51 protein-coding genes, 1 tRNA gene and 1 pseudogene (1 of these 53 only partly in view) are annotated in these 57,536 nt (G+C 31.9%); 40 read left to right on the top strand and 13 right to left on the bottom strand.

Going from position 1 to position 57,536, the window contains the following annotated elements:
- Window positions 1-584: the 3' portion of a M12 family metallopeptidase gene (locus tag ACZIYX_RS06690; protein WP_462681436.1), read on the top strand. 439 nt of this gene lie to the left of the window's left edge; the window shows 584 of its 1,023 coding nt (coding positions 440-1,023); its start codon lies off the left edge, out of view; its stop codon occupies window positions 582-584.
- A 235-nt stretch (window positions 585-819) separates the two neighbouring features.
- Here the strand turns inward: ACZIYX_RS06690 and asnB are convergent, their stop codons facing one another.
- Complete coding sequence (gene asnB / locus ACZIYX_RS06695) at window positions 820-2,484, bottom strand: asparagine synthase B (protein WP_462681437.1); 1,665 nt, start codon at window positions 2,482-2,484, stop codon at window positions 820-822.
- Window positions 2,485-2,744: 260 nt separating this feature from the next.
- On the opposite strand from asnB, the gene ACZIYX_RS06700 reads away from it, so the two are divergent.
- A complete protein-coding gene (locus ACZIYX_RS06700) occupies window positions 2,745-3,278 on the top strand; it encodes a DUF2911 domain-containing protein (RefSeq protein ID WP_462681438.1) in 534 nt (177 codons plus the stop codon).
- Between the two features lie 1,398 nt (window positions 3,279-4,676).
- Here ACZIYX_RS06700 and ACZIYX_RS06705 read toward each other — a convergent pair.
- Window positions 4,677-5,306 carry a 7-carboxy-7-deazaguanine synthase QueE gene (locus ACZIYX_RS06705; protein WP_462681439.1) on the bottom strand — a complete coding sequence of 210 codons (630 nt, stop codon included), beginning with the start codon at window positions 5,304-5,306 and terminating at the stop codon, window positions 4,677-4,679.
- A 125-nt stretch (window positions 5,307-5,431) separates the two neighbouring features.
- Window positions 5,432-5,890, bottom strand: coding sequence for a RidA family protein (locus ACZIYX_RS06710; RefSeq protein ID WP_462681440.1), 459 nt, complete (start codon window positions 5,888-5,890; stop codon window positions 5,432-5,434).
- A gap of 113 nt (window positions 5,891-6,003) precedes the next feature.
- Between ACZIYX_RS06710 and ACZIYX_RS06715 the strand changes: the two genes are divergently transcribed.
- The 24 genes from ACZIYX_RS06715 (at window position 6,004) to ACZIYX_RS06830 (ending at window position 32,186) form a co-directional block, all read left to right on the top strand.
- Window positions 6,004-7,536: a helicase HerA-like domain-containing protein gene (locus tag ACZIYX_RS06715; protein ID WP_462681441.1), complete on the top strand. Its 1,533-nt coding sequence runs from the start codon at window positions 6,004-6,006 to the stop codon at window positions 7,534-7,536.
- 43 nt (window positions 7,537-7,579) lie between these two features.
- On the top strand, window positions 7,580-8,146 hold the full coding sequence (locus ACZIYX_RS06720; RefSeq protein ID WP_462681442.1) for a hypothetical protein: 567 nt from the start codon (window positions 7,580-7,582) through the stop codon (window positions 8,144-8,146).
- 11 nt (window positions 8,147-8,157) lie between these two features.
- Window positions 8,158-8,526: a cupin domain-containing protein gene (locus tag ACZIYX_RS06725; RefSeq protein ID WP_462681443.1), complete on the top strand. Its 369-nt coding sequence runs from the start codon at window positions 8,158-8,160 to the stop codon at window positions 8,524-8,526.
- Window positions 8,523-9,362 carry an alpha/beta hydrolase gene (locus tag ACZIYX_RS06730; protein WP_462681444.1) on the top strand — a complete coding sequence of 280 codons (840 nt, stop codon included), beginning with the start codon at window positions 8,523-8,525 and terminating at the stop codon, window positions 9,360-9,362. The genes ACZIYX_RS06725 and ACZIYX_RS06730 overlap by 4 nt, the downstream gene beginning before the upstream one ends.
- 389 nt (window positions 9,363-9,751) lie before the next feature.
- Window positions 9,752-10,753, top strand: coding sequence for an SIMPL domain-containing protein (locus ACZIYX_RS06735; RefSeq protein WP_462681445.1), 1,002 nt, complete (start codon window positions 9,752-9,754; stop codon window positions 10,751-10,753).
- Window positions 10,754-10,890: 137 nt separating this feature from the next.
- On the top strand, window positions 10,891-11,760 hold the full coding sequence (rluF, locus tag ACZIYX_RS06740; protein ID WP_462681446.1) for a 23S rRNA pseudouridine(2604) synthase RluF: 870 nt from the start codon (window positions 10,891-10,893) through the stop codon (window positions 11,758-11,760).
- 272 nt (window positions 11,761-12,032) lie between these two features.
- Complete coding sequence (locus ACZIYX_RS06745; RefSeq protein WP_462681447.1) at window positions 12,033-12,986, top strand: YybH family protein; 954 nt, start codon at window positions 12,033-12,035, stop codon at window positions 12,984-12,986.
- A 31-nt stretch (window positions 12,987-13,017) separates the two neighbouring features.
- A complete protein-coding gene (locus tag ACZIYX_RS06750) occupies window positions 13,018-13,443 on the top strand; it encodes a VOC family protein (protein ID WP_462681448.1) in 426 nt (141 codons plus the stop codon).
- A 211-nt stretch (window positions 13,444-13,654) separates the two neighbouring features.
- A complete protein-coding gene (locus ACZIYX_RS06755; protein ID WP_462681449.1) occupies window positions 13,655-14,473 on the top strand; it encodes a hypothetical protein in 819 nt (272 codons plus the stop codon).
- A 296-nt stretch (window positions 14,474-14,769) separates the two neighbouring features.
- Window positions 14,770-15,687, top strand: coding sequence for a sterol desaturase family protein (locus ACZIYX_RS06760; RefSeq protein ID WP_462681450.1), 918 nt, complete (start codon window positions 14,770-14,772; stop codon window positions 15,685-15,687).
- A gap of 96 nt (window positions 15,688-15,783) precedes the next feature.
- Window positions 15,784-17,148, top strand: a complete 1,365-nt coding sequence (locus ACZIYX_RS06765; protein WP_462681451.1) for an aldehyde dehydrogenase family protein — start codon at window positions 15,784-15,786, stop codon at window positions 17,146-17,148.
- A gap of 243 nt (window positions 17,149-17,391) precedes the next feature.
- Window positions 17,392-17,688 carry a PIN domain-containing protein gene (locus ACZIYX_RS06770; protein ID WP_462681452.1) on the top strand — a complete coding sequence of 99 codons (297 nt, stop codon included), beginning with the start codon at window positions 17,392-17,394 and terminating at the stop codon, window positions 17,686-17,688.
- A gap of 73 nt (window positions 17,689-17,761) precedes the next feature.
- Window positions 17,762-18,607: a helix-turn-helix domain-containing protein gene (locus ACZIYX_RS06775; protein ID WP_462681453.1), complete on the top strand. Its 846-nt coding sequence runs from the start codon at window positions 17,762-17,764 to the stop codon at window positions 18,605-18,607.
- Window positions 18,608-18,908: 301 nt separating this feature from the next.
- Window positions 18,909-19,280: a DoxX family membrane protein gene (locus ACZIYX_RS06780; RefSeq protein ID WP_462681454.1), complete on the top strand. Its 372-nt coding sequence runs from the start codon at window positions 18,909-18,911 to the stop codon at window positions 19,278-19,280.
- 242 nt (window positions 19,281-19,522) lie between these two features.
- Complete coding sequence (locus ACZIYX_RS06785; RefSeq protein WP_462681455.1) at window positions 19,523-19,678, top strand: hypothetical protein; 156 nt, start codon at window positions 19,523-19,525, stop codon at window positions 19,676-19,678.
- Window positions 19,679-19,795: 117 nt separating this feature from the next.
- A complete protein-coding gene (locus ACZIYX_RS06790) occupies window positions 19,796-20,344 on the top strand; it encodes a carboxymuconolactone decarboxylase family protein (protein WP_462681456.1) in 549 nt (182 codons plus the stop codon).
- Between the two features lie 93 nt (window positions 20,345-20,437).
- The gene (locus ACZIYX_RS06795) at window positions 20,438-20,806 is read left to right on the top strand and encodes a cupredoxin domain-containing protein (protein WP_462681457.1); all 369 of its coding nucleotides are present in this window, start codon (window positions 20,438-20,440) and stop codon (window positions 20,804-20,806) included.
- Window positions 20,807-20,915: 109 nt separating this feature from the next.
- Entirely contained in the window at window positions 20,916-21,641 is a 726-nt protein-coding gene (locus tag ACZIYX_RS06800) for a membrane lipoprotein lipid attachment site-containing protein (protein WP_462681458.1), read from the top strand.
- 195 nt (window positions 21,642-21,836) lie between these two features.
- A complete protein-coding gene (locus tag ACZIYX_RS06805) occupies window positions 21,837-22,394 on the top strand; it encodes an RNA polymerase sigma factor (protein WP_462681459.1) in 558 nt (185 codons plus the stop codon).
- A gap of 499 nt (window positions 22,395-22,893) precedes the next feature.
- Window positions 22,894-24,618 carry a peptidoglycan DD-metalloendopeptidase family protein gene (locus tag ACZIYX_RS06810; protein WP_462681460.1) on the top strand — a complete coding sequence of 575 codons (1,725 nt, stop codon included), beginning with the start codon at window positions 22,894-22,896 and terminating at the stop codon, window positions 24,616-24,618.
- Between the two features lie 217 nt (window positions 24,619-24,835).
- Window positions 24,836-25,870: a FecR family protein gene (locus ACZIYX_RS06815; RefSeq protein ID WP_462681461.1), complete on the top strand. Its 1,035-nt coding sequence runs from the start codon at window positions 24,836-24,838 to the stop codon at window positions 25,868-25,870.
- Between the two features lie 305 nt (window positions 25,871-26,175).
- The gene (locus ACZIYX_RS06820; protein ID WP_462681462.1) at window positions 26,176-29,520 is read left to right on the top strand and encodes a SusC/RagA family TonB-linked outer membrane protein; all 3,345 of its coding nucleotides are present in this window, start codon (window positions 26,176-26,178) and stop codon (window positions 29,518-29,520) included.
- Between the two features lie 4 nt (window positions 29,521-29,524).
- Window positions 29,525-30,949 carry a RagB/SusD family nutrient uptake outer membrane protein gene (locus ACZIYX_RS06825; RefSeq protein WP_462681463.1) on the top strand — a complete coding sequence of 475 codons (1,425 nt, stop codon included), beginning with the start codon at window positions 29,525-29,527 and terminating at the stop codon, window positions 30,947-30,949.
- 43 nt (window positions 30,950-30,992) lie between these two features.
- Window positions 30,993-32,186: a hypothetical protein gene (locus ACZIYX_RS06830; RefSeq protein WP_462681464.1), complete on the top strand. Its 1,194-nt coding sequence runs from the start codon at window positions 30,993-30,995 to the stop codon at window positions 32,184-32,186.
- A gap of 265 nt (window positions 32,187-32,451) precedes the next feature.
- Here the strand turns inward: ACZIYX_RS06830 and ACZIYX_RS06835 are convergent, their stop codons facing one another.
- Window positions 32,452-33,444, bottom strand: a complete 993-nt coding sequence (locus ACZIYX_RS06835) for a Gfo/Idh/MocA family protein (protein WP_462681465.1) — start codon at window positions 33,442-33,444, stop codon at window positions 32,452-32,454.
- Between the two features lie 124 nt (window positions 33,445-33,568).
- On the opposite strand from ACZIYX_RS06835, the gene ACZIYX_RS06840 reads away from it, so the two are divergent.
- The 10 genes from ACZIYX_RS06840 to ACZIYX_RS06885 all read left to right on the top strand — a co-directional run bounded on the left by ACZIYX_RS06840 (window position 33,569) and on the right by ACZIYX_RS06885 (window position 43,346).
- Window positions 33,569-34,429: an AraC family transcriptional regulator gene (locus ACZIYX_RS06840; RefSeq protein WP_462681466.1), complete on the top strand. Its 861-nt coding sequence runs from the start codon at window positions 33,569-33,571 to the stop codon at window positions 34,427-34,429.
- Between the two features lie 144 nt (window positions 34,430-34,573).
- The gene (gene kynU / locus ACZIYX_RS06845; protein WP_462681467.1) at window positions 34,574-35,842 is read left to right on the top strand and encodes a kynureninase; all 1,269 of its coding nucleotides are present in this window, start codon (window positions 34,574-34,576) and stop codon (window positions 35,840-35,842) included.
- Complete coding sequence (locus ACZIYX_RS06850) at window positions 35,842-37,239, top strand: FAD-dependent oxidoreductase (RefSeq protein ID WP_462681468.1); 1,398 nt, start codon at window positions 35,842-35,844, stop codon at window positions 37,237-37,239. The genes kynU and ACZIYX_RS06850 overlap by 1 nt, the downstream gene beginning before the upstream one ends.
- A gap of 59 nt (window positions 37,240-37,298) precedes the next feature.
- Window positions 37,299-37,721, top strand: coding sequence for a RidA family protein (locus tag ACZIYX_RS06855; protein WP_462681469.1), 423 nt, complete (start codon window positions 37,299-37,301; stop codon window positions 37,719-37,721).
- A 32-nt stretch (window positions 37,722-37,753) separates the two neighbouring features.
- Window positions 37,754-38,521, top strand: coding sequence for an IclR family transcriptional regulator (locus ACZIYX_RS06860; RefSeq protein WP_462681470.1), 768 nt, complete (start codon window positions 37,754-37,756; stop codon window positions 38,519-38,521).
- Window positions 38,522-38,534: 13 nt separating this feature from the next.
- Window positions 38,535-39,977 carry an aldehyde dehydrogenase gene (locus tag ACZIYX_RS06865; protein ID WP_462681471.1) on the top strand — a complete coding sequence of 481 codons (1,443 nt, stop codon included), beginning with the start codon at window positions 38,535-38,537 and terminating at the stop codon, window positions 39,975-39,977.
- A 28-nt stretch (window positions 39,978-40,005) separates the two neighbouring features.
- A complete protein-coding gene (locus ACZIYX_RS06870; RefSeq protein ID WP_462681472.1) occupies window positions 40,006-40,785 on the top strand; it encodes an SDR family oxidoreductase in 780 nt (259 codons plus the stop codon).
- A gap of 104 nt (window positions 40,786-40,889) precedes the next feature.
- Window positions 40,890-41,414 carry a 3-hydroxyanthranilate 3,4-dioxygenase gene (locus ACZIYX_RS06875; RefSeq protein ID WP_462681473.1) on the top strand — a complete coding sequence of 175 codons (525 nt, stop codon included), beginning with the start codon at window positions 40,890-40,892 and terminating at the stop codon, window positions 41,412-41,414.
- A 104-nt stretch (window positions 41,415-41,518) separates the two neighbouring features.
- Window positions 41,519-42,613: an amidohydrolase family protein gene (locus tag ACZIYX_RS06880; RefSeq protein ID WP_462681474.1), complete on the top strand. Its 1,095-nt coding sequence runs from the start codon at window positions 41,519-41,521 to the stop codon at window positions 42,611-42,613.
- A 91-nt stretch (window positions 42,614-42,704) separates the two neighbouring features.
- On the top strand, window positions 42,705-43,346 hold the full coding sequence (locus ACZIYX_RS06885) for an O-methyltransferase (RefSeq protein ID WP_462681475.1): 642 nt from the start codon (window positions 42,705-42,707) through the stop codon (window positions 43,344-43,346).
- A 69-nt stretch (window positions 43,347-43,415) separates the two neighbouring features.
- On the opposite strand, the gene ACZIYX_RS06890 is transcribed toward ACZIYX_RS06885, so the two are convergent.
- The 6 genes from ACZIYX_RS06890 to ACZIYX_RS06915 form a co-directional block, all read right to left on the bottom strand.
- Entirely contained in the window at window positions 43,416-44,912 is a 1,497-nt protein-coding gene (locus tag ACZIYX_RS06890) for a S8 family peptidase (protein ID WP_462681476.1), read from the bottom strand.
- Between the two features lie 338 nt (window positions 44,913-45,250).
- On the bottom strand, window positions 45,251-45,544 hold the full coding sequence (locus tag ACZIYX_RS06895; protein WP_462681477.1) for a Sec-independent protein translocase subunit TatA/TatB: 294 nt from the start codon (window positions 45,542-45,544) through the stop codon (window positions 45,251-45,253).
- An 88-nt stretch (window positions 45,545-45,632) separates the two neighbouring features.
- Entirely contained in the window at window positions 45,633-47,945 is a 2,313-nt protein-coding gene (locus ACZIYX_RS06900) for a M1 family metallopeptidase (RefSeq protein WP_462681478.1), read from the bottom strand.
- A gap of 64 nt (window positions 47,946-48,009) precedes the next feature.
- Window positions 48,010-48,519: a DUF6702 family protein gene (locus ACZIYX_RS06905; protein ID WP_462681479.1), complete on the bottom strand. Its 510-nt coding sequence runs from the start codon at window positions 48,517-48,519 to the stop codon at window positions 48,010-48,012.
- Between the two features lie 146 nt (window positions 48,520-48,665).
- Window positions 48,666-49,421, bottom strand: coding sequence for a peptidase associated/transthyretin-like domain-containing protein (locus ACZIYX_RS06910; RefSeq protein ID WP_462681480.1), 756 nt, complete (start codon window positions 49,419-49,421; stop codon window positions 48,666-48,668).
- A gap of 311 nt (window positions 49,422-49,732) precedes the next feature.
- Window positions 49,733-50,530, bottom strand: a complete 798-nt coding sequence (locus ACZIYX_RS06915; RefSeq protein WP_462681481.1) for a carboxypeptidase-like regulatory domain-containing protein — start codon at window positions 50,528-50,530, stop codon at window positions 49,733-49,735.
- Between the two features lie 102 nt (window positions 50,531-50,632).
- On the opposite strand from ACZIYX_RS06915, the gene pepE reads away from it, so the two are divergent.
- From pepE to ACZIYX_RS06930, 3 genes are all read left to right on the top strand, one after another.
- Window positions 50,633-51,340, top strand: a complete 708-nt coding sequence (gene pepE, locus ACZIYX_RS06920) for a dipeptidase PepE (RefSeq protein WP_462681482.1) — start codon at window positions 50,633-50,635, stop codon at window positions 51,338-51,340.
- Window positions 51,341-51,349: 9 nt separating this feature from the next.
- A complete protein-coding gene (locus ACZIYX_RS06925; protein ID WP_462681483.1) occupies window positions 51,350-52,264 on the top strand; it encodes a glutaminase in 915 nt (304 codons plus the stop codon).
- Between the two features lie 113 nt (window positions 52,265-52,377).
- Window positions 52,378-53,154, top strand: a complete 777-nt coding sequence (locus ACZIYX_RS06930) for a methyltransferase domain-containing protein (RefSeq protein ID WP_462681484.1) — start codon at window positions 52,378-52,380, stop codon at window positions 53,152-53,154.
- Here the strand turns inward: ACZIYX_RS06930 and ACZIYX_RS06935 are convergent.
- From ACZIYX_RS06935 to ACZIYX_RS06945, 3 genes are all read right to left on the bottom strand, one after another.
- Window positions 53,147-54,085, bottom strand: coding sequence for a glycosyltransferase family 2 protein (locus tag ACZIYX_RS06935; protein WP_462681485.1), 939 nt, complete (start codon window positions 54,083-54,085; stop codon window positions 53,147-53,149). The genes ACZIYX_RS06930 and ACZIYX_RS06935 overlap by 8 nt on opposite strands.
- A 12-nt stretch (window positions 54,086-54,097) precedes the next feature.
- Window positions 54,098-56,020, bottom strand: coding sequence for a tetratricopeptide repeat protein (locus tag ACZIYX_RS06940; protein WP_462681486.1), 1,923 nt, complete (start codon window positions 56,018-56,020; stop codon window positions 54,098-54,100).
- 204 nt (window positions 56,021-56,224) lie between these two features.
- Window positions 56,225-56,297, bottom strand: a tRNA-Gly gene (locus ACZIYX_RS06945).
- Between the two features lie 263 nt (window positions 56,298-56,560).
- On the opposite strand from ACZIYX_RS06945, the pseudogene ACZIYX_RS06950 reads away from it, so the two are divergent.
- Window positions 56,561-57,536: pseudogene (locus tag ACZIYX_RS06950) on the top strand (hypothetical protein); the annotation flags it as partial.

The raw sequence follows: 57,536 nt of genomic DNA on the forward strand, positions 1-57,536 counted from the left end.
CTAATGAGTCAGATTATGTAACTATTTATGAATCTACGAACGTTTGTTCCGGATGCGGCCAAGCATCATTTGGAATACAAAGGAACGGAAGTGTGCAACTGGGGCATTCTGCCAGTATTAGTTTAATAGTTCATGAATTAGGGCACACTCTTGGGTTTGTGCATGAACAAACAAGATCAGACAGAGATGATTATGTCCTTATAAAATCTGAAAATATCCAGAGTGGTATGGAAGGTAATTTTAGAAAAGATCAAAATGCTAAATTATTAACTGGTCCGTTTGATATTAAATCTATAATGATGTACCACCCTTATGCATTTTCTAAAAACAATAAACCAACCATTACTTTACTTAATGGAGAAACCTATACTGAGGCACAACAAACAATATCCCCTTTAGATATCGAAGGTACCAATAAAGCATATCCTAATAATGATGGTAATCCTGGTGGTGATATCTGTGCAGACGTAAACCCATGGGTTTCCGGACAATCTTATTCTGAAGGAGACAAAGTAACCTATTCCGGATACTTGTATACTTTACAAAATGGCACATGGGTACAAGGAGAAAAATGCGGAAACTAAAATAATTTAAAATTCTCTGATAAAAATAAAATCGAATTTGTAAAGAAGGCTGCAATTAATTTTTGCAGCCTTCTTTTAATTTTACAATCAACAACCTTAGAGCAGGTCACAAGATATGTTGTTTGAAACACATTTTGCTTTCGAAACAAGTTACAGAAGATTAAAATTATAAAACCCTGAGCATCTATCCCTACAGGGGTTTACATCTAACTCAAATTTTCAGTTTACGCTTTACTTAATATGCCTCTTCATGTACATTAGCAACTGCTCTTCCGCTTGGATCATTCATATTTTTAAAAGCCTCATCCCACTCTAGCGCAATTTTTGTACTGCATGCTACCGATGGTTCCTGAGGAACACTTAATGCTGCTGTGTCGCTTGGGAAATGTTCTTCAAAAATAGAACGATAATAAAATTCTTCTTTGTTTTGAGGTGTTTGAACAGGAAATCTAAAATGCGCATTTGCCATTTGATCGTCTGTGATCTCCCTATTTACCATTTCTTTTAAAGTATCTATCCAGCTATACCCAACTCCATCAGAGAACTGTTCTTTTTGCCTCCAAACCACACTTTGTGGCAAATAAGATTCAAAAGCTTTACGAACAACCCATTTCTCCATTCTTTCGCCATTAATCATTTTATCCTGAGGATTAATACGCATTGCAACATCCATAAATTCCTTATCCAAAAATGGCACCCTGCCTTCTATTCCCCATGCAGCAAGTGATTTATTTGCTCTTAAACAGTCATACATGTGCAATTTACTAAGTTTGCGCACTGTTTCTTCATGAAACTCTCGTGCATTTGGTGCTTTGTGAAAATACAGATATCCTCCAAAAATTTCATCTGCCCCTTCTCCAGAAAGTACCATTTTTACTCCCATAGACTTAATAACCCTTGCCATTAAATACATTGGCGTAGATGCTCTAATAGTAGTTATATCATAGGTTTCTAAATTATATATTACATCTTTTATAGCGTCTAAGCCTTCTTGAATAGTAAATTTAATTTCGTGATGTACCGTACCAATATGATCTGCTACTTTTTGAGCTGCTTCTAAATCTGGTGAGCCTTCTAGTCCTACAGAAAAAGAATGTAATTTTGGCCACCATGCATCTGCTGTATCCCCTGATTCTATTCTTTTTTCTGCATATTTTTTTGCAATAGCAGAAGTTACAGAAGAATCCAAGCCTCCGGACAATAATACCCCATAAGGAACATCGGACATCAATTGCCTGTGAACCGCAGCTTCCAGAGCATCTCTAAGCGCATCAATACTGGTTTGGTTATCTTTTACAGCATCATAATCCACCCAATCTCTTATATACCACTTTTTAAACTCCCCATCTGCACTATCCATATAATGTCCCGGAGGAAATAATTCGATTTTAGTACAAACCCCTTCAAGAGCTTTTAATTCTGAAGCCACATAAAATGTTCCGTTTTGATCCCACCCTATATAAAGTGGAATAATCCCCATGTGGTCTCTAGCTATAAAATAGGTGTCTTTTGTAACATCATATAATGCAAATGCAAAAATACCATTCAGATCATCCAAAAAACCTGTACCTTTTTGTTGGTACAATGCCAAAATCACTTCACAATCCGATTCTGTTTGAAAATCATATATTCCTTCAAATTGTTTGCGTAACTCTCTATGGTTATAAATCTCTCCATTAGCAGCTAGTACTAATTGTTTATCTGAGCTAAACAAAGGTTGTTTGCCCGAAACCGGATCTACAATAGCCAATCTTTCATGTGCCAAAATTGCATTTTCATTAGAGTAAATACCACTCCAATCCGGACCTCTATGGCGAATTTTTTTAGACATTTCTAACAACTGAGGCCTTAACGCCTCTACATCTTGCTTTATATCAAAAGCGCAAACAATTCCACACATATTATTATTCTTTATCTATGATTATGAAGTCAAAGATGTAATTATAACTACATAATAAAAACAATAACTCATTATAAGGTTACTAATCAACACAAAAAATACTAAAAAACACTAAAACTGTTATTTATTAATAATCATCTCTTGATAGAAATATCAAATTGTCACTTCAAATATTTAACAGAATTTATAGACTTGATTAACATATCTCTTGTAAGTTCGCCTATATCTTTACAATTATTATAAAAAATTAAATTTACCTTATGAAAAAATCACTCTTATTAATTATTTTAATGTTTTTGGGTACTTTATCTTCAATAAATGCTCAAAAATTTGAAGGTTTACAAAAAAGTCCTACTGATATCTCTTATGCCAAAAAAGATAGAAATGAAAAACCAGAAATTAAAGTAATATATAGTCGTCCTCAAAAAAAGGGGCGTAAAATTTTTGGTAATCTGGCTGCTTTTGATAAAGTATGGAGAACTGGTGCTGACGAAGCAACTGAGATAAAGTTTTTTCAAGATGTAAAAATGGGAGATAAAACCATCAAAGCAGGAACATATTCTTTATTTACGATTCCCGGAGAAAAAGAATGGACTATTATTATAAACTCTGATCTGGATAGTTGGGGTGCCTATACGTATGATGAGGCCAAAGATGTTGCAAGAATTAAAGTACCCGTTTCTAAAGGTGAAGAACTGGAAGTTTTTTCAATAGCATTTAACAAAGTAGATAAAGGCTACCACATGGTTATGGGGTGGGATACTACACGTATTGAAGTTCCTTTCTATTTATAACAAAAAAATAGCTTGAGAATTATGGTATTCTCAAGCTATTTTTTCCTCAACTTTGTTATTTAATACCCAAAAAAGATACTATAACATATTTCTTTCCTTTCTTCTTTTACCTGTGAATCGCGTGACCAGATGCTCCAGGTAGTTCTTTTAAAAAGTCCATTACAACTCTAAAAGTTAATCTAAATTTTGTGTAAAATAGCCCCATATGTTCTTGTTTGAAATTAATAATAAAAATTTACATAAATATAACACCTATATTACTGGATGTCAATAATTTTCTATACATTTTAGATGTAATCCAAGGTTTTATCGACAATAAACACAAAAAACCTCATTTCTAAACTGTTCCTTGTTCTTTTAATTGTCATTTTACACAAGAGCAGCAGGGTAATTTCCCTCGATCTTTTTGTAAATATGTAAACAAAATATAATATTTTGTTAGTCTCTTCTTTTTTAAAATTGCCCCTCAACAACTTTAAAAATACTATTACCTATGGATTGCATTACTGCAAGCCGATGGCAATTGTCTCAAAAAAGCTTTTAATGCTTTAATGTCAATAACCATAATACCGTAAAATAGCTTCATAACCTTTTGATTTATTTTTGTTATACAAAGATAATGCGCAGTTAACAGGATATAAAAAATTTAACATTTATAAAATATTTTTTCGATGTAAACAGTATAAAAAACGCTATAAGAGCACTTTTAAAAATTATAAATCAACAATAAAAAGAAAAATCCTACAACAAAAAAATGAATTTTAGGGGTTTTTTCCCCTTTTTTAATGCTTTTATCTCTTTTTGTAAGATATTTAATCTATCAAAAAACAAAAGAATTGGGTTTAAAATTAGGTCGGCAAATTTATAACTTGTTCTTTTTTACTATAACAGAGCAAAAAAAAGACCATTCAGAACTAACTAAATGGTCTTTTTTATCATTTTTCTAAAAATGTATTTTTTATATATTCTTAACAAACAAAATTTGTTCAACAAATATTTTCTTACTTCTCTAATTATATCATCTGCGCATAGCATAAAGAGAAGCTCCCGGTAATTCTTTTAAAAAACCAATGACAGATTTAAAATTAAATCCAGAAATAAAGTATAAATTTTTCATAATCGATTTGCTATAAGTTAGTTATATAAAAATAAAACAATTATCATATCTTTAAAATGAATAAATCTATAAATTTCAGATTTTCGATATAAGTACAAAGCAAATATGCTGAAGAGCTTGTAAAGGTATAAAAAGCAAAAGAACACGTAGTCTTTTTCCTTCAATAAAAAAAACAACAAAAGGTAAAATTATTTTCAAGAGATGGTTTTAACGTAAAAAATATAATCATTAATACATGTATAACTAACCAAAAATCCTGTAAGTCACTAATTTTAAAAATATTATGGGATATTTAAGTACTTATGTGTCTGCAAGGAAACTTTCCATTTCGGGTTTTTCATAACATATTCTACTATCAAAGGAATTATTTTTTCACGAACGCTCCATTCTGGTTGAAGATATAGTACACAATTCTCAGAAACTCTGGAAGCCTGCTCTTCTGCAAAAAGAAAATCATTGTTGTTATACACAATACATTTTAGCTCATCTGCTTTTGTATAAATTTCTGGTTGCGGAAGTTTTATTTTTTTAGGGGAAAGGCAAACCCAATCCCATATCCCTGTTAATGGATACGCTCCTGAGGTTTCGATATGTGTTTTTGCTCCCTTATCCTTAAGGCCCTTTGTTAACAATGTCATATCCCAGGTAAGGGGTTCTCCTCCTGTAACCACAACTACATTACTGTACTTTAATGCATTGCTCACTATCAACTCTGTATCTGTAGGAGGGTGTAAATCTGCATTCCAACTCTCTTTTACATCGCACCAATGGCATCCTACATCACAACCACCTATCCTTATAAAATATGCTGCTGTTCCTTTATGATATCCCTCTCCTTGAATAGTATAGAATTCTTCCATTAAAGGAAGCATCTTACCTTCGTTAACCAATTTTTGTATTCTCTCTTGCATAAGGGTGCAAAGGTAAATAATTATAGATTATTAATTCGAGATTATAAATTTCGAATTACGATAAAAATTTATGTCAAAAAAGTTTAAAGCTTTTTTGCTTGTAAAATTAAATTGACACAACAAAGCTATCTGGATATAACAGCTATACATTCTATTTCTACCCTGGCTCCTGCGGCAAGTCCTTTTGCTGCAAAAGTTGTTCTTGCTGGTTTATTAGAGAAATACTCTTTATATATCTCATTAAAGTCTGAAAAATCTTCGATATCTGCTAAAATAACAGTGCATTTTACCACATTTTTCATTGTCATACCATGATATTCCAAAACTGCCTTGATATTTTCTAAAGCCTGTTTGGTTTCGGGTCGTATACCCCCTTCAACCAATTTTCTAACACCATGGTTCATCCCAATTTGACCAGAAAGAAAATACAAATCCCCAACTTGTACAATATCTGAAAAAGGAGCTCCATTTTTTTTGGGTTCATGTGTTTTATGAAAAACAACGGTATTTGCTGTTCTTAAAGATTCGTTTTTACAGCTAATAAGAAATATAAAAAAACAACTAAGTATTGTTATTATTTTCATGAATACTATATATTTAAGAATTAGTATTATTATTCACTTTTTATTAAAAATAGATTATAATTTCAATAGAAAAGCTAAGATTCCTATTTTTATCAAAAAAAACGTATGCAACTATGAATGACAATCAGGCATTTTTTGATCATATTAATCAAGGTTACATTACCAAAGGGGATTTCATCACTATGGGATCAGCCATGTATAACGGAGAGACGGTAACCAATGCGCATGTTAAAATTCCTTTAAAAACATTAAACCGCCATGGATTGATTGCCGGCGCAACAGGTACGGGTAAAACCAAAACATTACAGGTCATAGCTGAAAATCTGAGTGAGCAAGGAATACCGGTGCTTTTGATGGATATCAAGGGGGATCTAAGTGGAATTGCGGCAGCAAGCCCCGGGCATCCAAAAATCAATGAACGCCATGAAAAAATAGGAATCCCATTTGAAGCTAAAGGGTTTCCTGTAGAAATCCTGTCTCTTTCTGATCAGGATGGGGTTCGGCTTCGAGCCACGGTTAGTGAATTTGGCCCCGTTTTACTTTCAAGAATACTGGATGTAAGTACAACACAAGCAGGAATTATTTCTATCATTTTTAAATATTGTGACGATAATAAACTACCCTTATTAGATTTAAAAGATCTAAAAAAAGTGTTGCAATTTGCTACTCAAGAGGGAAAAGAAGAACTGGAAAAGGATTATGGACGAATTTCTACAGCATCAACAGGATCTATTTTAAGAAAAATAGTAGAACTTGAGCAACAAGGGGCAGACATATTTTTTGGAGAAAAATCTTTTGAAGTTCAGGATTTATGCAGAATTGACGAAAATGGAAGGGGAATTATAAATATTATTAGGTTGACAGATATACAGGATAAGCCTAAGTTGTTTTCGACTTTTATGCTTAGCCTTCTTGCCGAAATATATAGCACATTTCCAGAACAAGGAGATAGCGGGAGACCCGAGTTAGTGATTTTTCTGGATGAAGCTCACTTAATCTTCAAAGAAGCTTCTAATGCTTTGATGGGGCAAATTGAAAGTATTGTAAAACTTATACGATCCAAAGGTGTGGGCTTATATTTTGTAACTCAAGATCCAACAGATATACCCGATGGGGTATTAAGCCAGTTAGGTTTAAAAGTACAACATGCGCTTAGGGCATTTACCGCAAAAGATCGTAAAGCTATTAAACTAACTGCCGAAAATTATCCTATTTCAGAGTATTATGATACTAAAGAAATCCTAACATCTCTAGGAATTGGAGAGGCTTTAATATCTGCGCTAGATGAAAAAGGGCGCCCTACACCGCTAGCTGCTACAATGCTACGTGCCCCTATGAGCAGAATGGACGTTTTAACTGAGGTGGAATTAAAAGATCTCTTAAAAAAATCAAAGCTTATCTCTAAGTATAATGAAAACATCGATAGAGAAAGTGCTTATGAACTGCTCCATAAAAAAATAGAAAAAGCAGAAGCTGAAGAAGCAAAAGCTGCTGCCAAAAAAGAAAGAGAAAAATTGGACAAGGACTCCTCTTCTTCATCCAGAAACAGAAGAGCCAGTACTACAGAAAAAGCAGTTATAAAAGTATTAACCAGTGCTACTTTTATAAGAGGTGCTTTGGGGGTACTTAATAAGTTATTAAAATAAATTACGTTACTAATTAATAAAAGAAACATTTAATCTGTTTGTTATGATAAAAAGAATTTTTCAAGTCCTTTTCGCATTGATATTTGTTTTTAGTTGCCAAAAAGAACAACGACAAGACCCTTTTGAAATTACTAAAAACAGAGTAGGACTATTAACCAATGAGGTAAAAATAAATCAATTAGATTCTGTTTTTGCACAGGATTCCATTGTAAAAATAGCTGCAAACGACAAATATTTAAGTAACGTAAACGAAATAGAAATTTTTGAAAAAGGAGGTGCCAGACTTTTGGTGCTAGAATCCAGTAACGAAGATAGCTCAACATCTACCATACAAAATATTCAAATAATAGATCCAAGATATAAAACAGAATCAGGATTATCTTCAAATAGTTTGTTTAAAGACATTAAGGACCATTACAAAATTTCAAAAATTAACAATACACTAAGCACAGCTGTTATATTTGTAGATAGCATTCAGGCTTATTTTACTATAGATAAAAAAGAATTATCCAAAGATTTTCAGTTTACCACAGATAAAGAAATAAAAACAGAAGACATTCCTGATTCTGCGAGGATTAAAAACTTTTGGATAAGCTGGAGTTCTAATTAAAATAAAGAAGCATGGGCAAAAAATATCATATTCAAAAATCCCCGTTTGTGGTTCCAACTACAGATGGAAAACTAATTGAAGAGCATTTTGGTATGATATCCTGTAAGGATGCCCAAATAAGTATTGCACACATGATAGCTCCCCCAAATTGGAGTGAACCTTTTCAGACTCCGGAATTTGATGAATATACTTATATCATAAGAGGTAGGAAACAATTTATAATAGAGGGTGAAAAAATAATTCTGGAAGCCGGGCAATCTATTAAAATCGAAAAAAACACAAGGATTCAATACGCTAATCCTTTTAATGAGGAGTGTGAGTATCTTGCCATTTGTCTTCCGGCGTTTACTATGGAGGCAGTACATCGTGAAAATGAATGAAAGAAAGATATAAAAATTATTTACCTGTTATTATTGGAAAATACATCCAATTCCTTTTCTTTTTTCGCCCGAAAAAGGCTCTTTACAAAGCCTATATACTGTTTTCTACTCCAAGAAAAGGAAACGTATTACCCGAACAAGAAAATTTTTTGAAAGAAGCAGGAGACGAAGTAATCGTATTTGAAGATATCTATATCCAAACCTACAGATGGCCTAATATGGGAGAAACTATACTTTTGGTTCATGGATGGGAAAGCAATACACATCGTTGGAAAAATCTAATCCAAAAACTACATAAAAAAGGGTATAATATTATTGCATTTGATGCTCCGGCACATGGTAATTCGTCTGGACGAATACTAAACGTTCCTTTATACTCCGGATGTCTACAAAAAATAGTCGAATTATATCGTCCTAATCACATACTAGGGCACTCTGTTGGTGGGATGGCCGCTATATTTCATCAATATACCTACCCAAGTAAAGAAATAGAGAAATTAATAGTGCTTGCTCCTCCTTCAGACTTATCAAGAATTATGAAACAGTATCAAGATATTTTAAGGTTATCCACTACCTTTATGGAAGCCCTCAATTTATATTTTAAAGAGAAACACGGTTTTTATTTTGAAGAATTTTCTGCCTCTGCTTTCTCCAAAAAACTAAATAAAAAAGGATTATTGATCCACGATAAAAATGATACCATTGCTCCTTATACCGAAGCTGAAGCTATAAGTAAAAACTGGATTGGAGTGCAATTTATTTCTACTGAAAACTACGGGCACTCTTTATTTTATGATGAAGTTGATAATATGATTATTGATTTTTTGAAAACATAGGTTCTGGTTTATAATAGCATTGATAATTTTATCGAAACTCAGCATATCCCATCCCCAGCCCTTCCCAGAAGGGAATCAAAAATTGTAAACCTATACCAGGATTTAGTTAATAATCTGTAAACTTTTTTAGGACGAGTCAAAAGTCCTTCCCTTCGGGAAGGATTTAGGACACGATAAACATCTTTAAATCAATTAAATATATATTTACAACTATCAACGCTATTATAAACCAGAGCCAAAACATAAAACTTTCATCTATTCATATATATACTTATATAACTGTTCTTTAAAAAAAACAGTTTACTCACTTAAAAGTATTGTTTACTCATTATTACTTTCTTAAAAATTATTTTAACCATAGATTTACCACAAATAATAATTTCAAAATCATGAAAAATAAAATTTGTACCCTACTCCTATTGATAAGTTCTGTTGTTTCTGCTCAATTAAAAGGAAATGCTACAACAATTTCTATGCAAAACAGTGTAATATCAGAAAGTATAGGAAACGCTGCCATTATACAACAATTCAGGCACCAAAATTTAGCCCCAGATCCAGTAATCACAATAAATGTTAAGGCACTCAATAATATTATAGCAAATTCTTATACTGCGGTTTTTAATATTATACAAATTGGAAAATCGTCTGAAGAGACCAATAACTTAATGAAAGACAGAATAATAAAAGTAAAAAACGAATTACTTTCTAATGGAATTTCTGAGGAAGACATTATTATTGATGTTATATCATTTGTTCCGGTTTATGAAACCATTATGGAAAAGAAACTATTTAGCAAAAAATATAATGAAGTCCCTAAAGGTTTTGAATTACAGCAAAACATTCATATAAAATTTACCAAAGTACATCAGTTTGAAAATATACTTACAGCTTGCGCAAATAATGAAATATACAATTTGGTAAAGATAGATTATTTTATAAACGACATACAAACAGTATATAAAAACCTGCGTCTGGAAATAGTTAAAGTTTTAAAAGAAAAACAGCAATTTCATACAGATTTAGGCTTTGATCTGACCTCATATCAACCAATCATTGCGGATACAAAATATTGTTATTTCCCCAAAGAGTTTTATAAAAGTTACCAAGCTTTTAGTTCCTCCTCATTAGAAGCATTCGACAAAAAACAAGGGGTTATAGCTGCTGAAAAACAAACCTCCTACTATTATGACCCAATTTCTTATAAGGATTATGATATTGTAATCAATCCCTCAATAGTAGAGCCTGTGATTCAAATAGGTTTAGAAATAAAATTACAATACACTTCAAAAGCTAAGGAACAAAAGCCCGTTGAAAAAGAAGTTACAAAAACAAAATACTTTTTAGTCTCCCCAGATGGAAAGATTGACATTAAAGAACTAACAACAAGTTAGACGACCTAAATTAAATACCCAGCAGGGTTAAAAACGGTTATATGAGCACAGACCAGAGCTAAAAAAAATTAACTTCCAGAAAACAAATATTTATTATCACTGCTTTAAACGCTATCTTTGTATACTATTTTATTTTTATGCCTGAAAAAACACTCACCAGACTTAACAAATATTTAAGCGAAGTTGGTTATTGCTCGCGTCGCGAAGCAGATAAACTAATAGATCAGGGTCGTGTTACTATTAATGGCAACATCCCGGAAATGGGGACCAAAGTTATGCCAGATGATATTGTGCGCGTAGACGGGGAACTTATTAATCAACCAAAAGAAGAGCATGTTTATCTGGCATTTAACAAACCAGTGGGTATTGTTTGTACAACAGCTCAAAATGAAAAAGATAATATTGTAGATTTTATTAATTATCCTAAACGTATTTTTCCGATTGGAAGATTAGACAAACCTAGTGAAGGTCTTATCTTTTTGACAAGTGATGGGGATATCGTCAACAAAATCCTTAGAGCAAGAAATAATCACGAAAAAGAGTATTTGGTTACTGTAAATAAATTAATAAGCCCTCTTTTTATAAAACGAATGGGCAATGGAGTTCCTATACTGGATACTATAACACGTAAATGCGAAGTAGAACAAATTAGTAAATACGAGTTTCGAATTGTATTAACACAGGGGTTAAATCGTCAAATCCGAAGAATGTGCGAATATTTGGGGTATAATGTGGTTAAGCTAAAAAGAATTAGGATAATGAATGTTGTGCTGGATATTCCCCTTGGTAAATGGAGATATATTACAGAAAAAGAACTAAAAATCCTGTATTCAGACACAGGGGATTCAAGTAAAACCGAAGAGGCTTCTGTATTAAGAGATACTATAACCAACAAAAATGATACTTCCCCTAAAAGTTTTACTAAAAAAAATCAAACAAGAAGAAATAACAACAATCAAAAATCCAAAGAATCTGGAAATAAAAAACAAAGAGGACGAAAGGGTTAATTTTTTTTAGACAGAGGTTGGCCAGATAGTCACCTCCAATTCCCAGCTTCAAACCTCCGACTTCTGACATATAAAAACTATTGAAAAAGACAAGCTTCACACACATAAACATTTGTTAATAAAGTATTTTACACATTGCTTTAGAATAAGTATTTATCTACTAACCTCTGTGCGTTTTTTCAAATGTTAATTATATATTAATTACGCCCCTATCCCAACCCATTACTCTTTCAAAATGAGTAAATTACTTTTATTTATCAATCAGAACAATTATGAAACGACTGATATTTTTTCTGTTTCTTCTAACAAATATACTAGCTTGGGGTCAGACAGAATACGAGCCTTCTATGGCCTACCCTTTTGGACAACCAAATCCTAATGCTCCAAAAGAAATAATAGATTTTTTGCCTTTAATAGGTATTTGTGATTGCACATCGCAAACCAGAAATCAAGACCAGACATGGGCAGAACCCAACAAAATGACTTGGGAATTTAAGTATATTATGAACGGAATGGCAATTCAGGATCAAACCTTAAAAGAAGACGGAAAACATTCTGGAAGTATCAGGCAGTTTATTGCCGATAGTAGTAAATGGTATGTACACTATTATTCGACAACGCCATCTCCGATAATTTCTACATGGGAAGGAAATAAAAAAGAGGATAAAATCATTTTATATAAAAAAAACAAAGCCCCCAATGGTATGGATGGTTTTTATAAAATTAGTTTTTACGATATTAATGATAATGGATATAAATGGATTGGGGAATGGGTAGATGTAGCTGAATCTATCTCTTTTCCTACTTGGAAAATAGAATGTACTAAACGAAAAAATGTAAAAAACATCTCTGATGAAGATAAAATAAAAGCTGCTGCAAAAAAATTTTCTATTGCATATCTAAATAAGGATTACGAAGCTATTGCTGCACTATATACTAAGGATGCTAAAATTTTTCCAAATAACGCTCCAATCATTGCAGGATATGAAGCTATTAAAAAAAGATGGGAAGGATCCAGTGGTTACACTGCACTAGAGCACGAAATTATTGCCACAGAGATCGTTGTGCTTATGGATACAGCTTACGATTACGGTATATATAAAGGTAAGAACAAAAAAGATGATGGAACCGAAATAACATATCAAGGTAAATATGTTGTAATCTGGAAAAAAATAAATGAGGAATGGAAAATGTATCTCGATATTTGGAACAGAATAAAAAATTGATTTAATAAATATACTAATCTTATTTTTACTTATGAATATACTATCTCCATTTCACTTGGCAATCCCAGTTGATGATATAGAAAAAGCGAGAGAATTTTACAACAAAACCTTAGAGTTAGAAGAAGGAAGGAGCAGTTCTCATTGGGTTGATTTTAATTTTTTTGGCCATCAATTGGTAATTCATTATAAGCCAAAAACCGGTTTAGAAAACAACCATAAAAATCTGGTAGATGGCAAAGATGTTCCTGTACCTCATTTTGGTATCCTTTTAGAGTGGCATATTTGGCAAGATTTAGCAGAAAAGCTATTGAAGAAAAACATTCAATTTGCTATTGAACCATACATAAGGTTTAAAGGAGAAGTGGGTGAACAAGCTACCATGTTTTTTTACGATCCTTGTGGCAATGCGCTTGAGTTTAAATCATTTAAAGACAAAACTCAGATTTTTGCTAAATAAACAAAACCCAGCACTTTTTATCTTATCACTACATATCCTGTTTAAACCTCTGTAAAACATTGATCTCATATAAGTTTTGAATCTAATTCATATCTTTTAAAGCATTTTTGCTATATTTATGTTCACCCTAAGTCCTGTTCTTTTTTAACATTTTTAATATAGACAATTACAATACCTGTAAATAATCAACAATAACCGTAAAAACTTAACTATGAAAAAAAATATACTTTTAGCTATTTTAATTTTATCAATACTGGTTAGTTGTGGTGTTCCCCAAGCTGATTTTGACAAATTAAAGGAAGAAAATGAAAAACTTAAAAAAGAAATTACTGAATGCCAGTTAACTGCTAGTCAAATCCTGGAACAAGCAAATGAATATTATGATGCCCTGGACTACTCAAAAAGTAAGGACAAGCTAATTACTCTTATAGACAAGTATCCTAACTCTAGGGAAACAAAAAAAGGTAAAGATTTGCTTCAAAAAATAGAAAAAGAAATTATAGAAAACTCTAAAGCCCTGGAAAAAGATCAGATAAAAGAGAATAATAATGAGGATTACAAAAATGCTATTTCTAAAATGAAAAAGAAATATGACGTTGGCAATGAAGTAACCTGGTACTCTGATAAATCTTCAAATTATGCCAATGATCAAAATTATATTCAAACTTATATTGGTAAAAAAGAAAAAAGAAGACCATGGTTGGCATTATCTATAAATTATTTTACCAAAAATGACTGGCTTTTTATTCAAAGAGTCGAAATAATTGTAGACGGAAAAACTTATGAAATAGAAGAATACACTCCGGGAGAATTTAACTCGAAAGAAGAAGCTGGAGGAAAAAGAGAGTGGATAGAGCGCGTTATAAAAGGTTTGGATATGCCTATGATAAAAGCATTAGCTTCAGGAAAAGATGCAGAAATCAAATTTGTAGGTAAAGACGATCTTGACACAAGAAAGATAAGCAACGAAGAAAAAAAGGCTATCAAAAATGTTTTGGAAGCTTTTGAGGCTTTAGAAAAAACAGAATGATATTTTATTGATTAAAAAAACTTAAAAAAGAGGGTCTGAAAAGTCAAATACCCTCTTTTTTTATTGTGATTTTTTCAAAAAATTAGCTCCAAAAAAGGATTCACTAAAAAACAAATAGTTTTTCAGAAATCATTAATAATAATTCAGTTAAATTTTATCAAAAATTACTTTTCAGACCTCTTTTTATATACTCCGAACAATAGATTTAAAAAAAATCCATAATTACCCTTATTTTGTTAAAGGTTTACTAAAAAAATCTTCCTATATTCTCCCCCTAAGAAAAACGTAGCAAAAAAATGGATTTTACCAACCCCCTCGTATATGGAGTGCCCTGCTTTTTAGGGTTAATATTATTAGAACTCACTTATAGTAAAACTCACGATCACAAAGATTTGTATAACTGGAAAGATTTAACCGCCAGTCTTACCATGGGAGTTGGTTCTGCACTATTAGCCCCTTTAATCAAAACAATATCTGCTATCGTAATATTCAATTTTGTTTACGAAATTTTTAACCCAGAGATTAATGGTATAAGAACAAATATTATGGGTTGGGAATCTTTTGGATATGCTTGGTATGTTTGGATTATATGCCAGCTTGCTGATGACTTTACCTATTATTGGTTTCATAGACAAAATCACATGGTAAGAGCATTATGGGCTGCACATATTGTACATCACTCCTCTGATAATTTTAATCTAGGTACCGCAGTTCGAAACGGTTGGTTTACTATTTTATATAAACCTTTATTTTATATGTGGTTACCAGCTATAGGATTTCCTCCAGAAATGGTAGTAGTCTGTTTGGGGATAGAAGCTTTATGGCAATTTCAATTACACTCTGTATATATTCCTAAAATGGGTTTTATCGAGAAAATATTTAATACCCACACAATGCACCAAGTTCATCATGCTAAAAACATAGAGTATATGGACAAAAATCATGGAGGATTTTTAAATATTTTTGATAAAATATTTGGTACATGGAAAGCTCTCGACGAAGATATAGAAATACAATATGGTGTTACACATGCTCCAAATTCATACAATCCCTGGGTTATCTTAACCCATGAATACAGAGACATTTGGATGGATACCAAAAAATCAAAAAACTGGTATCATAAATTCATGTATATTTTTGGGCCTCCGGGTTGGAGCCATGATGGTAGCACTTTGACCGTAAAACAGATGCAACGAGAGCTTAATGTAAAATAAACCATTTGTTGCTTTTCTTGTTATTATTTAAAAAAATGTACCTTTAAATTCAATATACGAATTTGGATTCTTAATATTTTCAAGAATATTATAACTATGAATTATCAAAATATTATAGATCAACAGAGGCATTTTTTTTATACAAATACCACAAAAGATATTCCTTTTAGGATAAAGCAATTAAAGCATTTAAAAGATATTCTAAAAAAAAATGAAACATTACTTTACCAATCTATATACAACGATTTTAAAAAGTCTGAATTTGAAACTTATACTACAGAATTATCTATAATTTATCATGAAATTGACTTAGCTATAACAAAAACGAAAAAATGGGCTAAGAAAAAGAAAGTTTCTACAGGACTTGTAAACCTGCCCGGTATAAGTTACATAATCCCCGAGCCCTATGGAACCATTCTTGTTATAGGAGCGTGGAATTATCCTTATCAATTATCCCTTTGTCCTGCCATTGCTGCAATTGCTGCGGGTTGTACCGTTGTTCTTAAACCCAGCGAAATATCATCGCATACCTCTGCCACAATGGCCGCACTAATCAATCAAAACTTTGACCCTTCTTTTTTTAAAGTTATCGAAGGAGGAGCAAAAGAAACTGCCAATGTTCTGGATGTAAAATTTGATAAAATATTTTTTACTGGTAGTGTAGCTGTAGGAAAAATAATCTATCAAGCTGCTGCAAAACATTTAACTCCTGTAACTTTAGAACTAGGAGGTAAAAGCCCTGCTATAATCACTGAGGGCATTGATATTGATATGGCTGCAAAAAGGCTTGTATGGGCAAAATTTCTTAATGCAGGACAAACATGTATCGCTCCTGATTATGTTATGGTTGCATCTACCATACAAGATCAGTTTTTAACTGCTATAGAAAAGTATATCAAAAAAGCTAACTACAATGTATCTAATCATAATTATACCCAAATTATTAATGACAAAAATTTTAACAGGCTTTATAATTTAATAGACCCTGATAAAATCTATTTTGGAGGGGATAACAATCCTAAGGAAAGAATTATTTCTCCTACTGTACTTATAAACGTTGCGTTTTCTGATAAAATTATGCAGGAAGAGATTTTTGGCCCTATTTTACCCATACTAACATTTGAGAATATTGAGGATGCCATTAAAAAAATAAAAAAACTTCCCAACCCCCTTTCTTGCTATATATTCACCAAAAACAGAGCTATAAAAAACAAAATATTAAAAGAAATTTCCTTTGGTGGCGGCGCAATAAATGATGCTGTTATGCATTTTGCAGAAAAATCGCTTCCCTTTGGAGGTGTTGGAGATAGTGGAATTGGAAATTATCACGGAAAATACGGGTTCGATACATTTTCACATTACAAAAGTATATTACAAAAAACCTTTTGGGCAGAACCTAACTTAAAATACCCTCCTTATAGCTCTTCAAAATTAAAGTGGTTAAAACGATTAATTGGTTAAGGTTTTAAAATAAATACTACTTTTTTATTAAGCTATGGTTTCCCGTAAGATTTTTTGAAAATCCTTTAGTACTTTAGATATCAAATAAATTATACTAATTCAGCTTTGAAATTGGTATTATACTTAGAACCTGAACTGGCACTTTTATTTTTTTAACCATGTGCCCTACTACGAATTGATTACAAATACGTACGAAAACTTACTATCAATATCTATCCATAGTTTAATTTAAAAATTGTAAAAATGGGTTTAAATAGAATAGCTAGAAAATATGATATAAACATAAGTGCTCTTAATGATCTTAACAAAGGAAATATAAGAGAAGGTATTGCTGAAAAACTTGGTGTTTCGATCTTCTCTTTACAAGCATTTATCGATGGCGGTACCAGTAACGGACTTGCTGCCAAAATAGAAACCACTTCTTCCAGCCTACAAGAGCTTAGAAACATAATTGGGCGACAAGGAGCAATAGGTTTAATTTTTGGATTATTAATCCGTGAACCAAGATATTATAATGGTTTTATTTTTTCAAATAATTGATGTAATATTCTTAAATTTTATTTTTCTCTCTGATCATGTGTAATGAACCTTTTTAAAAATCGACATAATATACATGATCAAAGAGTTTAAAGAATTTTCTACAGGAGCCCTTCTAAAAGTTGCTAATGAAGAGTTATTAAAGTTATCTTATAATAAATCAGAACCAATAGGTTTATATACATTTATCTGGTCCAAAAACACTAATGTAAATATAGAAATAGACGGAATTGTTGCAACCATTGAAAAAAACAAAATTGTAGTATTAACTCCTGAGCAATATTTTAAATTTATTAATGGAACTGATATAATTGTATATCAGTTTAACCGAGAGTTTTATTGCATTAAAGATCATGACAAAGAAGTAAGCTGTATGGGTGTTCTGTTTTATGGTAATAGTGCCATATCTGTAGTGGAGTTAGACACAAAAGAACAAAACAAACTAGATCAGCTACATAAAGTTTTCTTAGATGAATTAGACACAGTAGACACTATACAAGCAGAAATGCTACGTATGCTTATGGCTAGATTTATAATAACAACAACACGACTCATTAAACAACAAAACAATTATAATAAGCTTGGGGAGCAAATAGATTTGCTTAGAAATTTTAACATTTTGGTGGACACCCATTTCAGAAAAGAACATGCCGTAGGTTTTTATGCAGAAAAATTATTCAAATCCCCCAAAACACTATCCAACAACTTTTCAAAATTTGAAAAAAGCCCATTACAAGTAATCCATGACAGAATAATTCTGGAAGCAAAACGTCTGCTTATCTATACCGATAAATCCACAAAAGAAATAGCTTATGAAATTGGTTTTGAAGATGCTTCTCATTTAAGCAGAATGTTCAAAAAACATACTGCTATTTCACCTTCAGATTTTAAAAAACAATTAAAATCTGAACCAACAAGGTAAAATTGATTTAGCACCAGTACTATCTGGATTAGCAAACAATTAGTCAACTACCTTGCTAAATAAAAAAACCTCGATGAGGGATTCAATAATAAAAACATTAGCTTAAATATGGAGGATAACTATTTTAAATCTTAATAAAAAAATAAGCTATTAACCTTATTAAAAGAATTTACAAATATAATACCCCAGAAGAATTGTTTATTAAATTTATAAAGAATACATTTAGCAGCAAAATAACTATTTTACCCGTATTTTTACAATGTGTTTACCATACAATTTACCATAAATATATTTACCTAACATGAAAAAGATTCTACCCCTATTGTTACGAATTATCGTAGCAATAATCTTAATTCAAACTCTAAGGTTCAAATTTACTGCACATCCGGACAGTGTTTATATTTTTACAAAAGTCGGACTAGAACCTTATGGTAGAATAGGCACAGGAATAACAGAACTAATCGCCGGGATTTTAATTTTAATACCAAAAACTGCATGGATTGGAGCCATGATTTCTCTTGGTATTATTGGAGGTGCTATTATGATGCATTTAACAAAACTAGGTATCGAAATTAATAATGATGGAGGTACTTTATTTATTACTGCAATAGTAGCTTTTTTATTAAGTGCAATTGTTTTGTGGATTAAAAGAAAAGAAGTTAAGTTTTTCTAATCAAAAAGAAAGAATACTTTATTTATATTTTATCTATTGTAACACTTGTTTTATCTAATTCTGAAATAATGTATAAATAATCTTTAGCACTGTTTAAAAAGCAAACTATTTATTTTATGAGGTTTGCTTTTTAAACAGCGTTTTTGTTTTAGGGAAAAATCGACATATTATCGGGAAAAACAACTATTCTTCTCTGTTTACATATAATAGATCTTTGTACTGTTAATTTAAAACCATAAAAAATGACAGTACCAAATAAATCCATTTTCAATCTAATTGAAATTTTTCGTCAAGGAAGAAAAAAAGTTATTCATTCTATTTCTTCAAAAAAGCATTGTGAAGAAAAAGGGATTCATGATTTTTATTGTGATGCCGAAAGACCTTTTTTTCAAAAATAAATTCAAAAAAACTAGTCGGGAAAATTTGACAACTAATCGGGAAAAACGTCTATTCTATCCCTCCTGTTTCAACAATATCTTTGTCCCTGATTATTTAAAACAATAAAAAACAAAATTATGAGCACATTTAATGTACCAACAAGAGAAGAAGTAAACACTAACAATCAAGCTATATTTGATAATCTTAATAAAGCATTAGGGTTTGTACCCAACTTATATGCAACATACGCGCATAGTGAAACAGCTTTAGAAAATTACCTTAATCTTTCTAACGCAAAAACATCACTTTCTGCAAAAGAAAAAGAAGTAGTAAACTTAGCCGTTAGCGAAGTAAATCAATGTATTTATTGTTTATCTGCTCATACTGCTATCGGAAAAATGAATGGTTTTACAGATGAGCAAATATTAGAACTTAGAGCTGGAAATGCTTCTTTTGACACCAAATTTAATGCATTAGCCAAACTGGCAAAAAATATAACCGAAAACAGAGGTAAAGCAAATCAAGAGGTTATCGAAAACTTTTTTAATGCCGGATATACCAAAGGAAACTTAATAGATACTATTGTATTGGTAGGAGACAAAACTATTTCAAACTATATACACGGTACTACTCAAATACCTGTTGATTTTCCTGTTGCACAGCCACTAGAAACCTCAGAGGTATAATACCTCTGTCAAAAACTTTTATTAGCCTCCTTATATACTAATAGACTAAATAAACAACAAATTTTAAACCTTTTAAAAAATACAGTAAAAATCATGAAAAAATTAATCGCAATATTCTCATTACTTTTAGTAATCACTTTTAGTTCTCAGGCACAAGAAGTTAAAACAGTATCTTTAGAACAAACCAAAGGAGAATTCACTCAAAAAGGAATTACCTTATCTGAAGGTAGTTATGTTTTTAATATTTCTAACAATAACGTAGGAACTGACGTTGGTTTTGTTTTAATTCCAGAAGGAAAAGATGCTTCTGATGCCAAAAATCATATTAAATCGGCATACGTTACTAAAGTAGTAGCAGATGGTAAAACGGAAAGTTCTCAAACAGTAGAACTAGAAAAGGGGACATACAAATATTTCTGTCCTTTAAACAAAACACCACAATATACTTTGGTTGTAGAATAATCCTTTTTATTTATTACTAAAGCTTAAATCCTTGTTAATCTAATTTAACAAGGATTTTCTTTTTATACTTTAGCCTAAAAACAAACTAATCTGTAACAAAATTAATACAATGAAAAAATCTTTAGTTTTTTTAGTAATTACCTTAGTACTTGCAGCTTGTAAAACAGATTTTAAAACAGAGAATAAATACGAAGAAGATATAGAAATTCGAGATCCAAATCCTATTACAAAAAGAACTGAAGATAAAATACTTACTACCTCCCAAGCTATTGCTTATGCAAATGGATTAAAAAACTGGGGCAACATAAAAGAAATCAGATACACTTTTAATATGGATCGGGATAGCACTCATCATAAACGGTCCTGGATCTGGAAACCAAAAAGTAATATAGTTACTCTTACTACTGATAAAGATACCATAACCTACCATAGATCCAAAATGGATAGTATTTCTAAAAAGGCAGACCAAAAGTTTATTAATGATAAATATTGGCTGTTGGCTCCTTTTAATTTAATTTGGGATATCAATAGTTTTACCTCAGAACATCAAATAAAAGCAATAGCCCCCATAAGCAAAACAGAAATGCAAAAACTAACTATCGTTTATAAAAACGAAGGAGGTTATACCCCCGGAGATGCCTATGATTTTTATTTTAAAGGAGATTTTATTATAAGAGAGTGGGTATTTAGAAAAGAAAATCAATCAGAGCCCTCCTTAATTACTTCATGGGAAGATTATGAAGATTTTGATGGTATTAAAATAGCCAAAACACATAAACGAAACGAAGGTGATTGGTTACTGTATTTTACAGATATTAAAGTCGTAACCAAATAACATATTGTATACTATATAACATATATAGAGCACCATATAAATTTACGTACGTAAGTTTGTGCGCAAATACCACAAAATTAAAACATTTGTTATATTTTAATAAAAAATCAATGCTTATCCTTATAACATTAACATTGTAAACATATAATTCATAACTTTATCCTTATTAGTGTATTTAATTTATTAAATAGGATTTTGGATAAAAGTAATACCATAAAATTATTTGAACAATTCAAAAAAGGTAGTCACGAAGCTTTTTGTGACATCTACAAAATCTATTATAATAGATTATTACGATTTGGTAATATTTTTTGTAATGACAAGCACTTAACAGAAAATATCATTCAAGATTTTTTTATCAAAATGTTCAAAAATCCTGAAAAGTTAAATCATGTGATTAACCTCGAAGTCTATTTGTTCAAATCAATTAAGCAGAACATTATATCCGAGCTAAATAAAGAAACACGAAGAACAATAATTAGAAAATTAGTTATAGACCTTGATGAAAAAAATGAATCTGTAGAACAAAAACTCATTCACGAAGAATTATCAAAAGAAAGAATCTTATGGCTAAAATCACATATTGACTCCTTACCTATCCGGCAAAAAGAAATAATTTATCTTCGCTTTTACGAAGGTCTAAGCTACGATCAAATTACACAATTAACATCTTTAAGCAATCAAGTAGCCCGTAATTATGTTTCCAGGGCATTAGAAAAATTAAGAGACAAGATCGTTCGTAAACAGATTTAAACAAAAGCAATACATTTTTAATACCAAATGAGATTTAATAAATATGCTAAAAATGTAAAGTTGCTTTTTTAGCATTCAAAGCAATAAAATCATTGCAAAGCACCTTGCATCTATCTAGGTATGCCAAAGTATAGCCCTACCTAAGTTTTTTATAATGAAGAATAAGTAAGAATAAATGAACATTTTAGGGTTCATTTGGTATCACTATTAAATTCTTTTAAAAAAAAATAATCGGTCGCTCCACTCCCTTTCTAGCTTACCTTTCCTCTGCTCTATCCATACCCCCCTGTTTTTTAGTCAGTTATTTACTCCTGCCTTCTTGATTTATTATGACATACCAAAACAGTATTTCCATTTTTTAAAACATCTAAAGGTTACAAAATCAAAACCTAAGCTTCTCTATTATAAAGTACAAGTAATTTTTCTTGTACTTCAACACAAAATCTTACAATTAAAAAGGCCTAGGATTTACATTGTAAAAAACTTAAAACCCACAATCATGAAAAAACTATTCATTTTTTTATTTCTAACCATTACTCTATACGTTAGTGCAAATAACAATACAGACATCATAAACTCTCCCTATAAGGAGTATTGCTTCAAAAATAATTCATCACAACAAATAAGCAAAAAAAGCGATCCTCCCAAGTTCAAAATTCCAATAAAATTAACAGACCTTCCTTCAGGGTTTAACACTTTATATTTTGTTGCAAATTTTGTGGATCAAAATCCGGAAAAAAAAGCGTTCATCGACTGGGGAGGCGGTAAATGGACCTATGATGAACATAAAGGTACAGATTTTTCTTTATGGCCATATCCCTGGATTACGATGGATCATAAGATGGCATACGCCATAGCTGCGGCAGATGGAGTAATCGCAGAAAAAATAGATGGAGAAAATGATAAAACCTGCGGAAACATAGAGGATCTTTTACAACAAGATTTAACATGGAATATGATTAAGATTAAACATGCAGATGGAACCACTACTCTGTACGGTCATCTTAAAAAACATTCTATTATTAATAAACCTGTTGGTGCCAGAGTACAAAAAGGAGAATTTTTAGGGTATATCGGCAGTTCTGGATATTCTGAAGCCCCACACCTACATTTTGAAGTTGAAAAAAACGGAAAAATCATAGACCCATATAAAGAAAACTTATGGGAAGAAACACAACCATATTTGAACCCTCAAGTTATAGGTAATGTTGTGCATCATAATTTTCCTAAAGTACATCCTTCAACATTTGGAGGTGTTAACAATATACCTGATTGGGCAGAAAGAAATACAGAATGTAATGAAAATGAAGATATAAAAATGAGAAAATACTTTAAAAGCGGAGAACAAATTTGGGTTACCTCTTATATAGCTAATCAAACACCTGATCTTGAATTTCGGAATATAATACGAAAAGTTGATGGGGATACTCTATTTTATTGGAATCCATCTACAGTAAACACCCCGCAAAGGAATAGATATTTTTGGGGATGGTCTTGGGCAAATGGTAATCCAAATAAACCTGAATGGTATTACTATGAAACAAGCTTGGGAAATAAAAGTTTGGTAAAAAATTATTTTCAGGTACAATACCGGCAACTTCTAGGGCTTAAAACATTGGATTATCAACCTAGCGGCAGCTATTTTCTTAATGATACCCCAGAAAACAGAAATTTTAAAGCTGGAGATAAAATTTACTTTACAGCATATTTTCAAGATCCTAAGGTTGGAGACCTAATTCAATTTAAGATATATAACCCCAATGGTAACCTGTATAAAGAATGGAAAGGACTCATTGAAAATAAAGATTGGAAGTTTTGGTCAGAAGCTATTGTTTTAGAGAACGTAAATTTTGGGAATGACAAATGGTACTTTGAAGCTCAATATAACAATGAAGAGCCAGATTTTATACCCTTTACAGTGTCTGAAAAAACAAATAAAGTCATATCAGAAAACAACTCTGACAAAAATATATTTATCATGTTCCCTAATCCAGTCACGGATACTGCTAAATTAAAATTGTTAAAAAAATTAGATCAGGATGTAAATATCATTATTCAGGATATTACAGGAAAAGAAGTCTACAAAAAACTATATACCCCCGATATTGAGTCCAATGAAACCACAATAAACTTAAACTTCTTAAAAAGAAATTTATATTTTATAACAATAAAAGGAAACAATAATAATAGTACCCTGTTTAAAAGAAAGTTCATAAAAACATAAATATTGTTTCCATTTTTTTGTGTTAGCCAGTTAATTATAATAACTGTATAAAGGCTTCTAAAGATCTAATTTTAGAAGCTTTTTTATATTATCTTATATTTTTTTAAAAAAAATTAATTATGAAGGTTACAAAATCAAAATTCACATATCAAATATATGTAGGGAACTTCCTTCAATAAAATTGACGTAAGTTTTAAATGTAAAAAAAGAATTTTAAATGAGTGATTTCTACTTTTATAAAAATATGTCTTTTGAGCAATTAATCGAAGATGCCGAATTTATGAATTGGGTACTTGCCCCTTCAGACATAAGTAATTCCTTTTGGAAAGATTTTTTAGACACCTATCCCGAAAACAAAGAGGCAGTTGGTCGTGCAAAAGAGTTTTTATTAGCCACAAAGTATTATTTTGAGACCGATGATAAAAATGATGATTATATTAACAATGAGCTTCAAAAAATTGTAGGAGGATCTATTCTATCCGTTTCACAAAAACAAGAAAAAAGTACTACCTACAAAAAATACAGTAATAATATACGTCATAAAATAGCCATTGCAGCATGTATAGCTATTTTATTTACTTCGGTTATCTGGCTATACAAAACACAGGTTAGTATCCCTGATATGGATTACAAAACTGACTTTGCTGAATGGAAAACCATAAAACTACCAGATGAATCCACAGTAAACCTTAATTCTAACTCTAATCTTAAAATAGATAAGAACTGGTCTAAAGATAGTATACGAAAAGTATGGTTAGAAGGAGAAGCTTTTTTTAAAGTAGAAAAAAAGATAGTAGCAAAAAGCAAATTTCAAGTAATAACAAAAGGGATTATTATTGAAGTCTTAGGAACTCAATTTAATGTACAAAACAGAGGAGATATTACTGAAGTTTTTTTAAAAGAAGGTAAAATAAAACTTAAAATGAACGGTAAAGAAGAGTATCTCTTTCCTGGAGATTTTATATCATACTCTGCAATTGAGAACAAAATCATTAAACGTAACAAGGTCCCGCAAGAGTCCTATACTACCTGGAAAGATGGCACTTTGCAAATGGAAGGTACTGTTAAAGAAATCTTTTTAAAGATCAAAGAGATTTATGGGGTTCAAATTCAGATTAGTGATACAACAATACTAAAAGAGGTCAGAAAAATTAGTATCCCAATGAAAGATATGGAAACGGTTGTCCCCATATTAGAAGTTTCATTAAACATTAAAATAATTCTAGATAATAACAAATTAATTATAAAATAGGTTAAATAGCAATTTCCTGAAAAAATTAGAGTAGATCAATAACCCTCATTGCTAGCTTAAGAGGTGTGTTTACCTTTTTTCTTCAAGGATACTCTCAAAAAATCGACAAGCCGGGAGCAAGCTCAAAAGGCGTACTGCTTAAAATACATCTCGTCTTTGAGGCAAGAATCGGGGAATTAAAAATCCTTAGTGAAGGATTAAAAACAAAAACAATCAAAGTATTGGCTTATTTCTTCTTTTTCAAAAAAAAGGAAAACAACCGTGTACATAAAAAGGAAAAAAGTAATTAAAAAAGAACAATATCTATGCAGAACTTTAAATACCAGCTAAAATATATCATTTTCCTTATTACGATAGTATGTCCAGGTAAAACAACTGCAAATTCGCAAGAACGACCTCTCTCTGTCATATTAGAAGAAATTGGGGAAAAATATCAGGTTTTTTTTACGTATAACTCTAAACAACTAAATAAAGTAAAAGTTGATTTTAAAACTAAAGAAAAAGAAGATGTAACTATAGCAATCAACAGATTATTAAACAAAACAAAATTTAGTTATAAATCTTTTGGAGAAAAATATTATGTGATTTATGAAAAAACGAAAGAAAATGACCCTAACTTAAAAAAAATATTCTATCACTTAGGAGAATTAGAAAAAATAGAATCCGAAGGAATAGAGATCAAAAAGAAAAACTCTTCAAATAAAAAAGAAAGTAATACTCAAGAGGAAACTTTTATAGAAGGTACGGTAAATGATGCCAGAGGAAACCCCCTTATTGGTACTACTGTCCTTGTAAAAGGAACAAGCATTGGTGCAATTGTAGATTTTGATGGATTTTTCAAAATTAAAATACCTGAAAACGCTACTACTCTTGTTTTTTCCTATCTTGGATTTAAAACGAAAGAAGTAGAGATAAAAAGTAGTAATGACTTCAATATTATTTTAGAAGAAGAAGCAGACCATTTAGAAGAAATCGTTGTTGTTGGATATGGTACTACAAAAAGAAAAGAATTATCAGGAGCTATCGCCTCTATTTATGCAGAAGACATAGAAAATGCTCCAGTTCAAAGTTTTGACAAAGCAGTACAAGGAAGGGTTCCTGGAGTGCAAGTTGTTAGCTCTGGAGCCCCAGGGAGTGCCGCCCAAATTAGGATTAGAGGAGTTGGATCTATTAATTCCGGAAATGAACCTCTTTATATTATTGATGGCGTTCAAGTATTAAGCGGACAGGTTTCTGAAGTGAATACTCAGGACAATGTCTTATCTACAATTAACCCTAATGACATTATTTCTATTGATATATTAAAAGACGCTTCTGCATCAATTTATGGAGCACAAGCAGCAAATGGGGTTGTTATTATAACTACCAAACGAGGAAAAATTGGAGAACCTCAATTTAATTTTAGCGCACAATGGGGAATCCATAAAGTTATTAACCGTCTTGATTTACTTACAGGACCAGAATGGACAGAATTAGTACTGGAAGGGTATGCAAATCGTTTTGGTATTACCAGCTCTCAATATCAAAATCAACTTAACAATCTGGGAAAACCAGAAAATGCTAAAAATTATGACTGGCAGGATTTACTGTTCCAAGAAGGGTTTATGAGTAATTACCAACTTTCTGCAAGAGGAGGAAGTGAAAAAAGCAGATATTTTATATCCGGGTCTTATAATAATACCGAAGGACATGTAATAGGTACCGGGTTTGAAAGGGGAACATTACGTATCAATTTGGATAATAATTTTAATGAGCGAATAAAAACAAGTCTGTCTACAAATTTAAGCATTACCAAAAACGACGCAACTACAGATGATGGATTCTTTTTTAATAACCCAACCGTTGCATCTGCATTTATTGTACCTACTAATGCTCCTTATAACGAAAACGGATCTGTAAGAGAACCTCTTTTTGGATTATTTGATGAAAATCCTTTAGTAAATGAAAATCCTGATTTATATGATGAATCCTCTGTTACTTACAAAATCCTCACATCGTTTACCCTAGATTACAAACTATTTAAAGATGCAAAGTTTAAATCGGTCTGGGGCTTTGACTTTCTAAGCAATAATTACAATTTTTTTGGCAGCCCGGAAGCAAAAGTTAGCGCTAGTACAAAAGGAAGAATATATAAAAGCAATAACAGAATTACCAATTGGCAAACAGACCAGATATTCTCATATAATGCCGCATTTAGAGATATTCACAGATTAGAAACTTTGGTTGGAGTAACATACAGACAACAAAAGACTAATTATTTTTTTACCAGCGGAGAAAACCTTATACTACCCAACCTTACATCTTTAGAAAATGCCATAACCCCCAATCAAACAGGAGGATTTGACGCAGAATGGAGATTAGCAGGCTTTTTTGGGCGATTAAATTATACATTCGACGATAAGTACATTTTAACAGCTTCTATTAGAAGAGATGGCTCTTCTCGTTTTGGAAAAAACAACAGATGGGGATGGTTTCCTTCAATATCGGCTGCTTGGAGGCTATCTTCAGAAAGTTTTATGAAAGAAATAGATAAAACTGTAAATGACCTCAAAATAAGAGCTAGCTATGGTATTACAGGAAATGCAAATATCGGCAACTTTGCTTCCCGAGGACTGTTCACCCCCAATACTTATAATACTTCTGGTGGATTAACCCCTTTAACTATTGATAACCCTAATCTGTCCTGGGAACAATCAGAAACATTTAATATAGGTATGGATACCCAACTCTTCAACAAACGTATTACATTTACTATAGATTATTTTATAAGAAAAACAAAAGACCTTATTCTTGCCAGACCAATACCCGAAACCACAGGATATGCTAGTATAACAGAAAACATTGGCGCCCTGGAAAACAAAGGGCTTGAAATATCCTTAAACACAACAAATATAGAAACCAGAAATTTTTCCTGGAATACCAATTTCAATATTGCAACCGTAAAAAATGAAATAACTGCACTAACAGATCAGGTAAATCAAATTACAAATAACAATTCAGGAACTATTAACCGGGTAGGAGAATCTTTAGACTCTTGGTATGCTATACGATGGGCAGGAGTCAATCCAGCAGATGGACGCCCCTTGTATTATGATAAAAATGGACAACTAACTTTTAACCCAACAGAAGATGATCGTGTTATAATTGGTAGTAGTATACCTACTTTTACAGGAGGATTGACCAATACCTTTTCATATAACAACTTTAATATCTTTGCCTTTTTTCAATACTCTGGTGGAAATTATTTAAGAAACAGACTGGCTTTTTCAACCAAGGCTTCCGGAGGCTTTGGGGATCGAAATCAACAAAGAAGCGAGTTGGACAGATGGCAAAAACCCGGAGATATTACAGATGTACCAATAGCTATTAATGGCTTTGCCTATGATGCCAGACCAGGAAATGAATACAGCTCTAAACATATCGAAAAAGGAGATTATATTAGATTAAAAGAAGTTAAAATATCTTACGATTTCCCTGATATCTTAATCGAAAAATTAAACCTTACCAATATGAGCATATATCTTAGTGGATCTAATTTATGGACAAAAACCCCATATACAGGAAGGGATCCGGAGATACTTGGAGGGGACGAGACAGGAGATTATCCGCAATCAAAATCATATTTATTAGGAATTAATCTAGAATTTTAAAAAGATGGCACATAATAAAATTTATATCAATAGTATTATTATACTAATAACAATCTTATTCGGTTCTTGTGATAATTCATTAGAAACAGAACCCAATGACACCGTAAGCAATGATGTTGCTTTAAGAGATTATAAAGGAAACCTTGCCATCCTTATAGGTGGGTATAACGGGTTGCGCAATACAAATTATTATCAACGGGATTTTATTGTAATTGCAGACGCACTTGCCGATAATATCAAACAAACAATTAGCAATACCTCAAGACTTGATGGAATTTCAAACAACAGACCTTTTAGCCATTTTAATTTTTGGTCAGAAGCATACAAGATAATAGCCTCCTCAAATTTTGTAATAGCATCTGTAGATAACAATATAATAACAGACGCATCTGTCAAAGATATAAACCAACTAAAGGCTGAAGCTTTATTTTTAAGAGCCTTCGCTCACTTTGACCTATTACGGTCTTATGCCCGCAACCCTAAGCATACTGTACAAGAGCCTTTGGGTATACCTATAATACTGCAACCTTATAAAAATCAAGAAACTATCGATTACCCACCTAGAAAAACAATTACCGAATCTTATGACCAAATTATTTTGGATCTAAATACTGCTTTTTCATTAATAGAAAAAAATACTTCCAATATCAAAAACAGAGCTCGTGACATAACTATTCAAGCATTATTGTCCAGAGTTCATTTATACGCTGGCAATTGGAAAGATTGTATAGCAGCTTCTAATTATGTTATAGACAACATAGGTTTTACTATTGAAACCAATAATTACACCAATATATTTTCTAAAGAATCTGAAACTATATTTGGACTATCATATTTATCCCATGAAAACCCGGGTCTTAATGGCTCGTTAGAAGGTCTTTTTCATATCAATGAGAATGGTATTGGTTATGGAGATTTTGTTGCCAGACAAAATTTATTTGAATCTATCGAAGATGGGGACATTAGAAAAAACCTTTATATCCCTGGAAATAAAGTTGGAGAAAATGTCCATTTCATTGGAAAATATTTAGGGTATTTAGGAGAATTTGGACTCGACAACATCCCTCTTATTCGTCTTTCTGAAATAATCCTTAATAGAGCTGAAGCTAAAGCAGAAGACAATGATCTCTCTGGAGCATTAACAGACCTTAATACGATAAGAAACAGAGCTGGTCTTGCCAACACTTCTCTTACAACTAAAGAAAATATTATAGAAGCTATCTTAAATGAGCGAAGAATAGAACTTGCTTTTGAAGGACATCGAATCTTTGACCTTAAAAGAAAAGGTATGGATATCCCAAAAGGAAGTACAGGACTAGATTGTACAGAGGAGTGTAATATCCCGTATACCGATTTTAGAATAATTGCAAATATCCCAATTTCTGAAATAGATGTAAATAATAACCTTGTACAAAATCCTGGATATTAACACCAAAATAAAGTCAAAGACAGAGCATTAAAATCACAATAAGATGAAAAAAATTATAACTTTTATAGTCATTATCTTTAGCCTTTTCAGTTGTACAAAAGAAGAGTCTTATATATATGAAGGAGAAAGCACAATAGCGTTTGCAAAAAACAATATTAATATACAGCTAAACGAGGGCATTACAAAAGATTCTATACTTCCTGTAGAGGTGCAACTCATAGGAGTACAACAAGATTCAGAAATTAAAGTTTCCATCAAAAGTACTATTAAAAACGGAGAACATATCACCTATCCGGAAACCTTGTCTATACCGCCAAACAGTAGTTCCTCTGTTTTTCTTGTAACGATACACAGTACTCAATTTAATATTAACGAAGAATTAAAAGGGGCATTTACAATATCTGCACAAGGGCTTGAGGTTAGTAATAACCTAAATCATTTTATGGTTACCGTAAAAATGAACCCATTGCCACAATGTATTCCAGAAACATCAAAATATCTGGGGCCATATTCTGTAGCAAGTACAGACCCTTGGGGAACATACAATCCCGCAGGAAATGGTAATATTGCTCTAAGAACAGATCCTAAAATCCCTAACAGGTTATTACATGATAATTTTTATGGATGGTCCAAAGAAGAAGGAAATCAAGCCATATATTTTGATTTGTTTTGTGGAGATGCCAATACAATAACAGTACCAGAGCAACAATACACCACTCCGGGCGGATATTCTATAACCATTACAGGAGGAACAGGAACATACAATTCTTCTACAAAAAATATGACAATAACTTTTAATGTTAATAACCCTAATGACGGTGATTTTACTATTGTAGAAACTTTCACATTTAATTCTACATGCACTATAGATATAGCAGCATTTTTAGGTCCCCATAGTGTATCAAGTACAGATCCTTGGGGAACCTACAATCCCGCAGGAAATGGTAATATTCTATTAACCGAAGACAGCAATGTTCCTTTAAGGCTTATTCATAAAAATTTTTATGGCTGGTCTGAAGGAGAAGGAAACCCAGCAATATATTTTGATTTGTCATGTAATAGCAATAACATAACTGTTCCTGCACAAGAATACACAAGCCCCGGAGGATATTTTATAACTATAACAGGAGGATCAGGAACATACGATGTTTCTACAGGAAATATGAACATAACATTTAATGTCAATAATAGTAATGATGGCGATTTTTCTATAGTAGAAAGTTTCACTAAACAATAATAATATTAACAGAAAAAAGGAGGGTTTATTATCATTTATGATAATAAATTGTACAAGCCTTAGATTTATAAATCTAAGGCTTGTTTTTTTGTTTTTTTCTACCTCATAACCCATCCACACCTTTAACTAAATTAATATGAAATGGCATAAAAGATTTATAAAGGAAAAAATCGAAGTTCAAGGCAAAAAACGCAGTCATAGCAGAGCTATGACGAGTATTTTTAACGTAGAAATTCGATTTTTTACTAGAAAGATTAATGTTATTTTATGTTGATTTAGCTATAATAGCCCAGGTTCCGGTTTCTTTTGATTCTTCTGATGCTAATCCTACGCAATTTAAGTTTGCTACTACCTTAGCATTTGCATAACTAGGGATTCCTGTCTCTACAGCATCTAAAAATGAAGATATAGATTCATGCATACCAGGCCAATCTGCATACGGTTGTATTCCTGGCAAAAGTTTAATATCCCATTCTGGATCATTCTTAGTTCTTATTTTTAATTCTCCAGTAAGAATATCAATATGTATCTCTCCTCTATCTCCAACGACTTCTATTGTAATTTTTAATTTTTCGAGACTATCAATATTTACCTTTAACTCTCCCCAAATCCCGCCATAATCAAAAAAACCAGTACTTTGACTTTGGCGACGTCCTTGAGTACCATACCCATCCATTAAAAGAACTCGTTTTGGAGTTGAATCCAATAAAACATTCAAAACATGCACATACCAAACCGACAAACGATTAATAGTATTTGTATCCTGATTTGGGTCCATACCCCAATTGGATTGCAAGCGAATACTTGCCGTTTGAACATTTCCTATAACCTGCTTCTTTATTAATTCTGAAGCCCTGCCAACAGCAGGTACAAGTGCTAGTTCTAAATCTGCATGAGTAATCTGCGGAGCAGCCAGCAATTCATTTATTATTTCTGGAATTAATGCTCTGGTATGGGCAATTGGAGGTTCATAAAATATTGCTTTAGCAGAATTTAACCCTGCCACAATCGCTTTTGCATGTATCTCGTCTGGTACAGCAATTAGTACTGCTTCCATTTTTATCGATTCTAATAAATCTTCATAACCGTTATAAATAGTGACAGTATCTCCAAAATCCTCTTTGATTAATCTTATAGTAGCTTCACTTTTAGCTGAAATTGCAACAATTTCAGCTCTACCATCTCGTTTCAATGCAGGAATATATGCATCCCTAACCCAAGATCCATAACCAATGATCCCTAATTTAATTTTTACCATGTCTTATTTTTATATCCAAAATTAGAAAACACAAGCCCATAGTTTTTAAAACAAAACATTCAAATATTAAGACATATCATTCATTATAAAAAATTAATAAAAATTAAAAAGGTAATTTTGTTACATGAAAGTATCTTATGAGCCGGTATATCTAAATCCGTATAAATCATTTAAAGTTGAAAAATATACACATACATCAAAATGTAGTAGTGTAAGTTGGCATTTACATCCTGAATATGAAATTGTATATATCCAAAATGGACAAGGAAATTTACAACTAGGATCCCATTCTGAAAGTTATAGTAATGGATTACTTCTTTTTTTAGGACCAAACATCCCCCACATGCCATTTGGGAACAGTCAATTTAAAAACAATAAAGAAATTGTCATTCAATTTCCCGAGAGTTTTGTCATCGAAAAACTAGGTAACTTCCCTGAATTTGATACTATTATAAAGTTTATAAACAAATCTAAAAACGGAATCCTATTTTCGTCAAGTACGCATAAAAAATTATCTTCTTCATTTTTAAAATTTGATAAACAAAACAATACAGAACAAATATTGAACCTTATGTCTATCCTTTGGCAACTCTCTATAGATCAAAACCAAAGGTTTTTATTAAAAGAAAAACTGACTTTAGATATCAATAAGTATTCTTTAGAAAGGGTCTCAAAAATATATCAATATGTAAATGACAATTACAGGAAAGAAATAAGATCTGAAATCTTAGCAAAAATGCTAGGCTTAACCCCTAATTCCTTTTGTAGAATGTTTAAAACAGTAACACAAAGAAGTTTTATTGATTTCCTTAATGAATTCAGGATAAAAAAAGCACAGGAGCTTCTTAATAGTAATGATATTTTAATATATGAAGCTATGTCTCAATGCGGATTTAATGATCCATCCTATTTCTCAAAACAGTTTAAGAAACATACAGGAATAACTCCATCTACATACATACAACAATTAAAAAAAACAAAGTAACCCCTTATTATACATTTTATTAAGCTCATCTAAAAAAAGTTCACAAAACACCGTTATTCCTATCAAAATAAAACTATTATTTCTTTTGTATTAATTTATTTTGTAATTTAGTAAAACACTGTTTCAATTATTAAAACATCAAAAATGATCACAGGATTAAAAGCTAGTTTGGAGTATGCTAAAGAACTAGATAAAAAGGATAAAATCGCACATTACAGAAATCAGTTTCATATCCCTAAAGATAAAAATGGGAAAGATTGGATATATATGTGTGGTAACTCTTTAGGATTGCAACCAAAAATCACCCAACAGTATATCCAACAAGAATTAAACGATTGGGCTAATTTTGGAGTAGAAGGTCATTTTGAAGCAAAAAACCCATGGATGCCCTATCATGAATTCTTAACAGATGCAATGGCAAAAGTGGTTGGAGCAAATCCATTAGAAGTAGTTATAATGAATACCTTAACAACAAACCTGCATTTGTTGATGGTGTCTTTTTATCAACCTACTAAAACTAAATATAAAATAGTAATTGAAAGTGATGCTTTTCCCTCTGATCGGTATGCTGTAGAATCACAATTGCATTTTCATGGATTTGATCCCAAAGAAGGAGTTATAGAATGGAAACCTCGTAAAGGAGAAGAACTTTTACATATAGAAGATTTAGAAGAAATTATTGACCAACAAGGCGATGAAATAGCATTATTATTAATAGGCGGACTTAATTATTATACAGGTCAATATCTGGATATTAAAAAAATTGCAGATCTGGGACATTCAAAAAATTGTATGGTAGGCATTGATCTTGCTCATGGTGTTGGTAACATTCAGCCCAAATTACACGAATCCGGGGTAGATTTTGCAGCATGGTGCACCTATAAATACCTAAATTCTGGTCCTGGTAGTCTTGGAGGGTTATTCGTGCATGAAAAACATGCTTACAACAAAGATCTAAAGCGTTTTGCAGGTTGGTGGAGCCATAATAAAAAAACACGCTTTAACATGCGTCAGGAATTTGATGTTATGCCCGGAGCAGAAGGATATCAATTAAGTAATCCCCCTATTTTATCTATGGCTGCTATAAAAGCATCTTTAGATATTTTTAATGAAGTAGGAATGGATACCTTACGAGAAAAATCCATAGCACTAACAGGATATTTCGAATTTTTAATACACCAAATAGATACCGACAGGATAAAAATCATAACACCCTCTAATCCAAACGAAAGAGGGTGCCAATTATCTATTCAAGTTAAAAATGCAGACAAAAGTTTGCATCAAAAACTCACAGATCACCATATAATCACAGATTGGCGGGAACCAGATGTTATACGATGTGCTCCAACACCGCTATACAATAGTTTTGAGGATGTATTTAAAACGACAAAAATATTAAAAACAGTACTTTAATGCAAAAATCAGAAAACATACTTATCATAGGCGCTGGTCTTTGCGGGTCTCTTTTAGCACTAAGGATGGCTCAAAGAGGATATCAGGTTACTGTGTATGAAAGCAGACCAGACCTAAGAACCACAGATATTTCTGCCGGACGTTCTATCAATCTTGCATTATCAGATCGTGGATTAAAAGCCATGGCAATGGTTGGCATCGCAGATAAAATAACCCCGCTTTGTATCCCCATGTATGGTAGATTAATTCATGACAAAGAAGGAAATACCTTTGCCTCTAATTATTCTGGGCGAGAAGGAGAATATATAAATTCTATTTCCAGAGGAGGTCTGAACGGGGTATTATTATCTGAAGCAGAAAAGTATGACAATGTAACCATTCATTTTAACAAAAAATGCCTTGGTGTTGATATTGAAAATAAAATAGCAAAATTTAAGTGCTATACTACGAATGAAAAATTTGAAGTACATGCGGATATGATTTTTGGTGCAGATGGTGCCGGGTCTTCTCTTAGAAAAAGCTATTACTTAGAAAAAAAGTTTTTATTCAGTTATTCTCAAAACTACCTGACACATGGGTATAAGGAACTCGAAATCCCCGCAGATAAAATAGGAAAACACCAAATCAGCAAAGATCATTTACATATTTGGCCTCGTGGAGAATACATGCTTATTGCCCTGCCAAATCTGGATGGAAGCTTTACGGTAACTCTATTTTTATCGTATGATGAAGGAGAGTATAACTTTAATAATCTAACTACTATAGATAAAGTTACAGAGTTTTTTCAAACACAATTTCCTGATGCCTTAGCTCTTATTCCAGATATACATAACGAATTTTTCAATAATCCTACAGGAGCACTCGGCACCATAAAATGTTCTCCCTGGTATTACAAAGGCAATACTCTGCTGATAGGAGATGCTGCCCATGCTATTGTGCCATTTTATGGGCAAGGAATGAATGCTTCATTTGAAGACGTAGTGGTTTTTGATACCATATTAGAACAACACCAAGGAGACTGGGATGCTACTTTTAAAGCATACGAAAAAGCCAGAAAAGAAGATACCGATGCCATTGCAGACCTTGCAATCGATAACTATTACGAAATGCGGGATCATGTAGCCAACCCATTATTTAAAGAAAAAAGAAAACTAGAGATGGATTTAGAAAAAACCTTTCCCTCCTCCTATTTCTCAAAATACTCTATGGTCACATTCGATGAAAATATAGGATACGCAAAAGCAATGAAAATAGGTCGGGCGCAAGACAAAGCTTTATTAAATCTAATTGCAGATAGTGAAATTGACACTACCAAAGATTTAAAAAATATATTGGATCAAATACAAAAAGAAACCAGCGAAATATTAGAAGAAGATGAAATTGCAGGATTACGATAAAGCAATACATAAAATGATTGATTCTCAATACTCAATACTAATATCTCAAAACTATTATCATGACTAAAGGAAAACTAATACAAGGCAAAGCTACTCCAAGAGGAAAATTCCCTCATGTAAAACGAGTAGGAGATTTTATATATGTATCTGGTACAAGCTCCAGAAGATCAGATAATACTTTTGAAGGTGTAGAAGTAGATGAATTTGGAACCACAAATCTGGATATCAGAGCACAAACAAAAGCTGTTTTAGAAAATATTAATGATATCCTGAAAGAAGAAGGTGCAAGTCTAAAAGATATTGTAGATGTAACTTCCTTTTTGGTGAGCATGAATGATTTTGGAGGGTACAATGAAGTATATGCAAAATACTTTGATTATGATGGCCCTACCAGGACCACTGTGGCCGTACATCAATTGCCTCATCCACACTTATTAATCGAAATCAAAGTGGTTGCATATATAACACCTTCAAGGTTTTGAAAAACCTTGAAGGTGTTACAAAAAATAGAAGTATGAATAACACCACAGAAAAAAAAATCCTAAACACATCTGTTGAAAAAGCTTTTAAAATTTTGGATTGCTTTTCTATGGATAAGATAGAACTTGGAGTTACTGAAATTGCAAAAAAAATAGGCACTAATAAAAGTGCTGTATACAGGATGTTAGCCACCATGGAAGCCCTAAATGTAATACAACAAAATCCGGAAAATGAAAAATACAGACTAGGTCTTAAACTATTTGAATTAAGTCAAAAAGTAAGTATCCATAAAAATTTTATTTCAAAAGCCCGGCCTTTTATGGAGGAGTTAGTAAAACGTGCAGGAGAAACTGCTCATTTAGCTATTTACAAAAACCGAAAGGTTTATTTTTTAGACAAAGTAGTAGGCAGACATGATTTACAAATCAACTCACAAATTGGCACAGAAAAGCCATTGCATTGCACAGGATTAGGAAAAGTCATGCTGGCTTTTGCAGAACAGGATTATAAAAAAAGTATAGAGGACATTCAACTGGAAACTATTACAAAAAACACAATCACAGATAGAAAAAAGTTAATCGCCGAGGTAGAAAATATTAAAAAAAATGGTTTTGCTTTAGACTTAGAAGAAAATGAAATAGGGCTGGTATGTGTTGCCGTTCCTGTTTTTAGCACTAAAGGAAAATTTATAGCTGCTATAAGTACTTCTGGTCCTTCTGCAAGGTTTAATAAAAATGAAATTAAAACATATACAGGAGATCTAAAACAAACAGCAGAAGAGTTAAAACATATTTTTAGTTAATAGATATATAAAAATGGAAAAAATATTAAACTATATAAATGGCGAATTTAAAAACCCTGTACAAGATCAATGGATAGATAATTACAATCCTTCTACTGGCGAGATATATAGTTTAACCCCCAACTCATCTGCTGAAGATGTACAAGCTGCATATATCGCTGCAGAAAAAGCGTTTCCAGACTGGTCAGAAACAACTTTACAACAACGCAGTGTTATTCTGGCAAAAATAGCTTCCTTAATAACCGAAAACTTAGCGTCTCTTGCCAAAGCCGAAACTATTGACAATGGTAAACCTCTAAGTTTATCTACCAATGTGGATATACCCAGGGCATCCTCTAATTTTCAGTTTTTTGCAAATGCTATTACTCAGTTTGCCAGCGAAGCGCATGAAAGCATTGGGCAAAATGTATTCAACTTTACCTTACGCCAATCCATAGGAGTTGTAGGCTGCATATCCCCTTGGAACTTACCATTATATCTTTTTACTTGGAAAATTGCCCCTGCTCTTGCCGCAGGAAATACCGTAGTAGCAAAACCTAGCGAGATAACCCCAATGACAGCATATCTTTTGGGAGATATATGCAACAAAGCCGGGTTACCTAAAGGAGTTTTAAATATAGTGCATGGTTTAGGTAAAACAACAGGACAAGCTATCGTAGAACATCCTAAAATTAAAGCGATTTCTTTTACAGGAGGAACAGCTACCGGAGCACATATTGCCAGAACAGCAGCACCTATGTTTAAAAAATTATCTTTAGAATTAGGTGGCAAAAACCCCAATCTTATTTTTGCAGATTGCGATTATGACAAAATGTTGGAAACCACTATAAAATCATCTTTTTCTAATCAAGGGCAAATATGTCTGTGCAGTTCAAGAATATATGTAGAAAGATCTATATACGAGAGATTCAAAACCGATTTTATTGCCAAGACAAGAGAACTTAAAATAGGATCTCCACTAGATAAGGAAACCAATATAGGAGCACTCGTTTCTAAAACACATCTGGAAAAAGTTAAATCTTATATTGAAATCGCAAAAGAAGAAGGTGGCACAATACTGTGTGGTGGTGATTATGTTAAAGTAGAAAATCATAAAAACGGGTATTATTTACAACCAACTATTATAGAAGTTATTGATCCAAATTGCAGAGTAATACAAGAAGAAATTTTTGGACCAGTTGTAACTATTATGCCTTTTGATACCGATGAGGAGGCTTTATCCCTGGCAAATAATACTCGTTATGGATTATCTTGCACCATCTGGACAAACAATCTAAACCGAAGTATGTTATTGTCTAAACGTATACAATCCGGAATCGTTTGGATAAACACGTGGATGATGCGTGATTTACGCACTCCTTTTGGTGGAATAAAAGACTCTGGTATTGGCAGGGAAGGTGGTTTTGAAGCCCTGCGGTTTTTTACCGAACCCAAAAACATTTGTATACAATATTAAAAAAATATAAACTTTAGAAACATCTATAATGCATCTAGATTTAACTCATAAAAACGCGCTGGTTTGCGGTAGTACACAAGGTATAGGAAAAGCTTCAGCTAAACAATTAGCAGAACTGGGAGCTAATATCACCCTGGTGGCAAGAAATGAAGATAAGCTAAAAAATACCTTAAAAGAATTAGCTACAGATAAAGGGCAAGCACATCATTATATTGTTGCAGATTTTCAAAATCCAGAGAATTTAAAACAAAATATCTATAAGGCAGATAAAGTATTTCATATTTTGGTAAACAATACAGGGGGACCTGCAGGGGGACCAGTATATGATGCCTCTTTAGAAGAGTTTGAACGTGCATTCACCCAACATTTAAAAAGCAATCATGTTTTGGTGCAAGCTGTAGTTCCCGGAATGAAAAAAGAAGGATATGGAAGAATAATTAATATAATTTCCACTTCGGTAAAACAACCTTTAAACGGGCTGGGGGTATCTAATACTATACGCGGTGCCGTTGCAAACTGGTCCAAAACACTATCCAATGAATTAGCTGTATTTGGCATTACAGTAAACAATGTATTACCCGGGGCAACAGCAACAGAAAGACTAAATGAAATTATTAATAACAAGGCAGAAAAAACTGGAAAAACTATAGAAGAAGTTTCTGATGCCATGAAAAATGAAGTGCCGGCAAAACGATTTGCAAAACCCGAAGAGATAGCCAATGCTGTAGCATTTTTGGCATCACAGGCAGCATCTTACATCAATGGTATAAATCTACCTGTAGATGGAGGAAGAACAAAATCCTTATAGTTAACTATTTGTTATTGCTAAATAAGGATTAAAATAATTAAATTTAGTACAGAATACAGTTCAATCGTAAGAGAAAAAACAAAAACAAATAAAGTTACAAAAATATGAGTACCCTAGTTTCACCAATTAATTTTAAAGCCTGGATAGAAGAACACCGGCATTTATTAAAACCTCCTGTAGGCAACAAATGTGTATGGAAAGATGGAGATTTTATTGTAATGGTAGTAGGTGGACCAAATAACAGAAAAGATTACCACTATAATGAAACCCCAGAGTTTTTTTATCAGGTAGAAGGAGATATGATTTTAAAAATAATGGACAAAGGGGAGCCAAAAGATGTTCATATTAAAGAAGGGGATATCTATTTATTACCTCCTAAGGTTCCGCATTCCCCACAAAGAGGAGCTAATACCGTGGGATTAGTTATCGAATACCCTCGTCAGGAAAAAATGATGGATGCTCTGGAATGGTATTGCGAAAACTGTAATACCCAATTATACAGAGAAGAATTTGCATTAGACAATATAGAAACAGATATGCCAATTATTTTTGATAAATATTATAATGACAAAAAAAAATGTACCTGTTCTAATTGTGGAACAATAATGGAAGCTCCCGATAAAAAATAATTACTCCCCATTTGGTGTAAAACTATTATAATAAATGTGGCAATCCCAAGATATCAAAAATACCATTTAATCATACTTATTGGTCATAAAAAACAAACATACCCATGAAAAGAAAACTTCGAATAAACGGTCACTCGCATCTACTACCATATCCAGAAGAAATTCCTAAATTCATGAAGGATAAAGAGATTTTTTGGGTAGATGATGAACGCAAATATATGTTACAAAAAGGGTGGAAACGCCCCGTAACACATTCTAGTTTTTTCTTAGACGACAAACTAGAATGGATGGAGCACTTTAAAATCGATCATGCTGTTGTCTTAAATCTTTCTCAATTATACGGTAATGGTTTACGCCTGGAAGAAATGAAGCATGCTTTACGATTTCAGAACGATTTTAATGCACGTATACAGCAGGATCATCCGGATAAATTTACTTGTGGTTTTGTAGTACATCCCGGGTTTATCAATGGAGCGCTTTGGGAAATGGAACGCTGTGTTGAAGAGTTGGGAATGCGCGTATTATGCTTGCCAACCCACTTTATGGATTCTATCGGGCAGTGGCGATGTATTTTTGACGAAGAAAATGATCCTATTTTTGAGCTGGCCAACAAATACAAACTAGCTATAGAAGTACACCCGTATGATGGGGATAAAATGATTAAATTAGAAAATGTTTCCTGGCGTTTTCATTTGGTATGGATGTTGGCACAATGCGGGGATGCATATCATTTTTATACTCTTAATGGAATGCAAATACGCTATCCAAATATAAGAACCTGTTTTGCGCATGGGGGACAACTGGCACAAATGAACCTTGGCAGACGTATACAAGGCTTTGATGGAAGACCAGATTTATTTGAAGGAAAACACCACCCAAGAAAAGCTGTAGGGCATCCAAACATATATTTTGATACTCTAGTACACGATACTGATTCGTTAAAATTAACTGTGGAACGGCAAGGAAGTAAACAAGTCATTTTGGGGTTGGATGACCCTTACCCTTTAGGTGAAATGGAAAGTTTACCTCAGTCTTCTTATCCTGGTAAAATTTTAGATTTGGCTTTGGATCGTAAAATAATAAATGAAAAAGAATACGACGATATTTGGGAAGATAATGTTTTACGCTGGCTATTTGGAGACGATCAAGATGCTAAGCAAGATTTAATAGACAAAATACTTGGTAAAGTAGGTGTATAATAAAATCCATATCTTTAATAGGTAAATTCTATTTTAAAGATTAGACTTAAAAAAACACTGTTTAACCAAAACTTTATAATAAAATTCAATCATGCATTTTATTCCAGAAAAACTAGATGAGTATGTAGTAAACCATAGCGAGAAAGAGCCTGAATTACTACAACAACTTAATCGGGAAACATATCAAAAAATTTTACAGCCCCGTATGCTTAGCGGGCACTATCAAGGTCGGGTTTTAAGTATACTATCAAAACTTATACACCCAAAAAGTATACTTGAAATTGGCACCTACACAGGATATTCGGCATTATGCCTGGCAGAAGGATTGCAAAAAGACGGAGAATTGCATACTATTGATATTAATGAAGAATTAGAAGATTTTCAAAGAAAATATTTTAACCTTTCTGATTACGGAAAACAAATCCATCAGCATATTGGGGATGCTTCAAAGATTATTCCAAATCTGGATTTAAAATTTGACTTGGTTTTTATTGATGCCGACAAGCCTAATTATCCTCTCTATTTTGATTTAGTAATCGACAAAATGAACTCCGGAGCTGTTATTTTATCAGACAATGTATTGTGGAATGGCAAAGTAATTGAACCCGTAGAAGAGGAAGATCTTTCTACAAAAGCGCTTCTGGAGTACAACAAGCTTTTGATAAATGATAAGAGAATAGAAACCGTAGTACTCCCTATTCGGGATGGATTAACTATTAGCAGGGTATTATAATTCTTAAAAACAGAAAGTGGAGATCTAATGTATGATCTCCACTTTCAGATTCCCCAAATATTCTTTATCTTATTGTACTGCTTTTAGAGCATCAATGTTACCGTAACCAAATTTGCTATTACGATTGGGATAAAACTCTCCTGCCCTTTTCAGTTTATCCAACACCTGATCCCTTGTCATACTGGGGTTACGAGCCCATACCAAAGCTGCAATACCTGCTGTTGTAGCTGTTGCTACAGAAGATCCTCCTACATAAGCTTGTGTTCCTGTATTAAACCCTAACACAGGCACTGTTCTATTGGCATCTCCTGCCCTTTGCATAACAATTGTAAAATCGATTTTACTACCATCATGGCAAATATCGCAACGATTATACCCATTATCTTTTATTCCTGTAATTGCAATAGCTTCAGCCATACTAGCAGGAAAAATAACCCCGTACCAATTTGTAAACGTAGTAGAAGTTCCTCCTGCTGCAATAATCATTTTACCTTTTCCGTAGGCATATTTTACAGCATCTTTTACATTGCCAATAGACCAGGGATATCCTACAGACATAGAAATAATCTTAACATCGCTTCTGTTTCCTAATGCTTTTAATGCATTACTAACCCCTTTACGCTCATGATAATCATTTAGCACAACATCTTCTGTTCCTCGATAAGCAACCAAATTACTGTTATAGGCAACTCCTACAGGCATAAAATCATTATTACGCGGGGATGCTATTGCAGATGCCATTTGAGTTCCATGACCGCATTTATCATTTGGTCCATCTATATTATCAGACCACCACCAAGGTGAATCAATAAATGTTCCAAATTTTTGAACAGTTCTTCCGTTAGAGTCTCCATCGTTAAAACCACTACCCAACAAGTTCTGGCTTGCAGAAATCCCGGTATCTATTAAACCAACAGTTATCCCCGCTCCTGTACTATAATTCCAGGCTTGTGGTACTTTATGTACATCAAAATTCCAGGGCAACCATGCATTAGGAGATATCACCCTATAGTCTCCGCTATTAATAGATTGACCGCTTTGACTGCATCCCGCAGATTTTTGTTGGCCAGAGGCTTCTTCCAGATAAGATCCATACCCTATTGGCTCCAAATATCGTATTTGAGGTGCTTTCTGTAATTCTACTATTGTTTGTAAACTACTTATTTTTACATCGGTCACGTTAAGTATTTCATCTGCTGACACAAGTGAATTTGATTTACTTGCCCCTTCTACAGATTGTATAATTTTATATACATTATCTCTTGCATCATTTAGTCTGGATGTTTTTTGTATAGAAAAACTTTCATCTTTTTCTCCATATCCCACACTTAAAACTTCTCCACCATGCATTACAGCGCTCCACAAAACAACTGCAGGTGCTTTTGTCCAATCCACATCATTGTTTTGTTTTAATTCAGTTTCAATATATTTATTGATTTCAGATATGGAAAGTAACTTTTGTGATTCAGAAAATTCTGCATCAGGCTCTTCGATTTCACCAAGGTTATCTTTAGAGCAAGAAAGTACAAAAATAAGCCCTAAAGCAAGAATAATAATTTTTTTCATTTTAGAATAGGTTTTATGAGTTATGTGAAAAAATCAATAAAAAAGAAATTCGAAAAAATTACGAATAATTATCATTTTTATAATTATAAAGCTAATGTATTAAATTATATTCAAATATTACACATTAACATTGTCATATATCCAACAAAAAACAGGGTATTATGCTTGCATAACACCAAATTATTATATAAAAAAAGCACAAAAACCCAGTATTAACGGGTAGTGTAATCCCTTGCCGGCGAAACAAAAAAGTAATTCAAAAAAAAACAGTTATTATCTAAGAAAAGTATCTTTTTACAAGGAAAATCCAATAAAGAGAAAGAGATTGGTATAAAAAACTAGCGTTGCCGTTTTATTGATCCGGTAGCTTTATCTATATCTTCTTTGACCTGGTCTATTTCTTTTTTTATATCTGAAGTTATTGAAGAGGGCAGATTGGTATCCACACCATGTTTTTCTGCACTCTTGGTAATCTCTGTTTTAATATCGTTTGTAGCATCCTTAATTATTCGCATTCCTTTTCCTAATCCTCTTGCTATTTCAGGAATTTTATCTGCGCCAAATACCATTACCAGTATAAAAACTATAAAGGCTATTTCGGTTCCACTAATAAATAAAGGTAGTGCTGTCATAATGCTACAAATATAAATAATATTATGCAAAAAAAAGCCATCTCAACGTTTTTTGAAATGGCTTTTTGATCTTATCAAAAACAATACTTTATTGTCCTTTTACTTTATTTTTAAATTGTTCAAACTTGCCCAATTTTTTTCGTTTAGGCCAACTATTATTAGACATGTCAATGTCTGCTGTTTCTTGTTTTGGATCTACTACAATTTTTGCTATTGCTTTTTCAGATGCTATTGCTCTTTTAACTTCTTTATTGTTTTTTCTCCAAATTTCTGCAGGATATGTTACCGTTTCTGTATTTCCGTCTTCATAAGTATATTCTACAATTAAAGGCATTACTAAACCTCCTGGTTTTTCAAAAGTAATTTCATAGAAAAACTTAGGTTGTTTTAAGTTTTTGCGTTCTTCAGGAGAAAAATTATCCATTACATATTCTTTTAATGATGTAGCATCTTCAATAACCCCTCCATTTGCTTTAATTCTATTATAATCATCGCTTCCTTCTTCAACCATAAAAACCAAATCAGAAAAATCTGCAAATCTTAAATTTCTGTCAGATGCTGCAAATTTTTGTGCTTGTAAGGTAGGCACCTTGGAAACCACATATTTTTTTACATCTTTTACTCCAATATCTGTATAATCTGTTGTATAGAACCATCCTCTCCAAAACCAATCCAAATCTACTGCAGAGGCATCTTCCATAGTTCTGAAAAAATCTTCGGGGGTAGGGTGTTTAAACATCCATCGTTGAGAATATGTTCTAAAAGAGTAGTCAAAAAGATCTCTGCCCATGATTGTCTCTCTTAAAATATTTAATCCGGTTGCTGGTTTTGCATACGCATTTGGCCCAAATTGATGGATATTATTAGATTGTGACATAATTGGGGATAAAAAACTCTGGTCACCTGCCATATAAGGCACGATTTTATCTGCGGGACCACGTCTTGAAGGGTATTCTTTATCATTACCCAATGCTTTGGGGTACCATTCTGCAAAATCTTGCTCTGCTATATACTGTACAAAGGTATTAAGTCCTTCATCCATCCATGTCCATTGACGCTCATCGCTATTAACAATCATAGGAAAAAAATTATGTCCAACCTCGTGTATAATAACACTCATCATTCCGTATTTTACATGGTCGCTATACGTACCATCTTCATCTGGTCTTCCATAGTTCCAACAGATCATAGGATATTCCATCCCCTGATTTTTTGCATGTACCGAGATCGCTTTATGATATGGATAATCAAAAGTCATTCTACTATAAGATTTTAAAGTACTCGCAACTACTTTTGTAGACCATTCTTCCCATAACGGATTTCCTTCTTTAGGATACATGGATACTGCCATAATATCTTTTCCTCCTATTTTAACCGCCATCATATCCCAGATAAATCTTCGGGAGGTTGCAAAGCCAAAATCTCTAACATTTTCAGCTTTTAGTTTCCATGTTTTTTTAGTTTGGGCAAATGTTTTTTCTTTTGCTATTGCTTCTTTCTGAGTTACAATAACAACCGGGGTATCGTACGATTTTTTTGCTTTTTCATAGCGGTTCATCATATCATTTGTAAACACTTCTTTTCTATTTACTAATTCTCCGGTTCCATCTAGTATATGATCTGCGGGAACTGTAATATTTACTTCAAAATTACCAAATGGCAATGCAAATTCTCCTCTGCCCCAAAATTGATGATTTTGCCATCCTTCAACATCATTATACACAGCCATACGAGGATAAAACTGAGCAATAACGTAAGCTCTGTTTCCATCTTCAAACTCTTCATATCCGGATCTTCCTCTTCCATTTACGTGGTCATTAATATTATACCACCACTCGATAGAAAACACAAATTTTTCTCCGGGTTTTAAATCCTGAGGCATTTCTACGCGCATCATGGTTCTGTTAATAGTATATTCAAGTGGTTTTCCGTTACTGTCTTTTACTGCTGTAATATTAAAACCTCCATCAAATGGTTCTGCAAGATATTTTGTTACAAAACCATCTGTTGTAGCTGCTGGATCCACTCCATTTGCTTCTATTAGTGGCGTTTTAGAGTCCTTCGCCCGCATATTTTGATCTAATTGCACCCAAAGAAACTCTAAATTATCAGGAGAATTATTAGTATATGTAATAGTCTCTCTACCGGTTAGCTTTTTATTTTTATCGTCTAATTCGACATCCATTTTATAATCTGCTTGTTGCTGATAATATGCCGGACCTGGAGCTCCTGAAGCTGTTCTAAACATGTTTGGAGTAGCAAACTCATCGTACATTTGTTTAAATTTGTTCTGATTGGTATGCCCTAATTCCCGGGCTTTTTTAGTCTCTTCTTGATTTTGAGCATATAAAATACCTGATATCAAAAAAGTCACTGAAAGGACTAAAAGTATCTTTTTCATTATAATAGTTTTGAGTTAAATGTTATGGTTTTGCAAAGTAGTTGTTTTTTAAAAGTTTAATAATTTATTTACTAAATTTTAACACCCCTACCTCTTTTTCTTTTTCAAGGATTAAGCTTTTACGTTGATTCTCTTTTTTTACATGAATAATATTTTGCTGTTCTTCAAAAAGATCCATCAAAACTTCGTTTGTTATTTCTATAGTTTCTAAGGAAGTAATATTTTCTATTTCTAAATAGCAAATAACAAGGTCTTCTTCATATTCTTTACCTATAAAAACAAAATTTACTTTTTTACCATTTACTTTAAAAACCAGTTTTTGATTAAGGTAAGTCGTTAAGTATTTATCTATTTCTGAGGTTTTTTCATTTTTATCTAAATCTACAGACAGATTGTATCTTTCTTTTAAAAGATCTTGAATATCATCGATAAAAATTCTGGATATTATTTGTAGAGTTTGTTCCTCTTTATTGTATTCTACCTGTGTAACACTAACATAAAACTTATGTGCGGTAGTAAAGGAACTTAATGTAGTAAACATTATAAAAACAAAAAGAATTATATTCTTATGCATATACTATATCTTATCAGTCTAATGAAATATGCACGTTTTTTTATGTGTATTTCATAATTTAAAACTTGTAAAAGGCTAAAAGTAATTAATTTTAAGGTCATGAATCAAAAAATTATGCCAAACTTGAAAACCATAATAAATTTACGTTAATTTATTTCTTTATGTTTTTTGTAAGAAACAGCTCTTTCTTGAAAAAATTCTACTAGCGTAAGTTTGTTTGTATTTTCTATAAGATTTTTAAAATAATCGTCTTTTGCGCAATAATACATAAAATCAGGTATTAAATTTTCTGGCAATTTTAATTCGTTTATAAAAAAGGAGGTATCGAATGTTGTTTCTCCTTTTTGAACTATTTTATTTAAATCTTCTATAGCTTTTAATTTTTTAAGCTTTTTAAGTTTACCGTTTAAATAATTAATAGGCAAGTCTAATATTCCGGATCTTGCTGTATAAATTCTTCTTTGCGCTAATGTTGGTTGTGGCTTATCACTAAATGGGAGTCCTAATATTTGATTATCTACAAAAGGGCTCAATTCTAGTGTTTTCAAATCCGCATCTAAATACCCTGAGAGCTCTACATTACTTACTTTTACCTGATCTAATTGTTGTACAATAGGTTTCAGAACAATTGTAGTTCTGTTTTCTAACAATTGATCTTTATGAACAATAATGGAATGTATTTGATATTGTACAGATGAAAAAACAATAGAATCCCCCGGGTTTGCCGGTATTTCAAAAAAACCATTTTCATCATTTGTTGTCCCTATTTCTTTTGTAAAATTCACAATATTTATAGCATACCCCTGAAGAGAATCTGCTATGATTTTTCCTTTTAAACTTTCAGATTGCCCGTAAACAGATATGGATAACAGTATAGATGTAAGCAGTAAAAATTTTGTCATAAAAATTTTGTCAGAAACAAACCTTCAATATCCCAAAACAAAGGCATGTTGTTTTATTTCCAAAGACGACACATTTTCAACAAAATTACACGAGCTATATAAATAATCCTATTTACACTTTGACTTTATCGCAATAAAATTTTCTTTTCTGTCTATGCTTCAAAACAAAAACAGATCATAATTATTTAGTTCTTTACAAGTGCTATGTTTGATGCCAAATCAAGTCTGTATCAGGGTTTTTGCTTTGAATATTTGAAAAATAACTAGATTTTCTTTTTTGGTAAATTCAAATTGTAACTGGTCTTGGATGACTATTGATTTCTATATATTTTACTTTGGTATGCCAAAAATTGTAATAAATCTAATTCTTTGCCTGGTTCAAAGTATTCTTCATTTAACCCATTGGCTTCTGCAAAAAAGATAAAATCATTTATTTGGTCTATATCTAATGCCAAATAATCTTTAAAAAATTGATCGTTATAGACATTTCTAATCTTAACATCAATATCAGCAGTTTGTTTTTTTGTTTTAGTTTTATCTTTTGTACTATATACTAATTTAAAAAGGCTAACAAAATTTAATCCATTAATTAGTCCTTCTTCTGAAAATTTTAAAAACTCTTTGCTCTTTATATCCGATAATTCATCTGGCACAAAATCATAATCCGCGTCATTAATTTTTGAAGAGGTTTCTTTTGCCACCCCTCCTATTCCACTATTGCTGTACCCTATTTTTTTTACATCTACAGTTATATTACCCAATAAATCATAAGGGGTAACTACTACTTCTTCTAATTGGTTTACAGATTCTTTAAGAAAAACATGTAATCTTTTATTGTCTACTATTCCTTTATCTACCAATACTATAAAATGTTGGTATTGCATGGCAACCACTTCAATTCGATCATTTATTCCTGCACTAATTATAAACCTTCCGTTAGCATTTGTTATTGTACCTTTGTTAGTACTACGATTATATACTACTACTCCTTCGGGGTCATCTTCTATAGGAACACTAACTTTTCCGTTAATTAAAACTCTTGAGGTAATTTGGGCTGATGCCGTAATACATATAAAACAAATAAAAAGGACAGATAATTTTAATTTCATAACAGACCGGGTTAAATTTATTTTTTAAGATACTACATTTTTTTATTTTCACAGAAGATTTCAATAAAAGAAAACGTTAAACTACCTTTATAAAAAAACTACATGAAAAACTGTATAATTGCAAGTACCTCTACCGTGTATGGTAGCGACCCCCTAGCCTATCTACAAGAAACTTTATTAGACTTATACTCTGGTATCGAAGAAATACTTTTTATCCCTTATGCCCGTCCCGGAGGGATCTCTCACGATGAATACACTATCGGCGTTAACAATATCTTTAAAAAGATGAACAAAAAAATAGTTAGCATACACATGTTTTCTGATCCTGTCGAGGCGTTAAAAAATGCAAAAGGTATTTATACAGGAGGAGGAAATACATTTTTATTGGTAGACCAACTATACAGAAATGCCATCCTAGAACCGCTAAAAGAAATAGTAAACTCTGGCATACCATATTTAGGAACAAGTGCCGGGAGTAATATCTGTGGTTTAAATATGAAAACCACCAATGATATGCCAATTGTATATCCTCCAAATTTTAAAACATTAGGGATAGTACCTTTTAATATAAATCCTCATTATTTGGATCCTGACCCTGCATCTACCCATAAAGGTGAAACAAGGGAAACAAGGATTAAAGAATTTCACAATTTAAATCCACAACCTGTAGTAGGATTAAGAGAAGGAAGTTGGCTAAGAGTTTATAAAAATGATATTATACTTAAAGGAGATCTAACTGCCAGAATTTTTGAAAAAAATAAAGCTCCGTATGAAATACAGGCTAATAGTTCTTTATCTGAGTTAAGCTAAAAACCCTTTATGGAATACCAAAAAATACTTACTTCTATACAAAATGAGATTTCTTCTATAGATAATACAGGAAAAGTAGCTTCTTATATTCCTGAATTAGCAAAAGTAGATGCTGCCAAATTGGGAATGCATTTGCATTGTATTAATTCCGGGCATTATCATTTTGGGGATAATACAGAGAAGTTTTCTATACAAAGTATATCCAAAGTTTTTGCTCTTACCAAAGCGATGTTACTATTAGGGGATGATTTGTTTGAAAGAGTAGATGTTGAACCATCGGGAGACCCTTTTAATTCTTTGGTACAATTAGAATATGAAAATGGAATCCCCAGAAACCCTTTTATAAATGCCGGTGCTTTGGTTGTTTGTGATATTTTAGTCTCAAAATTAGAAAATCCAAAAAATGATCTTCTTGATTTTATACATAAATTAGTAAATAGTAAAAATATAGGCATAAATCGTAATGTTTTTGAATCTGAAAAAAAACATAGCCATCGTAATATGTCATTACTAAACTTAATGAAAGCCTTTGGCAATATTAAAAATAATATCGAAATTGTTTTAGACTTATATATTCATTTATGTTCTATAGAAATGTCTTGCGAGGAATTATCCAAAGCATTTATGATCTATGCTAATGGAGGTAAATTATTATACAACCAAGAACAAATAGTACCTTCAAGAAAAGTAAAGCGTATCAATGCTATTATGCAAACTTGTGGTTTTTATGACGAGGCTGGTGAGTTTAGTTTTAGAGTTGGGTTACCTGGCAAAAGTGGTGTAGGCGGAGGAATTGTTGCCGTACATCCCGGGCAATACGCGGTTACGGTATGGAGTCCGCCCTTAAATCCTAAAGGAAACTCTGAACTGGGAATGTATTCTTTGGAACAATTAACAACTTTAACAGGGCTTTCTATTTTTTGAGTAATAAAGTATATCTTATTCGGTATTAAACAAAGAAATTATAAGCTACAAATAATTTATCTGAACTTAAATATATAACGAGAAACATTTTAAAATTATTGAAATTAAAACGAATGAACAATCCTATAGAACAACAAAGAGAACATTTTGAAAGTATATCTGAAAAATATTATAATGCCAGAAAATCTACTAATCATTTATATTTGAAAGATTTAATGTGGCATTTTTTCTTTAAAGATAAAATTAAATTAAAAAATAAAAATCTTTCTGTTTTAGAGCCTATGTGCGGATACTCTGAAGGAAAATCTATATTAGAAAAGAATATAGGCACTTTAAAATCCTATGAAGGTTTTGATTATAGTTCTGTTTTGATTGAAAAAGTAAAACAATCCAATAAAAACCTGCATGTTTATGTTCAGGACATCTCTACTTTCAAGAGTGACAAAGAATTTGATATCATCATCATCATAGGAGGGCTACATCACGTACCATCTATGTGCAATACTGTAGTGGCCAAGTTACAAAAAAACCTTTCTCCTGATGGTGCATTTATTGTATTGGAACCTACACATAACAACATAATTTTCAGAAAGGTAAGAGAAAATATTTATAATAGAAATACTTTATTTGATAAGGAGACAGAAAAAGCTTTTAAATTAAAAGAACTAAATGATCTGTTTCTTAATAATGGATATGCACTAACAGATCAAATATATCCTGGATTGCTTTCGTATATTTTATTTTATAATCCCGATGCTTTTCCTTTTTTGAACATAGGAGGAAAAGGGTTGGTTAAATTTATTTTTAAGATAGATTCTCTTTTTTTCAGAAATTATATAGGTAAAAAAATGTCTTTTGCTACATTAAGTATGTTTTCAAAAACTAAGTGATTTTTTTAGAAGTTTGCTTTTTTACCAGATAAAGCGGTCTTGATTTTGTTTCGTTAAATATTCGAGAGACATACTCGCCTATGATTGAAGATATAAGTAATTGTATCCCCCCTAAAATCAAAATAGTTATAAGAATAGAAGTCCACCCTTCTACATTGATTCCTGCAAAATAGTTATAAATTATAAATACAGCGTATATCAATCCTGTAATAAAAAACATTAACCCCAGATACAAAGATATTCTCAATGGTTTTGAAGACATACTGGTTATCCCGTTAATAGCTAGTTGAAACATTTTTTTTACCGTATACGAAGATTTTCCTGAAAACCGGGGACTGGCCTTATATTCTACAACCCCTTGATTATAACCGATCCAACTTACCAGTCCTCTGGTAAAACGATCCTGTTCCTTAATACTCAAAAATGCGTCAACCGTTTCTCTGCTCATTAACCTAAAATCTGCTCCAAAAGGTTCTACTTTAATATCTGATAACTTATTGATAAGTATATAAAACAATGTAGAGGTTTTTTTCTTTAAAAAAGAAGTAGATTCATCGTCAATCCTTCTGGTATTTACTATATCAAATCCTTTATTATATTTTTCAATTAATTCTGGAATCACTTGTGGCGGATGTTGCAAATCTCCATCCAAAGTAATGATAACATCTCCTGATGCCTTTTCCAAACCTGCCAATAATGCAATTTGATGTCCAAAATTTCGGGAAAGAGAAACTCCATGAACATAATCGTACTTATGTGACTTTTTTTCTATTTCCTTATAAGTATTGTCCTTGCTACCATCATCAACAAAAATCACCTCGCAAACACAAGTAAGTGATTCTATAACTTTTTTTAATTCATTAAAAAGTTCTTCAATATTACTTTCCTCATTATAACAAGGTACAACTATAGACAATTTGGATAGTTTCATGAAGCAATTGTATTAATTCTTTTTATTTTTAGATTTCTTTACTTCTTGTATTAAACCCATTAAATAGCTTTCATTTACATTAAAGCCTGCTTTTTTTGCCATTATTGCATCATTCAATGCATCTAACGTTTTACCAACTCTGAAGCGGCATAAAGATCGAATAAAAAAATACTTCCCTTCTTTTGAGTTTTTCTGAATAGCTTTATCCATATATTGATTAGCCTTTTCATAACTCTTTTGCAATAAATAACTATGCCCTATAAGATAATACGAAAAAGAATCATTAGGATTTAGTTTTATTAATTCTGTAGCATCCTTGACTGCATTATCATATTGTTTAAGTTCAAAATAAGTACGAGCCCTTTCTTTCAAATACTTTATTTTTCCTGGTTCTAAATTTAAAATTTTATTCAAATCTTGCAGGTACAAATCTCTTTTATTGGTCTTTGAATAAATTGCAGCTCTGTTTAAATATGCTCTTTTATAAAGTGGGTTAATAGTTATTGCTTTTGAAACATGATACAAAGCACTATCGTATTGCTTTTTATTATAATAAACCTTTCCGATATTACTATGAGCCAAATAATAATTTGGATCTATTTTTAATGCTTTTTTATAATATACAAATGCTGTATCTATTTTATTATGATTTCTATAATAAAAACCTAAACTATTATATGCATATTGATTTTCCGGGTTAACTTCTATTGCCTGGGTCCATAAATTTTTGGAATTTTTAAAAACAGGAATTCTTTTAAAAGATACTATTGCATAGGAAACAACAAAAAAAGATAATACTCCTAAAAATATAAGATTATTCGAAAAAAACTTTTTAAGCAATGATAATACCCAATACAATAATAAAGAATATCCTATTATTGCCAAATAAGCATAACGATCTGCCATAAACGAATCTCTTAAATGAAAAAATGAAAACACCAATCCAAGACTCAAAAAACCCAAAATCCATAAAAAACCGAATCTAAAAATTTTATCTTTAAAAGAAATAAAACTTCCTAAAATCAATAGCCCAAATGCAAAACATATAGTTAAAAACGAAATGTTTGATTTACCAACCGGATACGGATAAGAAAAAGATAACTTAAATGGAAATAAAAAATTAGTAGTATAGGCTAAAATAGTTTTGGATAGTAAAGCTATTTTGTCATAAACCGAAACTGTTCTATTTACAATACTTGGACCTCCTGTTTTAGTAACCTCAATGGTTATTAACCCAAAAATCAATGCTACAACAGCCCAAAAAATCATTTCAATTATAAATCTCTTGTTCCAAAAATCTTGAAATCTCATCATCTGAATGAGAAACAAACCTACAGGAAACAAAATTGCTTGTTCTTTTGTAAGAAAAGCCAGTATATAACAAACCAATACCGGGATCAAATTATACTTCTTAAAAGTATCTAAATATCTTATATAAAACAGATACCCCAAAAACATGAAGAAAACAGCATTTCTAAAAATAACAGATATCCATCCAATTGTTTCTACTTGCAAAGGGTGTATTGCAAAAAACAAAACAACAATAATAACAAGCAATCTGTTTTTAAAAAGAACGTCAAAAATCTTAAACAATAAAGCTGCATTAACAAGATGCACTAATAATGCACATATTTTAAAAGCAGTTGCGTTTTTACCAAACAAATAATATAATATAGAATGATACACTTCTCCAAGTGGAGAATATTGACCTCCTTGTAATGTTGTAAATATATTTACTATAGATTTCCAGGATAAATTAATTACATTTTCATTTTCATATATGTACCAATTATCATCGTATGTTAAAAATTCCGAGCCCGTAAACACAGGACTAAAAATTAATAAACTAAGCAAAATAATACTTAATATGATTTTTTGCGAACTAATTTTTTGCAAAGTTTCCTCAGGATTAATCAAAAAGCTTTTCGCTTTCATAAATTTTTATTTTCCAGTAAATATAATAAAATATGACAGGCTATATAAAAATCTATAAATTCATATTACGACAAACATAACACCTGTTTTAAATAAAACAACAATTTTATTTTTTATTAAATTAAAAAAATAACTAAAAATCAACCCCTTAAACAAAAGACATAAAATAAAAAACCAGAAACTATAATGAGAAGAGAATTTTAGAGCGGGAGACCGGGTTCGAACCGGCGACATTCAGCTTGGAAGGCTGACGCTCTACCAACTGAGCTACTCCCGCATTAAGCTGTGCAAATGTATAATTTTTTAAAGAAAAAAAAAGAAAAATTAAAGAAAAATTAAAAAATAGAATTACGAAAAAAAACGTATTTTATCGGCATAAACTGCGTTTAATCTGAAGAAATATGTATTTTTGTTAACAAAACCATAATCAATAAAAAAAAAATGATTAATATTGTTAGAAGCTCAACCTACTGATATCCACAAATATTTTGAATATAACAAAGCATAAAAGAAATAAAATCAAAAAATAACCCCATCACTATGAAAATAAGAATTACTCTGATTCTATTCATTTTCCTTAATCTTAATTCTTTACTTGCTCAGGTAAAGATTGGAGATGATCCAGATTTGATTGATCCTTCTTCATTATTAGAGCTACAAAGTACAGATAAAGTTTTTATACTTACTAGGGTAACTAATAATCAAATGAATCTTATTACACCTCTTTCCGGAGCAATGGTGTATAATACAGATAATAATTGTGTCTTTCAATATAATGGCTCTTCCTGGGAATCCTTATGTACTTCTGCAGAAACTATCACTTTTGTAATTGATAATAATGATGGTTCCTTTAGCTATACAAATGAAAACAATGTAACTGTCACTATTAACAAAGCACAACTTACCAATAATGGAGATGGAACATATACATTTAATAATGGTAATGGATCTCCTATTAATTTTGTGGGCACAGATAACCAACAGCTATCATTCAATACTTCTACAAATGAATTATCTTTAGATAATGGTGGAAGTGTTACTTTACCTTCTGAAACTCTTACAACTATAATTGAAAATGCTGGTGGAACCTTTACCTATACCGATGAGGACGGTTCTACTTCCGTAATCGATGTATCTAACTTAGAGACCCTGACTGCCATTGCACTGAATGCAGACAATGCCAGTATCGACTATACCGATGAGGACGGATCCACTACCAACCTGAACCTTACCAATATCGTTCGGAACTTAGAAACGCTTACTACTCTGGTAGATAACAATAACGGAACCTTTACCTATACCGATGAGGATGGTTCTACTTCCGTAATCGATGTATCTAACTTAGAGACCCTGACTGCCATTGCCCTGAATGCAGACAATGCCAGTATCGACTATACCGATGAGGACGGATCCACTACCAACCTGAACCTTACCAATATTGTTCGGAACTTAGAAACGCTTACTACTCTGGTAGATAACAATAACGGAACCTTTACCTATACCGATGAGGATGGGT

It is taken from the genome of Aquimarina sp. (assembly GCF_977115655.1).

Excerpts from the sequence above, each read along its gene's own strand:
- ACZIYX_RS06870 (WP_462681472.1), top strand. The coding sequence starts at position 40,006 with ATGCATCTAGATTTAACTCATAAAAACGCGCTGGTTTGCGGTAGTACA.
- ACZIYX_RS06840 (WP_462681466.1), top strand. The coding sequence starts at position 33,569 with ATGAAAGTATCTTATGAGCCGGTATATCTAAATCCGTATAAATCATTT.
- ACZIYX_RS06910 (WP_462681480.1), bottom strand. The coding sequence starts at position 49,421 with ATGACAAAATTTTTACTGCTTACATCTATACTGTTATCCATATCTGTT.
- ACZIYX_RS06900 (WP_462681478.1), bottom strand. The coding sequence starts at position 47,945 with ATGAAAAAGATACTTTTAGTCCTTTCAGTGACTTTTTTGATATCAGGT.
- ACZIYX_RS06875 (WP_462681473.1), top strand. The coding sequence starts at position 40,890 with ATGAGTACCCTAGTTTCACCAATTAATTTTAAAGCCTGGATAGAAGAA.
- ACZIYX_RS06820 (WP_462681462.1), top strand. The coding sequence starts at position 26,176 with ATGCAGAACTTTAAATACCAGCTAAAATATATCATTTTCCTTATTACG.
- ACZIYX_RS06730 (WP_462681444.1), top strand. The coding sequence starts at position 8,523 with ATGAAAGAAAGATATAAAAATTATTTACCTGTTATTATTGGAAAATAC.
- ACZIYX_RS06765 (WP_462681451.1), top strand. The coding sequence starts at position 15,784 with ATGAATTATCAAAATATTATAGATCAACAGAGGCATTTTTTTTATACA.
- ACZIYX_RS06780 (WP_462681454.1), top strand. The coding sequence starts at position 18,909 with ATGAAAAAGATTCTACCCCTATTGTTACGAATTATCGTAGCAATAATC.
- ACZIYX_RS06930 (WP_462681484.1), top strand. The coding sequence starts at position 52,378 with ATGAACAATCCTATAGAACAACAAAGAGAACATTTTGAAAGTATATCT.
- ACZIYX_RS06775 (WP_462681453.1), top strand. The coding sequence starts at position 17,762 with ATGATCAAAGAGTTTAAAGAATTTTCTACAGGAGCCCTTCTAAAAGTT.
- ACZIYX_RS06860 (WP_462681470.1), top strand. The coding sequence starts at position 37,754 with ATGAATAACACCACAGAAAAAAAAATCCTAAACACATCTGTTGAAAAA.
- asnB (WP_462681437.1), bottom strand. The coding sequence starts at position 2,484 with ATGTGTGGAATTGTTTGCGCTTTTGATATAAAGCAAGATGTAGAGGCG.
- ACZIYX_RS06715 (WP_462681441.1), top strand. The coding sequence starts at position 6,004 with ATGAATGACAATCAGGCATTTTTTGATCATATTAATCAAGGTTACATT.
- pepE (WP_462681482.1), top strand. The coding sequence starts at position 50,633 with ATGAAAAACTGTATAATTGCAAGTACCTCTACCGTGTATGGTAGCGAC.
- ACZIYX_RS06745 (WP_462681447.1), top strand. The coding sequence starts at position 12,033 with ATGAAACGACTGATATTTTTTCTGTTTCTTCTAACAAATATACTAGCT.
- ACZIYX_RS06935 (WP_462681485.1), bottom strand. The coding sequence starts at position 54,085 with ATGAAACTATCCAAATTGTCTATAGTTGTACCTTGTTATAATGAGGAA.
- ACZIYX_RS06940 (WP_462681486.1), bottom strand. The coding sequence starts at position 56,020 with ATGAAAGCGAAAAGCTTTTTGATTAATCCTGAGGAAACTTTGCAAAAA.
- ACZIYX_RS06925 (WP_462681483.1), top strand. The coding sequence starts at position 51,350 with ATGGAATACCAAAAAATACTTACTTCTATACAAAATGAGATTTCTTCT.
- ACZIYX_RS06705 (WP_462681439.1), bottom strand. The coding sequence starts at position 5,306 with ATGCAAGAGAGAATACAAAAATTGGTTAACGAAGGTAAGATGCTTCCT.
- ACZIYX_RS06760 (WP_462681450.1), top strand. The coding sequence starts at position 14,770 with ATGGATTTTACCAACCCCCTCGTATATGGAGTGCCCTGCTTTTTAGGG.
- ACZIYX_RS06855 (WP_462681469.1), top strand. The coding sequence starts at position 37,299 with ATGACTAAAGGAAAACTAATACAAGGCAAAGCTACTCCAAGAGGAAAA.
- ACZIYX_RS06885 (WP_462681475.1), top strand. The coding sequence starts at position 42,705 with ATGCATTTTATTCCAGAAAAACTAGATGAGTATGTAGTAAACCATAGC.
- kynU (WP_462681467.1), top strand. The coding sequence starts at position 34,574 with ATGATCACAGGATTAAAAGCTAGTTTGGAGTATGCTAAAGAACTAGAT.
- ACZIYX_RS06700 (WP_462681438.1), top strand. The coding sequence starts at position 2,745 with ATGAAAAAATCACTCTTATTAATTATTTTAATGTTTTTGGGTACTTTA.
- ACZIYX_RS06815 (WP_462681461.1), top strand. The coding sequence starts at position 24,836 with ATGAGTGATTTCTACTTTTATAAAAATATGTCTTTTGAGCAATTAATC.
- ACZIYX_RS06915 (WP_462681481.1), bottom strand. The coding sequence starts at position 50,530 with ATGAAATTAAAATTATCTGTCCTTTTTATTTGTTTTATATGTATTACG.
- ACZIYX_RS06810 (WP_462681460.1), top strand. The coding sequence starts at position 22,894 with ATGAAAAAACTATTCATTTTTTTATTTCTAACCATTACTCTATACGTT.
- ACZIYX_RS06865 (WP_462681471.1), top strand. The coding sequence starts at position 38,535 with ATGGAAAAAATATTAAACTATATAAATGGCGAATTTAAAAACCCTGTA.
- ACZIYX_RS06905 (WP_462681479.1), bottom strand. The coding sequence starts at position 48,519 with ATGCATAAGAATATAATTCTTTTTGTTTTTATAATGTTTACTACATTA.
- ACZIYX_RS06770 (WP_462681452.1), top strand. The coding sequence starts at position 17,392 with ATGGGTTTAAATAGAATAGCTAGAAAATATGATATAAACATAAGTGCT.
- ACZIYX_RS06850 (WP_462681468.1), top strand. The coding sequence starts at position 35,842 with ATGCAAAAATCAGAAAACATACTTATCATAGGCGCTGGTCTTTGCGGG.
- ACZIYX_RS06710 (WP_462681440.1), bottom strand. The coding sequence starts at position 5,890 with ATGAAAATAATAACAATACTTAGTTGTTTTTTTATATTTCTTATTAGC.
- ACZIYX_RS06800 (WP_462681458.1), top strand. The coding sequence starts at position 20,916 with ATGAAAAAATCTTTAGTTTTTTTAGTAATTACCTTAGTACTTGCAGCT.
- ACZIYX_RS06795 (WP_462681457.1), top strand. The coding sequence starts at position 20,438 with ATGAAAAAATTAATCGCAATATTCTCATTACTTTTAGTAATCACTTTT.
- ACZIYX_RS06895 (WP_462681477.1), bottom strand. The coding sequence starts at position 45,544 with ATGACAGCACTACCTTTATTTATTAGTGGAACCGAAATAGCCTTTATA.
- ACZIYX_RS06825 (WP_462681463.1), top strand. The coding sequence starts at position 29,525 with ATGGCACATAATAAAATTTATATCAATAGTATTATTATACTAATAACA.
- ACZIYX_RS06890 (WP_462681476.1), bottom strand. The coding sequence starts at position 44,912 with ATGAAAAAAATTATTATTCTTGCTTTAGGGCTTATTTTTGTACTTTCT.
- ACZIYX_RS06830 (WP_462681464.1), top strand. The coding sequence starts at position 30,993 with ATGAAAAAAATTATAACTTTTATAGTCATTATCTTTAGCCTTTTCAGT.
- ACZIYX_RS06790 (WP_462681456.1), top strand. The coding sequence starts at position 19,796 with ATGAGCACATTTAATGTACCAACAAGAGAAGAAGTAAACACTAACAAT.
- ACZIYX_RS06755 (WP_462681449.1), top strand. The coding sequence starts at position 13,655 with ATGAAAAAAAATATACTTTTAGCTATTTTAATTTTATCAATACTGGTT.
- ACZIYX_RS06750 (WP_462681448.1), top strand. The coding sequence starts at position 13,018 with ATGAATATACTATCTCCATTTCACTTGGCAATCCCAGTTGATGATATA.
- ACZIYX_RS06720 (WP_462681442.1), top strand. The coding sequence starts at position 7,580 with ATGATAAAAAGAATTTTTCAAGTCCTTTTCGCATTGATATTTGTTTTT.
- rluF (WP_462681446.1), top strand. The coding sequence starts at position 10,891 with ATGCCTGAAAAAACACTCACCAGACTTAACAAATATTTAAGCGAAGTT.
- ACZIYX_RS06725 (WP_462681443.1), top strand. The coding sequence starts at position 8,158 with ATGGGCAAAAAATATCATATTCAAAAATCCCCGTTTGTGGTTCCAACT.
- ACZIYX_RS06735 (WP_462681445.1), top strand. The coding sequence starts at position 9,752 with ATGAAAAATAAAATTTGTACCCTACTCCTATTGATAAGTTCTGTTGTT.
- ACZIYX_RS06785 (WP_462681455.1), top strand. The coding sequence starts at position 19,523 with ATGACAGTACCAAATAAATCCATTTTCAATCTAATTGAAATTTTTCGT.
- ACZIYX_RS06880 (WP_462681474.1), top strand. The coding sequence starts at position 41,519 with ATGAAAAGAAAACTTCGAATAAACGGTCACTCGCATCTACTACCATAT.
- ACZIYX_RS06835 (WP_462681465.1), bottom strand. The coding sequence starts at position 33,444 with ATGGTAAAAATTAAATTAGGGATCATTGGTTATGGATCTTGGGTTAGG.